47 protein-coding genes are annotated in these 42,901 nt (G+C 67.7%); 20 read left to right on the forward strand and 27 right to left on the reverse strand.

Annotated elements, in window-relative coordinates:
* Positions 1-113: 113 nt before the first annotated feature.
* The 9 genes from AC6LKD_RS23095 to AC6LKD_RS23135 form a co-directional block, all read right to left on the reverse strand.
* Entirely contained in the window at positions 114-542 is a 429-nt protein-coding gene (locus tag AC6LKD_RS23095; protein ID WP_013394845.1) for a DUF1641 domain-containing protein, read from the reverse strand.
* Positions 539-1,729, reverse strand: a complete 1,191-nt coding sequence (locus AC6LKD_RS23100; protein ID WP_492275364.1) for an NAD(P)/FAD-dependent oxidoreductase — start codon at positions 1,727-1,729, stop codon at positions 539-541. The genes AC6LKD_RS23095 and AC6LKD_RS23100 overlap by 4 nt, the downstream gene beginning before the upstream one ends.
* Positions 1,730-1,803: 74 nt before the next feature.
* Positions 1,804-2,181 (reverse strand): Rieske (2Fe-2S) protein, encoded by a 378-nt coding sequence (locus AC6LKD_RS23105; protein WP_013394843.1) that lies wholly within the window; start codon positions 2,179-2,181, stop codon positions 1,804-1,806.
* Complete coding sequence (locus AC6LKD_RS23110; RefSeq protein WP_013394842.1) at positions 2,156-3,028, reverse strand: intradiol ring-cleavage dioxygenase; 873 nt, start codon at positions 3,026-3,028, stop codon at positions 2,156-2,158. The genes AC6LKD_RS23105 and AC6LKD_RS23110 overlap by 26 nt, the downstream gene beginning before the upstream one ends.
* Positions 3,029-3,037: 9 nt before the next feature.
* The gene (locus AC6LKD_RS23115; protein ID WP_013394841.1) at positions 3,038-4,498 is read right to left on the reverse strand and encodes an aldehyde dehydrogenase family protein; all 1,461 of its coding nucleotides are present in this window, start codon (positions 4,496-4,498) and stop codon (positions 3,038-3,040) included.
* A 35-nt stretch (positions 4,499-4,533) separates the two neighbouring features.
* Positions 4,534-5,547, reverse strand: coding sequence for a hydroxyquinol 1,2-dioxygenase (locus tag AC6LKD_RS23120; protein WP_492275367.1), 1,014 nt, complete (start codon positions 5,545-5,547; stop codon positions 4,534-4,536).
* Between the two features lie 29 nt (positions 5,548-5,576).
* A complete protein-coding gene (locus AC6LKD_RS23125; RefSeq protein WP_498117568.1) occupies positions 5,577-6,068 on the reverse strand; it encodes a cupin domain-containing protein in 492 nt (163 codons plus the stop codon).
* Between the two features lie 79 nt (positions 6,069-6,147).
* Entirely contained in the window at positions 6,148-7,116 is a 969-nt protein-coding gene (locus tag AC6LKD_RS23130) for a Bug family tripartite tricarboxylate transporter substrate binding protein (RefSeq protein ID WP_498117569.1), read from the reverse strand.
* Positions 7,117-7,166: 50 nt separating this feature from the next.
* Positions 7,167-8,741, reverse strand: coding sequence for an alkaline phosphatase family protein (locus AC6LKD_RS23135; protein WP_498117571.1), 1,575 nt, complete (start codon positions 8,739-8,741; stop codon positions 7,167-7,169).
* Positions 8,742-8,881: 140 nt separating this feature from the next.
* Here AC6LKD_RS23135 and AC6LKD_RS23140 point away from each other — a divergent pair, with 140 nt between their 5' ends.
* A complete protein-coding gene (locus tag AC6LKD_RS23140; RefSeq protein ID WP_498117572.1) occupies positions 8,882-9,700 on the forward strand; it encodes an IclR family transcriptional regulator domain-containing protein in 819 nt (272 codons plus the stop codon).
* A gap of 12 nt (positions 9,701-9,712) precedes the next feature.
* On the opposite strand, the gene AC6LKD_RS23145 is transcribed toward AC6LKD_RS23140, so the two are convergent.
* Positions 9,713-10,369, reverse strand: coding sequence for a TetR/AcrR family transcriptional regulator (locus AC6LKD_RS23145; protein ID WP_498117574.1), 657 nt, complete (start codon positions 10,367-10,369; stop codon positions 9,713-9,715).
* A gap of 138 nt (positions 10,370-10,507) precedes the next feature.
* Here AC6LKD_RS23145 and AC6LKD_RS23150 point away from each other — a divergent pair, with 138 nt between their 5' ends.
* Genes AC6LKD_RS23150 through AC6LKD_RS23160 form a run of 3 tightly spaced genes read left to right on the forward strand, consistent with a single transcriptional unit; the run spans position 10,508 to position 13,052 of the window.
* On the forward strand, positions 10,508-11,719 hold the full coding sequence (locus AC6LKD_RS23150; RefSeq protein ID WP_498117575.1) for a Tm-1-like ATP-binding domain-containing protein: 1,212 nt from the start codon (positions 10,508-10,510) through the stop codon (positions 11,717-11,719).
* Between the two features lie 11 nt (positions 11,720-11,730).
* On the forward strand, positions 11,731-12,561 hold the full coding sequence (locus tag AC6LKD_RS23155; protein WP_498117576.1) for a phosphoenolpyruvate hydrolase family protein: 831 nt from the start codon (positions 11,731-11,733) through the stop codon (positions 12,559-12,561).
* Between the two features lie 47 nt (positions 12,562-12,608).
* Positions 12,609-13,052, forward strand: coding sequence for an SRPBCC family protein (locus AC6LKD_RS23160; RefSeq protein WP_498117577.1), 444 nt, complete (start codon positions 12,609-12,611; stop codon positions 13,050-13,052).
* Positions 13,053-13,068: 16 nt separating this feature from the next.
* Here the strand turns inward: AC6LKD_RS23160 and AC6LKD_RS23165 are convergent, their stop codons facing one another.
* Positions 13,069-14,034, reverse strand: a complete 966-nt coding sequence (locus AC6LKD_RS23165) for a LysR family transcriptional regulator (RefSeq protein ID WP_498117578.1) — start codon at positions 14,032-14,034, stop codon at positions 13,069-13,071.
* 127 nt (positions 14,035-14,161) lie between these two features.
* On the opposite strand from AC6LKD_RS23165, the gene AC6LKD_RS23170 reads away from it, so the two are divergent.
* Both AC6LKD_RS23170 and AC6LKD_RS23175 read left to right on the forward strand, forming a co-directional pair.
* Entirely contained in the window at positions 14,162-15,661 is a 1,500-nt protein-coding gene (locus tag AC6LKD_RS23170) for an N-acyl-D-amino-acid deacylase family protein (RefSeq protein WP_498117579.1), read from the forward strand.
* Between the two features lie 32 nt (positions 15,662-15,693).
* Positions 15,694-16,653 carry a tripartite tricarboxylate transporter substrate binding protein BugE gene (locus tag AC6LKD_RS23175; RefSeq protein ID WP_498117580.1) on the forward strand — a complete coding sequence of 320 codons (960 nt, stop codon included), beginning with the start codon at positions 15,694-15,696 and terminating at the stop codon, positions 16,651-16,653.
* Positions 16,654-16,668: 15 nt separating this feature from the next.
* Here the strand turns inward: AC6LKD_RS23175 and AC6LKD_RS23180 are convergent, their stop codons facing one another.
* Genes AC6LKD_RS23180 through AC6LKD_RS23200 form a run of 5 tightly spaced genes read right to left on the reverse strand, consistent with a single transcriptional unit; the run spans position 16,669 to position 21,074 of the window.
* The gene (locus tag AC6LKD_RS23180; protein ID WP_498117581.1) at positions 16,669-18,039 is read right to left on the reverse strand and encodes a sulfite reductase subunit alpha; all 1,371 of its coding nucleotides are present in this window, start codon (positions 18,037-18,039) and stop codon (positions 16,669-16,671) included.
* Between the two features lie 4 nt (positions 18,040-18,043).
* Complete coding sequence (locus tag AC6LKD_RS23185) at positions 18,044-19,069, reverse strand: FAD:protein FMN transferase (protein WP_498117582.1); 1,026 nt, start codon at positions 19,067-19,069, stop codon at positions 18,044-18,046.
* Positions 19,070-19,083: 14 nt separating this feature from the next.
* Positions 19,084-19,884, reverse strand: a complete 801-nt coding sequence (locus AC6LKD_RS23190) for a DUF4198 domain-containing protein (protein WP_498117583.1) — start codon at positions 19,882-19,884, stop codon at positions 19,084-19,086.
* A gap of 20 nt (positions 19,885-19,904) precedes the next feature.
* Positions 19,905-20,420 (reverse strand): DUF2271 domain-containing protein, encoded by a 516-nt coding sequence (locus AC6LKD_RS23195; RefSeq protein WP_013394820.1) that lies wholly within the window; start codon positions 20,418-20,420, stop codon positions 19,905-19,907.
* Positions 20,421-20,447: 27 nt separating this feature from the next.
* The gene (locus tag AC6LKD_RS23200) at positions 20,448-21,074 is read right to left on the reverse strand and encodes a PepSY-associated TM helix domain-containing protein (protein WP_498117584.1); all 627 of its coding nucleotides are present in this window, start codon (positions 21,072-21,074) and stop codon (positions 20,448-20,450) included.
* 188 nt (positions 21,075-21,262) lie between these two features.
* On the opposite strand from AC6LKD_RS23200, the gene AC6LKD_RS23205 reads away from it, so the two are divergent.
* Both AC6LKD_RS23205 and AC6LKD_RS23210 read left to right on the forward strand, forming a co-directional pair.
* Complete coding sequence (locus AC6LKD_RS23205) at positions 21,263-21,817, forward strand: HdeD family acid-resistance protein (protein ID WP_424241356.1); 555 nt, start codon at positions 21,263-21,265, stop codon at positions 21,815-21,817.
* Positions 21,818-21,823: 6 nt separating this feature from the next.
* Complete coding sequence (locus AC6LKD_RS23210; protein WP_013394817.1) at positions 21,824-22,216, forward strand: fluoride efflux transporter CrcB; 393 nt, start codon at positions 21,824-21,826, stop codon at positions 22,214-22,216.
* 24 nt (positions 22,217-22,240) lie between these two features.
* Here AC6LKD_RS23210 and hpnE read toward each other — a convergent pair whose 3' ends face one another.
* From hpnE to hpnC, 3 genes are read right to left on the reverse strand one after another with little or no spacing between them, the layout of a single operon-like run.
* Positions 22,241-23,563, reverse strand: a complete 1,323-nt coding sequence (gene hpnE, locus AC6LKD_RS23215) for a hydroxysqualene dehydroxylase HpnE (protein ID WP_498117586.1) — start codon at positions 23,561-23,563, stop codon at positions 22,241-22,243.
* Positions 23,560-24,423, reverse strand: coding sequence for a presqualene diphosphate synthase HpnD (gene hpnD / locus AC6LKD_RS23220; RefSeq protein WP_492275376.1), 864 nt, complete (start codon positions 24,421-24,423; stop codon positions 23,560-23,562). The genes hpnE and hpnD overlap by 4 nt, the downstream gene beginning before the upstream one ends.
* Before the next feature lies 1 nt (position 24,424).
* Positions 24,425-25,255 (reverse strand): squalene synthase HpnC, encoded by an 831-nt coding sequence (gene hpnC / locus AC6LKD_RS23225; protein ID WP_498117587.1) that lies wholly within the window; start codon positions 25,253-25,255, stop codon positions 24,425-24,427.
* A 130-nt stretch (positions 25,256-25,385) separates the two neighbouring features.
* On the opposite strand from hpnC, the gene alr reads away from it, so the two are divergent.
* Together alr and AC6LKD_RS23235 are read left to right on the forward strand one after the other, a co-directional pair.
* Positions 25,386-26,513 carry an alanine racemase gene (gene alr / locus AC6LKD_RS23230; RefSeq protein WP_013394813.1) on the forward strand — a complete coding sequence of 376 codons (1,128 nt, stop codon included), beginning with the start codon at positions 25,386-25,388 and terminating at the stop codon, positions 26,511-26,513.
* Positions 26,514-26,666: 153 nt separating this feature from the next.
* Positions 26,667-27,386 (forward strand): SDR family oxidoreductase, encoded by a 720-nt coding sequence (locus tag AC6LKD_RS23235; RefSeq protein ID WP_013394812.1) that lies wholly within the window; start codon positions 26,667-26,669, stop codon positions 27,384-27,386.
* A 5-nt stretch (positions 27,387-27,391) separates the two neighbouring features.
* On the opposite strand, the gene AC6LKD_RS23240 is transcribed toward AC6LKD_RS23235, so the two are convergent.
* Positions 27,392-28,249: a LysR family transcriptional regulator gene (locus tag AC6LKD_RS23240; RefSeq protein WP_498117589.1), complete on the reverse strand. Its 858-nt coding sequence runs from the start codon at positions 28,247-28,249 to the stop codon at positions 27,392-27,394.
* Positions 28,250-28,330: 81 nt separating this feature from the next.
* Between AC6LKD_RS23240 and AC6LKD_RS23245 the strand changes: the two genes are divergently transcribed.
* Positions 28,331-28,711, forward strand: coding sequence for a tautomerase family protein (locus tag AC6LKD_RS23245; RefSeq protein ID WP_207473389.1), 381 nt, complete (start codon positions 28,331-28,333; stop codon positions 28,709-28,711).
* A 22-nt stretch (positions 28,712-28,733) separates the two neighbouring features.
* Here AC6LKD_RS23245 and AC6LKD_RS23250 read toward each other — a convergent pair whose 3' ends face one another.
* Positions 28,734-29,687 (reverse strand): LysR substrate-binding domain-containing protein, encoded by a 954-nt coding sequence (locus AC6LKD_RS23250; RefSeq protein WP_498117590.1) that lies wholly within the window; start codon positions 29,685-29,687, stop codon positions 28,734-28,736.
* Positions 29,688-29,795: 108 nt separating this feature from the next.
* Between AC6LKD_RS23250 and AC6LKD_RS23255 the strand changes: the two genes are divergently transcribed.
* The 3 genes from AC6LKD_RS23255 (at position 29,796) to AC6LKD_RS23265 (ending at position 32,498) form a co-directional block, all read left to right on the forward strand.
* The gene (locus tag AC6LKD_RS23255) at positions 29,796-30,689 is read left to right on the forward strand and encodes an MBL fold metallo-hydrolase (protein WP_013394808.1); all 894 of its coding nucleotides are present in this window, start codon (positions 29,796-29,798) and stop codon (positions 30,687-30,689) included.
* A gap of 71 nt (positions 30,690-30,760) precedes the next feature.
* Positions 30,761-31,738 (forward strand): Bug family tripartite tricarboxylate transporter substrate binding protein, encoded by a 978-nt coding sequence (locus tag AC6LKD_RS23260; RefSeq protein WP_498117591.1) that lies wholly within the window; start codon positions 30,761-30,763, stop codon positions 31,736-31,738.
* A 10-nt stretch (positions 31,739-31,748) separates the two neighbouring features.
* Positions 31,749-32,498 (forward strand): alpha/beta fold hydrolase, encoded by a 750-nt coding sequence (locus AC6LKD_RS23265; RefSeq protein ID WP_013394806.1) that lies wholly within the window; start codon positions 31,749-31,751, stop codon positions 32,496-32,498.
* Between the two features lie 34 nt (positions 32,499-32,532).
* Here AC6LKD_RS23265 and hpaI read toward each other — a convergent pair whose 3' ends face one another.
* From hpaI to AC6LKD_RS23285, 4 genes are read right to left on the reverse strand one after another with little or no spacing between them, the layout of a single operon-like run.
* Positions 32,533-33,333 carry a 4-hydroxy-2-oxoheptanedioate aldolase gene (hpaI, locus tag AC6LKD_RS23270; RefSeq protein ID WP_013394805.1) on the reverse strand — a complete coding sequence of 267 codons (801 nt, stop codon included), beginning with the start codon at positions 33,331-33,333 and terminating at the stop codon, positions 32,533-32,535.
* 14 nt (positions 33,334-33,347) lie between these two features.
* Positions 33,348-34,151 (reverse strand): 2-oxo-hept-4-ene-1,7-dioate hydratase, encoded by an 804-nt coding sequence (gene hpaH / locus AC6LKD_RS23275; protein WP_492275378.1) that lies wholly within the window; start codon positions 34,149-34,151, stop codon positions 33,348-33,350.
* 33 nt (positions 34,152-34,184) lie between these two features.
* On the reverse strand, positions 34,185-34,934 hold the full coding sequence (locus AC6LKD_RS23280) for a fumarylacetoacetate hydrolase family protein (RefSeq protein WP_498117592.1): 750 nt from the start codon (positions 34,932-34,934) through the stop codon (positions 34,185-34,187).
* A gap of 15 nt (positions 34,935-34,949) precedes the next feature.
* Positions 34,950-35,990, reverse strand: a complete 1,041-nt coding sequence (locus AC6LKD_RS23285) for a fumarylacetoacetate hydrolase family protein (protein WP_498117593.1) — start codon at positions 35,988-35,990, stop codon at positions 34,950-34,952.
* Between the two features lie 201 nt (positions 35,991-36,191).
* Here AC6LKD_RS23285 and hpaE point away from each other — a divergent pair, with 201 nt between their 5' ends.
* Complete coding sequence (gene hpaE / locus AC6LKD_RS23290) at positions 36,192-37,658, forward strand: 5-carboxymethyl-2-hydroxymuconate semialdehyde dehydrogenase (protein WP_498117594.1); 1,467 nt, start codon at positions 36,192-36,194, stop codon at positions 37,656-37,658.
* A 38-nt stretch (positions 37,659-37,696) separates the two neighbouring features.
* Positions 37,697-38,548 carry a 3,4-dihydroxyphenylacetate 2,3-dioxygenase gene (hpaD, locus tag AC6LKD_RS23295; RefSeq protein WP_498117595.1) on the forward strand — a complete coding sequence of 284 codons (852 nt, stop codon included), beginning with the start codon at positions 37,697-37,699 and terminating at the stop codon, positions 38,546-38,548.
* Here the strand turns inward: hpaD and hpaR are convergent, their stop codons facing one another.
* Together hpaR and AC6LKD_RS23305 are read right to left on the reverse strand one after the other, a co-directional pair.
* On the reverse strand, positions 38,549-39,013 hold the full coding sequence (gene hpaR, locus AC6LKD_RS23300; protein WP_013394799.1) for a homoprotocatechuate degradation operon regulator HpaR: 465 nt from the start codon (positions 39,011-39,013) through the stop codon (positions 38,549-38,551).
* Positions 39,014-39,109: 96 nt separating this feature from the next.
* Positions 39,110-39,724, reverse strand: a complete 615-nt coding sequence (locus AC6LKD_RS23305) for a hypothetical protein (protein WP_013394798.1) — start codon at positions 39,722-39,724, stop codon at positions 39,110-39,112.
* Between the two features lie 142 nt (positions 39,725-39,866).
* Here AC6LKD_RS23305 and AC6LKD_RS23310 point away from each other — a divergent pair, with 142 nt between their 5' ends.
* From AC6LKD_RS23310 to AC6LKD_RS23325, 4 genes are all read left to right on the forward strand, one after another.
* Positions 39,867-40,049: a hypothetical protein gene (locus AC6LKD_RS23310; RefSeq protein ID WP_498117597.1), complete on the forward strand. Its 183-nt coding sequence runs from the start codon at positions 39,867-39,869 to the stop codon at positions 40,047-40,049.
* An 89-nt stretch (positions 40,050-40,138) separates the two neighbouring features.
* Entirely contained in the window at positions 40,139-41,500 is a 1,362-nt protein-coding gene (gene radA, locus AC6LKD_RS23315) for a DNA repair protein RadA (protein WP_424242203.1), read from the forward strand.
* 93 nt (positions 41,501-41,593) lie between these two features.
* On the forward strand, positions 41,594-42,373 hold the full coding sequence (locus AC6LKD_RS23320; RefSeq protein ID WP_498117598.1) for a sulfite exporter TauE/SafE family protein: 780 nt from the start codon (positions 41,594-41,596) through the stop codon (positions 42,371-42,373).
* Between the two features lie 162 nt (positions 42,374-42,535).
* Positions 42,536-42,775 carry a hypothetical protein gene (locus AC6LKD_RS23325; RefSeq protein ID WP_013394795.1) on the forward strand — a complete coding sequence of 80 codons (240 nt, stop codon included), beginning with the start codon at positions 42,536-42,538 and terminating at the stop codon, positions 42,773-42,775.
* Positions 42,776-42,901: the final 126 nt, after the last annotated feature.

Raw genomic sequence — 42,901 nt, forward strand, 5'->3', positions numbered from 1 at the left:
GAACAAACCCCGGCAGCTGGACTGAAATCCAGCTGCCGGGGGTTTTTACATGCGCGGTCCTGGTATCCGCGGATGGCCGGACGCCAGGAGGTGTGCAGCCGCGCGGCGCAGCCTCAGGTAACGCCCGCGTAGTCCTTGCGCTGCGCCGCCATCTGCCGGCCCAGCGTTTGCAGCGCTCGCAGCACCACGGCCATGCCGCGGCGCGTGTCTTCGTCGCGCAGCAGGCCGATGAGGCCCGTCAGGCTCGGCGGGCGGGCTTCCTGCAGCGTGCGGGCATGGGCGTCGCGCAGGGTGTTGGCGGCGGTCCAGGCGGCGCTGCTGGCCTGCTCCGACAGCAACGCCAGCTTTTCCACCATGGACTGGTCCAACAGGTCCACCAGGTCCGAGGTCAGCGACAGCAGGTCGGCGATATTGTCCAGCCGTCCGGCTTCGGCCAGCAGCCCCAGCCTGTCGGCCAACGCGCGCGCGCCAGGTCCTCCGCCCAGGAATGCGGATGGCGTATCGGCGGCCTGGGTGGCGCTTGCTTCATGCGGCGCGTTCATAGCATTCCCCTTGCGACGGCCCAGTACAGGCCGCGGTTGAACCCGTGGCGCAGCAGGCCGCCGAGCTTGGTGGGCGGCGTGGGCAGCACGTCGTGGGTGTAGTCGTACCAGAGCGGCATGCCGGCGTTCAGCCCCATCTGGGCGACCGCCTGCACCCGGCCGTCATAGACGCTGCAAGGATGGCCCAGCCGGATCTCGCCCGCGATGTTGTTGGCGACCACGGGCGCCTGGTTGTGGCAGGAGCCGCCCGCCTTGCTGACCGGCAGGTCGACGGTGTCGCCGATGACGTAGACGTTCTGCAGGCCGTAGACCTGCAGGGTCTCGTGGTCGGTCGGCAGCCAGCCTTCATTGTTCTCGGCCTGCGACACGCCGGATTCCAGCACCACGTCCACGGCGCGTATCGGCGGCGTGGCCATGAGGATGTCGAAGGGCTGCTCGCCGCCTTCCTCCGAATAGGCGATGCGCCGCTCCGGGTCCACCCGCGACAGCGTGAAGCCGCGCTGGAACTGTATGCCTTTCTGCTCGAAGATGGCGGGCAGCACTTCGCAGGTCGGGCGTTGCAGGAACAGGCAGTTGCGCAGCAGCTGCGAGGTGGTTGGGTAGGTGTAGACGATTTCGATCTTGTCGCGCACGCCGCGCCGCCGCAGATAGTCGTCCAGCATCAGCGTGGTTTCGATGGGCGCGATGCCGCATTGGTGCGGGACGTTGGGCGTCTTGGGGAAAGTGACGCTGATGAATACCCGCCCGCGTTCGATGCGCGACAAGCGGTCCGCCAGCTGCCTGGCGGGCGCATACTGGTAGAAATGGTCCCCGGCCTCCTTCAGCCCTTCGATGCGCTCGGGGGATGGCACGCAGCCCGTGGCGATGACCAGATAGTCGTAGCCGTAGCGCTTGCCGCTCTGGGTGGAGACTTCCTGGCGGTCGAAATGGAACCGCGTGACCTTGTCGACGCGGAACTCGATTTCGGGCCGCAGCAGGGAGCGTTCCGGCCGTTTCAGTTCTTCCTGGAAGAAGAGGTTGAAGGCCACGTACATGAACGCCGGTTTGTAGTAATGATCCGGCGTGTCCGAGAGCAGCGTGATGGAGACTTCGCCGCGCGTGATCTCGGGGTAGAGCTTTCCGGCCAGCTGATTGGCGAGCATGGTGCCGCCTACGCCGCCGCCTACGACAACAATACGCTTGTTCATAAACCACCTCTTATGGAGAGATTCTGAGGGCAAGTGCAATGCGTCTGTGTGTGTAGCAATTGTGGCGGGCTGCGTCAACCAGCAGGATCCAGGAGCGTGCCGCGGCCGGCGTAGACGCGTCCCGCATCCACGCGCAGTGGCTGGGGATCCAGTGCCGCGCCCTGGCAGGGGCCTTCGATGCACAGCCCGTCCTCGAAGCGGAACAAGGCCGAATGATGTGCGCACATCAGCACCTGGGCCTCATAGGTCAGGACCGCGCCGTGCGCGGCGTTCAGCGTGACGGAGAAGTGCGGACAGCGGTTCAGGTAGCCCCAGACCGACTGCCCGCGCCGCAGCAGGATCACCGGCTGCGCGCCGATGTCCACGGTCAGCGAACCGCCGTCTGGAATATCGTCGACCCGGCACAGCGCAGCCTCCGCTGCGGATTCAAGCGCGGGGCAGCACGAAGTCATAGCGCCCCTCGTGGAAGTCCGAATCGAATCCATGGCGCCGGCCCAGCGCCGAATCCGCGTGTTGCCGGTCGTATTGCAGCACCAGCGTAGGCTTCACGCCGAACACCGCATCCGACTCGAGATACGGATCCCCGGCATTGAACAGATGGGTGACCAGGCGCTGGTGTCCCGGCGCGTCGATCATGAAATGCAGGTGCGCGGGCCGGAAGACGTGGCGGCCTGTCGCCGCCATCATGCGGCCGACTGGGCCGTCGCCCGGGATCGGATAGGACACCGGCAGGATGGTGCGGATCGCGAAGTAGCCGTCCTCGCCGCTGCGGTAACGTCCTCGCAGATTGCCTTGCGGCTGCTCTACGTCCTGGCCCGAGTACATGCCGTTGGCGGCCGTCTGCCATACGTCGAGCACGGCGCCAGCCAGCGGCCGGCCTTCGGTGTCGCGGACGTACCCGTGCACCAGCGCGGGCGCGCCGGGCGTCTGCGCCATGTCCTCGCCGGCCGCGCGCTCGGGCATGCCGGCGATGTAGAAGGGGCCGAACACCGTGCTTTCGGTGGCCTGGCCGGGTTTGCGGTGGTTGATGGCGTCCACCAGCATCGACACGCCCAGCGTGTCGGACAGCAGGATGAACTCCTGCCGCACCACGCCGTCACAGATCTGGCCGGTTTCGGTCAGGAACCGGATCGCCGCCATCCATTCGGCCTCGGTGGGTTCGACGTCGGCGACGAAGGCGTGCAGGTGCCGCACCAGCGACTGCATCAACTGGCGCAGCCTGGGATCCGGCGTCTGGGCGTAGGCTGCGGCGACCGTGTCGGTCAAGGCGGTTTCAGCGTTCGGCAGGGCAGGGTTCATGGCGGCTCCTCAGCGCTTGAAATGCGGCGGCACGGCGGCGTCCACATTGACCCACACGGACCTGGCCTCAGTGTAGTCATGCATGGCCTCGAAGCCCATCTCGCGGCCATAGCCCGACTGGCCCACACCGCCGAACGGACTGCCGGGATTGACCCGCTTGTAGCAGTTGATCCAGCACATGCCGGCGTGGATGGCGCCCGCCAGCTTGTGGGCGCGCGCAAGGTCGCGCGTCCACAAACCGCTGCCCAGGCCGTAGTCGGTGGCGTTGGCGATGGCCAGCGCCTCCTCGTCGCTGCCGAAGCGCAGCACGGTGACGAAGGGGCCGAACACTTCTTCCTGCGCGACGCGGTCCCGGGGCCTGGCTTCGACGATGGTGGGCGCGACGTAGTAGCCGCGGGCCAGCTCGCCGCCGGGCGCCGTGCCGCCGGCCAGCACGCGCGCGCCCTGTTCGGCGGCAATGTTCACGTAGGACAGCACCTTGTCGCGGTGCTGGGCCGAAGTCAGCGGACCCATTTCGGTGTCGGGCGAGCGCGGATCGCCCAGGCGGATGGAGTCGGCCAGCGCCGTGAAACGCTCCAGGAAGGCATCGGCGATCTTCTCGTGCAGCATCAGGCGCGAACCCGCGATGCAGGCCTGCCCCTGGTTGTGGAAGATGGCCCAGGCCGCGCCGTTGATGGCGGCGTCGAGGTTGGCGTCGTCGAACACGATGTTGGCGCCCTTGCCGCCGAGTTCCAGCTGCACGCGCTTGAGATTGCCCTGGGACGCTTGCACGATGCGGCGGCCGGTGGCGGTGGAACCGGTGAAGGCGATCTTGCCCACGTCGGGATGTTCTGCCAGCCGCTGTCCCGCCGTGTGGCCGTAGCCGGGGACCATATTGACGACGCCTGCCGGAAAGCCCGCCTGGGCCATCAGTTCGGCGATGCGCAAGGTCGACAGCGGCGTCAGTTCGGACGGCTTGAGCACCACTGTGTTGCCGGCCGCGAGCGCGGGTCCCAGTTTCCAGCTGGTGAACATCAAGGGGAAATTCCAGGGCACGATCTGGCCGACCACGCCAATGGGCGCGCGTTGCACGTAGTTGAGGAAGCCGGCTTCCACCGGGATGACGCTGCCTTGCAGCTTGTCGGCCATGCCGCCGAAGTAGCGGAAGCAGCCGGCGGTGCGCGGCACGTCCAGGCCGCGCGTGTCGCGTATCGGATGGCCGGTGTCCAGCGTCTCCAGCTGCGCCAGTTCTTCCGAGTTGGCTTCGATCAGGTCGGCCAGCTTGAGCAGCAGGCGGCCGCGTTCGGCAGCGGCCATGCGCGACCAGGCGGGAAAGGCGCGCTGCGCGGCCGCTACGGCGCGGTCCACGTCTTCGGCTTCGGCCGCCGCGATGGCGGTGATGAGGGTGGCGTCGTGCGGGTTGAGCACGTCTATCGTGCCGCCGGCGGCGGCGTCTACGAAGCGGCCGTCGATAAAGAGTTTGTTCTGCATGGCTCTGGGTACGTAATGAGTGGAAGGGGGCGGATTCAGAACTCGACCGGGTAGGGCGCGAGTTCGCCGCTTTCATACCGCTGGGGCAGGTCGGGCGTGGCGTTCTCCCAGACCAGCAGCATCGAGCGCTTGGTCGAATAGCCCTGATGACGGATGTCGGCGGGCATGGCGCAGATGTCGCCGGCGCGCATGGTGACGCGGGCGCGCGGTGCGCCGGTGTCCTTGTCGCCGATGTCCCAGACGATCTCGTCCGACAGCTGCAGGAACCATTCGACGCGGTCGTTGCCGTGGAACACCGGCAGGATGAATTCCTCGGTGGTGGGGCAGAACAGGCTGGCGCCGCAAACGGACGTGACGGAAGGATTCCAGGTGACGTCCGAGCGCGACAGGTACTTGAACAGGCTGAACGCATGCAACGCGCCTTCGTAGCCCGGCTCGGCATGGATCTGCGGCTCGTCCTGGGTCACGTCGGCGAAGGCCCGGTTGACCGGCAGGTCGTCGCGCAGCGGCGAGTCTTCCGGCAGGCCCGGCATGCGCCGCGTGGCAATGCGCGAGCGCTCGATGGCGGCGATGTTGTCGCCATGCTTGCGGCCGAAGGCCGAGCCGGTCTCCTCGGGCGCGGCAAAGGGATCGAAACCCTCGTTGGTCCAGTCGTGCAGCATGGCTTTGAAGGTGGCCATGATGAGCGGGGTGTCGAAAGTCTCGGTGTAGTCCACGCCCGCCGCCTTCATGACGCCGTTGAATGAACCGGCGTAGACGTCCACCTTGCCGTAATGGTTGCGTGTGCCGAACACGTGGTCGAAGTTGACCCAGCCATAGAAAAAGCCCCAGGCCACGTCGCGCATCAGCGCACGCAGGAAGGCATCGGCCGGGATGGCGTGGGTGCGGATCTGGCCTTTGGAAGGCCAATGCACTTTGACGAAGTATTCGTCGCGGATGAAGGTGAACGCGCCCAGGTCGAAGCGCTTGTAGCCGGTCGCGGCGTCGGCGGCGCCGGCGGCGACTTTGCCGGCGGCGAAAGAGGGGGCGTGTGTGTCCAGCATGGCCATATCGGTACTCCTGAAGGAAAAAGGGGGGCTTACTGCAGGCAGATGTCCGCCCACTTCTCGACGGACAGCTTGCCCGCGCGGGTCTGTATCAGCAGCACGCCCGGATACGGCGCGGTGAATCGGTAGGCGCAGCCGGCGGGCAGCAGGCATTGGTGCCCGCGGCCCAGCAGCACCCGGCCCATGGGCTTGCCGGCCGGAGCCTGGCCCGCCAGCACGCTGCCGTCCGCGCTGGCGGGCGGCTGGTCCAGGGCCAGGAACTCGACCTGGGCCTGGCCGTCCATCAGGATGGCGAACTCGTCATGGCTGCAGGCGTACCAGGGCGACACGCCTTCGGCGCGCAGGGTTTCGATGACGTACTCCAGGTTCTTGCCGACCACGACTTTTTCGTAGGGCGCGGAGTTGGCCGCCACCTCGAAGATGTTGGAAAAGACGTAGTGGCGCGGTGAGCCCTGCGTGATCTCGATCGAGCCCTTGCGGTAGTCCTTCAGCGAGCCGAAGACGGTAGGGGTTGTTGGGTTCATGGAATCTCCTGTGTCGGGTGATGCCGCGCGCGTCCGATGAACAGGGGCGTGCCGGCGCGGTTGGATGGGGGCGGACGGATCAGTTCACGCTCAGGTTGATCTTGCGGATGACGTCGGCCCATTTGGCGGCGTCGTCGTGCAAGTGGCGGGCGGTCGCGTCAGGAGGCTCGGGCAGGGGATCCAGATCGTTGCCCTGCAGCTTCTGCTTCACCTCAGGTTGCGCCAGGGCTCGCGCCACCGCTTCATTCATGCGTTTCACGATCTGCGGCGGCGTGCCTGCCGGGGCAAACAGCATTTCCCGGAAGGTGGCGTCGTAGCCGGCCACACCCGCCTGCTGCATGGTCGGCACGTCCGGCGCCTGAAGCGAGCGCGCGGTCCCGGAGACCGCCAGCCCGTACAACTTTCCCGCGGCGACGTAGGGCGCGACCACGGGCGAGGCCAGATAGCCGCAGGTGACCTGGCCGGCCAGCACATCTTGCGTGGCGGGCGACGGCCCCTTGTAGGGCACATGCAGAATGTCGAGGCCGGTGTCGGAGAGGTAGAGCTCCATCGCCAGGTGGCCCGGCACGCCCTGGCCCCCAGAGGCATAGCTGAGCGCGCCGGGCGCCTTTCTGGCCTGGGCATCCAGTTCGGCCAGTGTGCGCAGGCCGGACGCGGGCGTGCACACCAGCATCTGGTTGAAGTTCGCCAGGGCAACGACGGGCGTCAAGTCCTCGGCCGTGAAGTTGAGGTTGCGGTAAATGACGGGATTGATGGTGACGACCGTGTCCGGCGCTTGCAGGAAGGTGTATCCATCGGGCGCGGCCCGCGCGACCGTTTCCGCGCCGATATTGCCGCCCGCGCCCGGACGGTTTTCCACGATGAGGGGCTGCTTGAGCGCCTTTCCCACCGCCTCGCCCACGATGCGCACCGCGGTATCGCCCGGCGATCCCGCAGGAAAGGCCACCACGACGCGGATGGGGCGCACCGGCCAATCCTCTTTTGACTGGGCGTGCGACGCCGTGCTGGCGGCGATACACGCCGCCAGCGCAAGTACATGCAATTTCATTCTGTCTCCTGACGATTTTTTTTCAGGCACCCTGGTCCGGGCACGCTGCGCTACCACCTGCCGATATGGATGCCGACCGATTCCTCCTTGCGTGTCCATCCCGTCATGGCGGCGTGGCTGACCGTGGGGTGGATCTTGCGGTTGCGCAGCCAGTCGAACAGCATGGCCTGATAGCGTTCCCGGATGGGCGCGAGCGCGGGATCCGCGCCCAGGTCGTCGAATTCGTCCGGATCCGCGCGCAGGTCAAAGAGCTGCGGGCGCAACCCTTCGAAATGGACATATTTCCATTCGTGGTCGCGGACCATGATGGTGTGGCAGCTGTCGGCCGAACGGCCCAGCGGCTCGCGCACGCAGTCGCGGAACGCATAGTTGTTTTCCGAGAACACGGCCTGGCGCCAGTCGGCCGGGTCTTCGCCGCGCAGCAGCGGCAGCAGGGAGCGGCCTTCCAGGATGTGGTCGGGGATGTCCGCGCCAAAGGCGTCGAGGATGGTAGGGACCAGGTCTATGGCCTCCACCAGCCGCGATTCCACTGCGCCGCGTCGCGCATCGTCGCCAGGCAGGCGGATGATCAACGGCACCTTGGCCACGCAGTCGTGGAACAGCTCTTTCTCGCCCAGATAGTGATCGCCGAGGTAGTCGCCATGGTCGCTGCAGAAAACAATCATGGTGTCCTGGTCACGGCCGCTGCGGCGCAGGTAGTCGGACAGTACGCCCAACTGGTCGTCCAGCTGCTTGATCAGGCCCATGTAGGTGGGGATGACGGTCTCGCGCACCTGATCGCGGGAGAAACTCTTGCTCACCTCCACTTGGCGGAAGCCTTGCAGTACGGGGTGCGCATGTTGCAGTTCACGCGGCGCGCGTTTCGCGGCCAGTATGTCCGCGCTCGTGTACATCGCGTGATAGGGCGCGGGCGCGACATAGGGCCAGTGCGGCTTTATGTAGGACAGGTGCAGCACCCAGGGCTGCTCGCTTTGCTCCATGAACTCGATTGCGCGCCGGGTCATGTAGGGGGTTTCGGAGTCCGCCTCGTTGACGCGGGCTGGCAGCCCGGCATAGCGCATCAGCCAGCCGGATAGCACTTCGCCGTCCGCACCCAGCGCCGAGTTGGCGTGGTCGTGCCAGGGGTTGGCGCCGTCGTAGCCGCGTTGGCGCAGGTATTGCGTGTAGTGGTGCGACTCGTCACTGAAGCCCGGAGGCCAGATCCCGTCGTCGCGATCGTAGGGTTCGAATCCGCCTTGCGCGGCCAGCACGCCGGCGGCGCTGGCGGGGTCGATCCCGAGGCGCTGCATTCCCGCCATGTCCGCTTCCACATGGGTCTTGCCCGCCACCGCGACGCGCACGCCCAGCGGGCGCAGGTGGTCGCCCAGCGTCATTTCGCTGAGCGGCATGGGCACAAAGTTCCATACCGCGCCGTGGCTGGTGACATAGCGGCCGGTGTAATAGGACATGCGCGACGGGCCGCAGACCGGACCCTGCACGAAGGCGTTGTCGAAACGCACGCCCTCGGCGGCCAGGCGGTCGATGTTGGGCGTATGCAAGCGCGGATGCCCATAGCAGGACAGGTAGTCCCAGCGCAGTTGGTCGCACATGATCCAAAGCACATTGCGCACAGTCTGTCCGCTCATTCCCGCCTCTCGTCCTGTTCCGTCGGCCACAACGGCTTTTCGGTAGGCACCACGATATTTCGCGGGGACTGGGCGGCTCAAGCAGGATTTGTTAGAGTTTCACATAGTGAAACTTTCAGGTGTTTGGAAGGAGGGTGGCAATGAGCCGTTGGACGCCGAAGGTGAAGACGATAGACGCGCTGGAGCGCGGCCTGATCGTGCTGGACGAGGTACGCGCCACGCAAGGCGCGAGCCTGCATGAACTGCATGTGCGCACTGGTTATGCCAAGGCCACGCTGTTGCGCATCCTGGCGACGCTGCAATTGCGCGGACTGATCTGGCGGCGGATCGCCGACGACTATTTCTGCCCGGCGACCTCGCTCAACGAGCCCAGCCGGCGCGCGCGCGAGTTGGACCTGCTGGGCCAATGCGCGGCGCCCGAGCTCGACCGCCTGCAGGCGCAGGCGCTGTGGCCTTCGGATCTGACGGTACGGCGCGGCAGCGCGATGATCATGCGAGAAACCAACCGTAGCCAGTCGTACTTCACGATCCGCGGGGACAACGTCGGCTTCCGGATCAATATGCTGCGCTCCGCCGTAGGTCGCGCCTATCTGGCGTTCTGTGCCGAAAAGGAGCGCGAGTCGATCCTGGCGGCGCTGCGCCGCAGCCGCAGGGAGGGCGACGCGCTGGCACATGACCGCGCGGCGGTGTCCGCGATGCTGGAGCAGACCCGCCGCCGAGGCTATGGCTTGCGCGAGCAGCGTTTTGGCGGCGACTACGACAAGCCGCGCAAGGACCACAATGACAGGCTGGAGGCGATCGCCGTTCCGGTCGTGGCCACGCCCGGCCGGCTCTACGGCTGCGTGAACATCGTGTGGATCCAGGGCGTGCGCTCGGCGGACCAGATGGCGGAACAGTTCCTGGAGCCGCTATGCCGCACTGCCCGCGCCATTTCCGCCAGCATGGTGCGGCGCGCTTGATGCGACGGCCGCCTAGGGCTTGCCGGCCTTGGCCTCGGCCAGCGCCTGCGTGATGATGGCCTGGGCGGTCCAGCGCGCCACGTCCGTGAGTTCGGGCAGCTCCAGTTTCCAGATGTCCTTCAGCACCAGGAACACCTCGGTGCCGTAGACCAGCGACAGGGCCTGCGCCACGCAGTCCAGCTGGGCCGGCGTCAGTTCGGCGGACAGCGGCGCGATGGCGCGCCGGAGGATGTCCACGCGATGCCCGCGCACCAGCCGCGGTTCGGCGCCAGCACGGCCGGCGCTGGCTTCGGCGTGCTGCTGCAACGACACCATGATGGCGGCGCGCAGCGGCGCTTCGTGCGATTCGAGCCGGGGGTAGGCGAAGCGCAGCAGCTCGTCGACCCGCCCGGCGGCGTCTGGCGCGGCCGAGTCCCAGGCCAGGATGGGACCGAGGCTCTCGTCCACCACGGCGGCGATCAGCGCGCTCTGGCTGGGAAAGTAGCGGTAGGCGGTGGCGCGCGAGACCTGCGCGTGTTCGGCCAGTTCGGCCACCGATGGCGTGATGCCCTGGGCCATCAGCCGCTGCGCCGCATCCAGCAGGGTCTTGCGCATGCGCGCGCGCGGCCCGTGCGGCGGCTCGCCGCTGGCGGCGGCCTGCGGACTGGCCGGCGCGATCAGCCGCGCCATGCCGGTTGCGGAGGGGGCGGGAGTTTGACGTGAGACAGGTGTCTCAGTATGATTCTTTCGTCTCATTTCTAGATTCTACAGGCCTAGCGGCCTCACATATCGAGGCGCGCACCGAGTGTAGCCGCCCGCGGAGGAGTCATGACGCATTCGAACCGGCGGGTCTACGTGGCCGCCACCTACGACACCAAGGGCCAAGAGGCCGAATACGTGATGGACCTGCTGCGGCGGGATGGGCTGGACCCGGTATCGGTGGACGTGTCCACCTCCGGCGCCGCCAGCGCGGCCCAGGTGCAGGCCAGCGAGGTGGCCGCCAGCCATCCCGGGGGCGCCGGCGCGGTCTTCACCGGCGACCGGGGTACGGCCATCGCGGCCATGGCGCTCGCCTTCGAACGCTACGCTGCCGCCAATGCGGAAATCGGCGCGCTGCTGGGCCTGGGCGGTTCGGGCGGCACTGCACTGATCACGCCCGCCATGCGCGCGCTGCCGATCGGCACGCCCAAGCTGATGGTGTCGACCATGGCCTCGGGCAATGTCGCGCCCTATGTGGGGCCGTCGGACATCGCCATGATGTATTCCGTGACCGACGTCGCGGGCCTGAACCGCATTTCGCGCCGGGTGCTGGCCAACGCCGCCGGCGCGATCGGCGGCGCCTTCCGGCAGGCCGCCCGCGCGGTCGCCGACGACGGCCGGCCCGCCGTGGGCATCACCATGTTCGGCGTCACCACCGCCTGCGTGCAGCAAGTCACGCCGCTGCTGGAGTCCCGCTACGACTGCCTGGTATTCCACGCCACGGGCACGGGCGGGCAGTCGATGGAAAAGCTGCTGGACAGCCGTTTGCTGGGCGGCGTGCTGGACCTGACCACCACCGAAGTCTGCGACTTCCTGTTCGGCGGCGTGCTGGCCTGCACCGAGGACCGTTTCGGCGCCGTGGCCCGCACCGGCTTGCCCTACGTGGGCTCCTGCGGCGCGCTGGACATGGTGAACTTCGGCGGCATGGACACCGTACCGGAGCGCTACCGCGGCCGCAAATTCTATCCGCACAATCCGCAGGTGACGCTGATGCGCACCACCGTGGAAGAAAACACCCGCCAGGGCGAGTGGATCGCCGCCCGCCTGAACCAGTGCCAGGGGCCGGTGCGCTTCCTGATCCCGGAAGGCGGCGTATCCGCGCTGGACGCGCCGGGCCAGGCATTCTGGGACCCGGAGGCCGACGCCGCCCTGTACGCGGCGCTGGAGGCGAATCTGGTGCAGACCGCCGACCGCCGCCTGGTGCGCGTGCCTTGCCACATCAACGACCCGCTGTTCGCCCAGACCGCGGTCGACCAATTTCTTGAAATCGCTACACACTGAGGACCGCCGCCATGCCGCGCTTTGACCGCAACGAACTCCTGGACAAGTATCGCGCCATGGTGCGCGCGCGCACGCCCATCGTCGGCGGCGGCGCGGGCACCGGCCTGTCGGCCAAGTGCGAGGAAGCGGGCGGCATCGACCTGATCGTGATCTACAACTCGGGCCGCTACCGCATGGCGGGCCGCGGTTCGCTGGCTGGCCTGCTGGCCTATGGCAACGCCAACGAGATCGTGGTGGACATGGGGCGCGAAGTCCTGCCGGTGGTGAAGAAGACGCCGGTGTTGGCCGGCGTCAACGGTACCGATCCGTTCTGCGACTTCGACCTGTTCCTCGACGACCTCAAGCGCCAGGGCTTTGCCGGCGTGCAGAACTTTCCCACCGTGGGCCTGATCGACGGCACCTTCCGCGCCAATCTGGAAGAGACCGGCATGGGCTATGCGCTGGAAGTGGACATGATCCGCCTGGCACACAAGAAGGGCATGCTGACCACGCCCTACGTGTTCAACGAGGACGACGCCGTTGCCATGACGAAGGCCGGGGCCGACATCATCGTGGCCCACATGGGCCTGACGACTGGCGGCTCGATCGGCGCGGAAACCGCGCAGACGCTGGACGACTGCGTGGCGGCCATCGACCGCATCGCCGCGGCCGCGCTGGCGGTGCGGCCGGATATCATCGTGCTGTGCCATGGCGGTCCGATAGCCACGCCCGAAGACGCGGCCCACGTGCTGCGCGCGTGCAAGCATTGCCATGGCTTCTACGGCGCCAGCTCGATGGAGCGGCTGCCGACTGAACAGGCATTGACCGCGGCGACCCGCGAATTCAAGAGCCTGACGTTCTGATTCCGTAGTTTCCTCAATCCCTGGGCCGCGCGCCCGCAGGAGTCCGCATGCCGCACACCGTATACGTCAGCGCCATCATCCACGCGCCGCTACAGAAAGTCTGGGCCAGTTTCCGCGATTTCAACGGCCTGGCCGACTGGCACCCCGGCATCGCCGAAAGCCGCCTGGAAGAGGGCGGCCGCCATGACGCCGTGGGCAGCGTGCGGCACCTGTCGCTCAAGCCTTCCGGCTTCGTGCGCGAGCAGTTGCTGATGCTAGACGATCCGGGCACGGCGCTGCGCTATTCCATCATCGAGACTGACCTGCCCATGCGCGATTACACCGCCGGCGTGTCGCTGCATGCCGTCACCGAAGGCGGCCAGACGCTGGTGGAATGGTGGGCGGATTTCCGCGTCGAGGGCGCGGAATTGAGCGACGTAGTGAACGCCGTGGGTCGCAACGTGTTCGCGGCGGGGCTGGCGGCGCTGGACGAGAAGCTGCGCGGGGCCTGAGCGCGCCGCGCTGCTTTTACGCTTTCAAGCCTTTGGCCGGCATGCGTTTGCAGCCGGCCGGCAACTGCGCCGTGCGCAGATAGTCGTGAATGGCGTGGATCAGGGCTTGCGCGGCGGGGCTCAAGGGGTATTCCTTGTGGCGGATGATGCAGACCGTGCGCACCACCGTGGGCCGGGCCAGCAGGGCATAGGCCAGGCCGGGCTCCATCACCCGTTGCGCCGCCAACGCCGGCAATAGCGCCACGCCGAGTCCGGCCTGGACCAGCGCCGCCTGCGAAGTGGTGCTGGAAGCCTCATAGAAGGGCGCGCCGGCCTCTATCGGCAGGTCGGCGCGGGCCCGCAAGAGCGCCATGATGCCGGTCTCGTCCACCACCCCGACCAGCTTGCGGCCGGCCAGATCCGACCAGCGCATCGTGCCGTCGCACGCCGGGCGCAGACTGGCGTCGTCCTCCCGATACAGTACGCCGAAGCGGTCCTCCAGCAGGGCGTCGAACTGCAGTCCGGGCGCGTCGGCCCAGCGGCTGGTCAAGCCGAAATCCACTTCGCGCGCGGCGACCTTGCGCTGGATGCGGCCGGAGTTGTCGTCGCTGAGGTACAGCCGCACGGCCGGATAGCGGGCCGAGTAGGCCGCGGCGGCGGGCGCGATAATCTGCGTGATGGCCGACGGCGCCGCGGCCACGCCGACGCGTCCGCGCTCCAGCGCGCCGTAGCGCTGCACATCGTCTATCACTCCATCGAAATCCGCCAGCAGCCGCATGACGCGCGGCAGAAACTCCTCGCCCGCCGCTGTCAGCAGCACGCGCCGGCTGGTGCGCGCGAACAGCTGCGTGGCCAGCGCGTCCTCCAGTTGCCGCACCAGGCTGGTCACGGACGACTGAGTCTGGAACAGGCGCTTGGCCGCATGCGTGAAGCTGGATTCCTGGGCCACCGCGACGAAGGCGGTCAGGTGTTTCAGGGTGACGTGCTTGGGCAGACGATTCATTTCAAATCATGATAGATGGATCAATTAAAACAATTTTCCCAGATTGATCGGGCCGACGATACTAGACCCTTTCGGCGTCCGCGGATTCAAGCGCGTCCGCCGGCAAGACCCTCAAGGCGGGAGCACCATGCGGCAGGAACCTCTGGATCTGATCATCGAAGGCGGCTGGGTCGTCGACGGCCTGGGCGGCCCCCGGCGCCGCGCCGACGTGGGCGTGGCGGGCGAACGCATCGCCGCCATCGGCGACCTGTCGAGGGCAGCGGCTGCGCACAGGGTGGACGCGCGCGGCAAGATCGTGGCGCCCGGTTTCATCGACGTGCACGGCCACGATGACCTGATGTTCGTGGAGCGGCCCGGCCTGGAATGGAAGACCAGCCAGGGCATTACCTCGGTGGTGGTGGGCAATTGCGGCGTGAGCGGCGCGCCCGCGCCCTTGCCGGGCAATACCGCCGCGGCGCTGGCGCTGCTGGGGGAAACGCCCCTGTTCGCCGACATGCAGGCCTATTTCAGCGAGCTGCGCGCGCAGCAGCCCATGATCAACGTGGCGGCGCTGGTGGGGCACGCCAACCTGCGCCTGGCCGCCATGCGCGACCCTGCGGCGCAGCCTACGGCCGAAGAACAGGAGAGCATGCAGCGCATGCTGGACGAAGCTCTGGCCGCGGGCGCGGTGGGCTTCAGCACCGGCCTGGCGTACCAGCCCGGCGGCGCGGCCCGCCCCGCTGAGCTGGAAGGCCTGGCGCGGGTGGCGGCGGCGCGCGGCGCGATGCACACCAGCCATATCCGCAACGAAGGCGACGCGGTCGAAGAGGCCGTCGACGAGGTGCTCTCGGTGGGGCGCAATACCGGCTGCGCCACCGTGCTGTCACACCATAAGTGCATGATGCCGCAGAACTGGGGCAAGAGCCGCGCCACGCTGGCGAACATCGACCGCGCGCGCGGCGAGGGCGTCGAGGTGGCGCTGGACATCTACCCGTACCCGGGCAGTTCCACCATCCTGATTCCGGAACGCGCCGAAATCATCGAAGACATACGCATCACCTGGTCCACGCCGCATCCGGAATGCAGCGGCCAGTTCCTTGGCGACATCGCGGCGCGCTGGGGCTGCGACAAGACCTCGGCGGCGCAGCGCCTGTGCCCGGCGGGCGCCATCTATTTCGCGATGGACGAGGCCGAGGTCCAGCGCATCTTCCAGCACGAGTGCTGCATGGTGGGTTCGGACGGCCTGCCCAACGACGCCCATCCGCATCCCCGGTTGTGGGGCAGCTTTACGCGCGTGCTGGGCCGCTATGTGCGCGAGGCCGAACTGATGACGCTGGAGAGCGCCGTCGCCAAGATGACGTCCTTGCCGGCGCGCGTGTTCGGCCTGGCCGGACGCGGCCAGTTGAGCGAGGGCGCCTGGGCCGACATCGTCGTGTTCGACGCCGACACGGTCGAGGACCGCGCCACCTGGGAGTCGCCGACGCTGGCGTCCGCCGGGGTGGAGCACGTGCTGGTCAACGGCCAACAGGTCTTCCCGGCAGAATCCGGGATGGCCCGCCCCGGGATGGCCCGCCCCGGGATGGCCCGCCCCGGCAAGATCCTGCGCCGCGAGGCGATGGCGCAGGGCGCCGCTGGCGCAGCCACATAAGAATTCCAACCATCCCTACAGGAGACATACCCATGATGCGCAAGACTTGCGTCGCCCTGGCGCTGGCCGCCGTGCTGCCCGCCGCCCACGCGGCATTTCCCGACCATCCCATTACGCTGATCGTGCCGTTTCCCGCCGGCGGACCGACCGACATCGTGGGCCGTCTCGCCGCCGCGAAAGCCGGCGAGATCCTGGGCCAGCAGATCGTGGTGGAGAACCGCACGGGCGCGTCCGGCACCATAGGCATGACCGCCACCGCGCGCGCCAAGCCGGACGGCTACACCGTCGGCCTGGCCACCGTCAGCACGCACGGCACCGCGCCGCACTTGTTTCCGAAGCTGGCCTACGACCCGGTCAAGGACTTCACGCCCGTCAGCAACCTGGTCACCAGCCCCAACATCCTCAGCGTCAATCCGCAGTTTCCGGCCAAGACGCTGGGCGAGTTCGTCGAGCACGTGCGCGCCAATCCCAACAAGGACGGCTATGCCAACGCCGGCGCGGGCGGCGTGAACGACCTGGGCATGATCTGGTTCCTGCAGATCATCGGCGGCAAGATGAACAGCATCTCCTACCGCGGATCGGCGCCCGCGCTGACCGACACGGTGGGCGGCGTGGTGCCGGTGATCTTCGATAATTTCCCCTCGTCGCTGCCCTACCTGAAGAGCAATCACCTGCGCGCCCTGGCCATCACCGGCGCCCAGCGCAATCCGCGCCTGCCGGACGTGCCGACGTTCGCCGAGCAGGGCTACAAGGACTACGACGTGACCGCCTGGTACGGCGTGGTGGGCCCGGCCGGCATGCCTGATGACGTGCGCGACAAGCTGGCTGACGCCTTCGCGCGCGCCGTGCGCGATCCCGCCACCGCGGCCAAGATGGAAGAGACGGGCGCTTTTCCGCTGGGCAATACTCCGGCCGAATTCGGCCAGCAGATCCTCGCCGAGCGTGACCGCTGGAAGACCGTGATCGACAAGGCCGATATCAAGCTGCAGTAAGCGCAGCGGCCGCGTTCAGTACACGTCGCGGCGGTAGCGGCCGTCGCGCTGCATGGCCTGCAGGCGCGCGGCGCCCAGGATGTCCTGCAAGGCGGCGTCCACGCCGCCGGCCATGCCTTGCAGGCTGCCGCAGACGTAGATGGCGGCGCCCATGTCGGCCCAGGCGCGCACGGCCTCGGCCTCGTCGCGCAGGTGGTGCTGCACGTAGCGGCGATCAGCCTGATCGCGCGAGAACACGGCGTCCACGCGTTCCAGCGTGCCGTCCTCGCGCCAGGCCTCGATCTCTTCGCGGCAGAACCAGTCGTGCGCCGCATTGCGTTCGCCGAAGACCAGCCAGTTGCGCCGCTGGCCCGCCGCGCGGCGCGCCTTGATCAGGGCGCGCAGGCCGGCCAGGCCGGTGCCGTTGCCCACCAGGAGCAGCGGACGCTCGTCGGCGGGCGCGTGGAAATTGCGGTTGACGCGTACGCGCAGGTCGATCGCGTCGCCGGGTTGGGCGACGTGGGTCAGCCAGCCGCTACCCAGTCCCAGCGCACCGTCGGCGCCGCGCATCTGGCGCACCAGCAACTGAATCGAACCGTCTTCGGGCAGCGAGGCGATCGAGTACTCGCGGTGCGCCAGCAAGGGGCCGCCGGCTTCGCGCCGCGGGCCGATCTCGGCGATGTCGCCCGCCTGCCAGCTGCGCGCGCCATCGGCGGGCGGCGTCAGTGTCAACAGGTAGCAAGGGCCGCCCTGGCTGTGCGGATTGAGCGGCTCGCGCGCGGCCAGGCGCCAGGATTCGTAGACCGGCGCTTGCCAGTCGGGCAGGTCGCTGCGTCCGGCCAACAGGCCCAGGTGGTGCTGCCAATGCCGCAGGGCTGCCGGGTCGCCATTGTCGACTTCGACCAGGTCGAACAGGGGCGTCGCGCCTTGCGCGTGCAGCCAGTCGTCCAGGCGATGGCCGAAGCCGCAGAATTGGGCGTATTCGCTGTCTCCCAGCGCCAGCACTGCGTAATGCGCGCCGGCCAGCGCCGGGGCCGCCTGCTGCATCTGTTCGGCGAAGGCCGCGGCGGCATCGGGCGGATCGCCTTCGCCATAGGTGCTGACCACGAACAGCATGCGGCGGTACTCCGCCAGGCGTTTGGCGTCCAGTTGTTCCATGGCGGCCACGCGCACTGCCAGGCCGCCCGCGCGCAGGGAGTCGGCGGTCTGCGCCGCCAGCGATTCGGCATAGCCCGTCTGCGTGGCATAGGCGATCAGCAAGGTGTCTTCGGGGACCGGCGCTTGCAGGGCTTGCAGCGCCAGCGCCTGCTGCGCCTCGTGACGCAGGGCGCGGCGCCGGGCCCAGACGCACAGCAGCAGCCAGGCTCCCACCACGCATGCCGCCGCGATCAATCGTGTTGCTGGCATGGCGTCAGGCTATGGCGGCCAGCGCCTGGAATGCGGGTGTGGCGACGACGCGCCAGGCGTCGCGCTCGCGCAGGATGAACAGGGCCGCCAGATCGTGGCGGCGCGCGTAGGCCAGGCCCTCGTCTTCGCCCAGCACGGTCAGGGCGGTGGCCAGCGCGTCGGCTTGCATGCAGCCTTGATGCAGCACGGTGACCGAGGCCAGTTGGTTGCGTACCGGCAGGCCGCTGCGCGGATCGATGGTGTGGGCGTAGCGTTCGTCGCCGCTGCCGGCGTGGCGCCGGTAGTCGCCCGAGGTGGCGATGCTGCGGTCGCACAGCGGCAGCGCCAGTGCGTGGTCGTCGCTGGCGTCCGGCACTTCGATGGCTACGCGCCAGGACTGGCCGTCGGGCCGCCGGCCGCGCGCACGCAACTCGCCGCCCACTTCGACCAGGTAGTGGGCAATGCCCAGGGCATCAAGCGCCATCGCGGCGCGATCCACGCCGTAGCCCTTGGCGATGGAGGAAAGGTCCAGATAGGCGCCGCCCGGCTGCAGTGCGGCGCGGCGTTCGGCATCGAGTTGTACGCGGCGCCAGCCGCAGCGGGCGCGCGCGGCATCGATGGCGGCGGGCGAGGGCGGTTCAAACGCGCGCTGATGCGGCCCGAAACCCCAGGCATTCACCAGCGGTCCGACCGTGGGGTCATACGCGCCGCCGCTGTCCTCGGCCAGCGCCAAAGCATGGCTCAATACGTGGAAGAACTCCGCCGGCAGATCCTGCCAGCCGGATGCAGCCTGGTTGTAGCGCGTGATGTCGGAATCGGCTTCCCAGGTGCTCATCTGGGCGACCACCTCGTCCAGCGCGGCCTGGATGGCCTGGCGCGCAGCAGCCTCCGTGCGCCCGGCCGGCAGCGCCATGCGCGCCGACCAGGTGGTGCCCATGGTGGCGCCGGCCAGCGCCGCGGGCGCCGCCGGCATTGCCGGCATGGCGCCGTAGGCGACGCGCACGGCCGCGGCCGGCGCGCCGCGCTGGGCGTAGGAAGGAGTACTGGCCATGCGCCTGCAGCGGTTTAGGGCTGCAGCACTTCGACGGTGCCGGCGTAGGACAGGCGGCGCTTCTTGGCTTGCGGCACGCTGACCTTGGCGTCTTCCATGCCGGCCTCGATCCAGTACAGGCCGGGCTGCGGCCACTTCACCGAGAACTTGCCGTCCTTGTCCGTCTTCAGCTGGATCTCGCCGACCTTGTCGCGATAGCGGCTGCCGCCGGGTACCACGTTGACTTCGAGGTCCGCGGCGGGCTTGCCGTCCAGCAGCATCTGGAAGGTGGCGGGTTCGTCGGTGAACAGGTCGTTCGGGTGGGTCACGGGCGCCAGTTCCAGGCCGCGGCCCACGGGCTTCACGGCCGAGGGCTTGCCGGCGGTCACGAAGGTTTCGACGCGGCCCAGGCTTTGCGAGACTTCCAGCTCATCGGCCTTGGCCGGCACGGCTTGCGGCAGACCTTCGGGCTTGCCGAAGTAGCGCTTGTTCTTGCCGTCTTCCTTCCAGCGCGCGAACACGCCGTCGTTGACCACGGCCACCCGGTAGGTGCCGGCCTGCTTCAGTTGCAGGTCGAAGGTGCTGCGCAGCTTGCCCTTGTTGACGTTCTCGGCTTCTGCGGCGCTGCCGTCCGGCGCCGTCACGGCCAGGCCGTCCAGGCGCAGCGGCGCGTGGTTGAAGTAGAACTTGTCGTTGCCGACGGCGGCGTCGACGGTGACCCAGCTGTCGACGCCGGACAACACGGTCGAGGACGGGACCATCCAGACGTCATGCGCCTGGGAGGCGAAGGGCAGGCACAGCGCCAGGGCGGCGGCCAGTTTGGCGGCGGATTTCATCGTTGCGCTCCTAGTAGGTCTCAGGGTTTCAGGTCGAGCGCGATGGCGCCCAGTTCGTGTTCGCCGCGCGCCGTCAACTGCTCGGCCTTTTGCGGCGGCCATTGGAAGGGGATGCGCAGCAGCTCGCGGCCGCCGACTTCGCGCGCGGCTTCGACCACCACGGCGTATTGGCCGGGCTTGAGGCCCGACAGCGGCTTGCTGGCCGCGTCAAAGCTCAGCGCGTGCTTGCCCACGGGCTTGGTGGCGCCGCTGACGCCGTCCACCGGGAATTTCTGGTTGCGGCCGCTGCGGCGCCACCACTGGCGCATGTCCTTGAGCCATTCCGTGCCTTCGTCGTTCTTCTTGGCCACGTCGTACCAGACGGCCAGGTCGGTGGCCACGCTCTGGTCGGGGTTCTCGATCCAGATCGCCACGTAGGGACGGTGGTACTCGGCCACATCCAGGCGCGGGATCTCGATGGACAGGCCGATGTCGGCCGCTTGGGCCGTTCGGGCGATCAGGCCGGCCAGCAGGGCCGACAACAACAGCTTGCGCATGGAAATCTCCAGGGCGGATCGTTGGAATCAATGTATGAAAAGCAGGGCCAGCACCACCGGGATCACCACGCCCAGGCCGACCATGGGCCAGGTCGCGCTGCGGTTGCCGGCGTGCATCTTGAGCAGCACCAGTCCGGTCAGCGAAAAGACCAGACAGGCGACGGCGAAGATGTCGAGGAACCAGCTCCACGCCAGGCCGGTGTTGCGGCCCTTGTGCAAATCGTTCAGGTACGAGATCCAGCCGCGGTCGGTGCGTTCGTATTCGACGTCGCCGCTGGCCAGGTCGATGGACAGCCAGGCGTCGCCGCCGGCGCGCGGCAGCGACAGGTAGACCTCATCGGCGGACCACTCGGCCGGCTTGCCGGCGGCGGACGTGTCCAGCGTTTCGTCCAGCCACTGCGCCACGGGCGCGGGCAGCGGGGCCTTTTTCTGCTTGGGCGCGGGGCTCAGTTGCTGCAGGACGGCGGCGGGCATGTGCGCTTCGCGGCTGGTCACCACTGCCTTGGCCTCGATGTGCGAGGCATTGTTCAGGGTCAGGCCCGTGACCGCGAACAGCAGCATGCCCAACAGGCACAACGCCGAGCTGATCCAATGCCATTGGTGCAGCGTCTTGAGCCAATAGGCCCGGCGGCGGGGAGTGGGTTGACTGTCCATGGGGTATAGGATGAAAGCCCGCGGATTCTAACATTTAATGAGAATGACTCTTATAAATGCCGCCCTTGTCCGCCCAAGGAAATTTCAATCGATTTCGGGGCGGCGCCGCTGGCGGGCCGGGCGCGACGTGGCGCCTGCCGCCTGGCGGAGATAACATAGGCCACCCGTTACAAACACCGGAGGTCGTCATGCTTGAACAGCAAGTCGTGGATCAGATCGGTCGTCATTGGGGTTGGGTGGCGTTGCGCGGCGTCGTCGCCATCCTTTTCGGGCTCATGGCCTTGCTCATGCCCGCCATCACCTTGTCCGCCCTGGTGCTGGTGTGGGGCGCTTTCGCGCTGGTGGACGGCGTGCTGGCCCTGGTTGCGGGGGTGCGCATCCGCGACAACGGCAAGCCGTTGTGGGCGCTCATCATCGTGGGCCTGCTGGGCATCGCGGCCGGCATCGTGACCTTCGTCTATCCGGGCCTGACCGCGCTGGTCCTGCTCTACATCATCGCGATCTGGGCGCTGGTGTCCGGCGTGTTCCAGGTCGCGGCCGCCATCCGCTTCCGCAAGGATATCCGCAACGAATGGCTGCTGGGCCTGTCGGGCCTGGTGTCCATCCTGTTCGGCGGCATGCTGATCATGCAGCCCGGCGCCGGCGCGCTGGCGCTGGTCTGGGTGATTGGCGCCTACGCCGTGTTCTTCGGCATACTGCTGCTGGTTTTTTCCTTCCGCCTCAAACAGCACAAGGCGTCCTGAAGCCCGATGTCCGCGTATCAAACCCTGATTCCCCTGAATTTCCTGGCCGTGGGCGTGGGCGCCATGTTCGGCGCCTGGGTCCGCTGGCTGGTCAGCCTGTGGCTGAACGTGGAGTCCTGGCCCTGGGGCACCTTCGCGGTGAACCTGGCCGGCGGCTATCTGGTGGGCCTGGCGCTGGCGCTGGTGGCCGGGCATCCAGAATGGCCGGCTTGGGTGCGGCTGGGCGCGATCACGGGTTTCATGGGGGGGCTGACCACCTTCTCGACCTTTTCGGCCGAGACGGTGGCGATGCTGGAGCGCGGCGCCTACGCCAGCGCGCTGGGCTATGCGGGCTTCAGCCTGGCGGGTTCGCTGCTGCTGACGGCGGCGGGCTTGGCCACCGCCAGCCTGTTGCGCTAGGGCTGGCAGGCGCCGTGGCGGCGCTCAGGCCACGGCGGGATTCAGCACGCGGGCGGCCTGCAGGCCGCTGCGCACCGCGCCTTCCAGCACCCCCGGATAGCCGGTGTCGGTCCAGTCGCCGGCCAGCGCCAGCGTGGGCCAGGGCGTGGAATTCAGCGGGCGGGTCAGACCCGGCACCGCCGCGAAGGTCGCGCGTTTTTCGATGAACAGTTCCGCGGCAGTCACTTCCGGCATGGCCGGCAGGCGCGCGGGGTGGCGCGCCGCCTGTTCGGCCACCTGGTCGATCAGCGCTTCGATGATCTGCTGGCGGTTGCGTTCGGCGATGCCGGTGGCCGCGCTGGTCACCACGGCCAGTTCGCCGGCCTTGGTGTCGCCGGCCAGCTGCGCGCGGTCGAACAGCCATTGACCGTAGTGGTCGCGGGCGGCTTCTTCGCGCAGCATCATCATGGGTTCGGGCAGGCGCCAGGGATCCTGCAGCCGCAGGTTCAACGTGGCGATGGGCATGTAGTCGAATGCCTTGAGCGCGTCCAGCAGGCCGTTGGCGCCGGCCTCGCGCAGCGGGGCGTCTAGCAGTCGCGCGGCGAAGGCAGGCGGCACCGCCAGCACGGCCGCATCGAATCGTTCCTGGTTGATGTCGACGCCTTCGCCGGAGGGGCGGAGCTGGCGCACGGTGCTGCCGTAGCGCATGGTTACCTGGCGCGCGGCGGCGTCGGGCCAGAGCGCGGACAGGTCGGTGCAGGGCAGCAGCATGTCGCTGTTTTCGCGGCTGCCGGTCAGGCTGTCGCGCAGCACGCGCGCGAACAGCGCGGCGCTGGCGGTGGCGGCGGGCGTGTTCAGCGCGGCCAGGCACAGCGGTTCCCAGATCTGGCGGATCAGGGCGTCCGATTGCGCGTGGTAATGCAGCAGGTGCAGCACGGTCCAGTCGCGCGGCGGCGTCCAGGACATGGCTTTCAAGCCGCGCATCAGGCGCAGGGTCGCGAAACGGTCCTTCCAGGACAGGCCGCGCGCGCGCAGAATCGCCGCCGCCATGTGCAGCGGCGCGGGCAGGCGCGGCGCAGCCAGGCGGAAGCGGCCGTCCAGGCTGGCCAGCTGCAAGGGCCGGCGCATCAACAAGGCGTCCGGGTTGCGGCCGACGCGGCGCATCAGCGCCAGCGTGTGCTTATAGGCGCCCGACAGCAGGTGCTGGCCATTGTCCAGCGGCGCGTCGAAATCGGTGTGGAACACGCGCCGGGCGCGGCCGCCCGGCGTATGGCCGGCTTCAAAGACGGTGACCTTGGCGCCCGCTTCGCGCAGCGCGACGCTGGCCGCCAGGCCGGCCCAGCCGGCGCCGATGACCGCGGCCTTCACCGGGCCAACCGGCGGACCAGTCCGCGTCCGCCGCCCACCCAGGTCTTCCAGGCCAGCCACAGCTTGCGCAGGGGAGTGAGCGAGATGCGCTGATGCAGCACCTGCCAGTTGTCGCGTTCGATCTCGTCGAGCAGTGCGTGATAGATGGCGGCCATCATCAGGCCCGGGCGCTGCGCGCGGCGGTCGACCTCGGGCAGGTTGCTCATGGCCTCGCGGTACAGCTCGCGGGCGCGATCGGCCTGGAACTTCATCAGCGCGCTGAAGCGTTCGGAGTATTCGCCGTTCAGGATGTCCGAGGCCTTGACCTCGAACTGCTGCATGTCGTTGACGGGCAGGTAGATGCGGCCGCGGCGGGCATCGTCGCCCACGTCGCGGATGATGTTGGTCATCTGGAACGCCAGGCCCAGCTTTTCCGCATAGACCAGGGTCTTGGGATCGGAATAGCCGAAGACGCCGGCGGACAGTTCGCCCACCACGCCGGCGGCGTGCCAGCAGTACTTGCGCAGGCCTGGCCAGTCCAGGTAGCGGGTCTGGTCCAGGTCCATTTCCATGCCGTCGACCACGGCCAGCAGGCGTTCGCGCGTGATTGAACAGCTTTGCAGGTGCGGTTGCAGGGCGCGGGTCACCGGATGGTCCGGATTGCCGTTGTACATCTGGTCGACCTGCGTGCGCCACCAGGCCAGCTTGACGCGGGCCAGCGACGGGTCGGTGCATTCGTCGACCACGTCGTCCACTTCGCGGCAAAACGCGTACAGCGCCGTGATGGCGCGCCGCCGCTCGGGCGGCAGGAACAGGAACGAGTAGTAGAAGCTGGAACCGCTTTTGGCGGCTTTCTCCTGGCAGTATTCGTCAGGGGTCATATCAGGTAATTGCGCGCCACATCATGATGGCCCAATCTTTGGCGCCCAATTCGGGGCGATTCATGAATACATCGTAGCCGCCCGCCTCGATACGCTCCAGCACGCGCAGCCCGCCTTGCACCACCAGGCGCAGCTCCAGGCCCATGCGGCCCGGCAGACGGCGCGCCAGCGGAGCGCCGAAGTGTAGCAGTGCGCGGGCGCGTTCGACTTCGAAGGCCATCAGGTCGCGCCAGGCGGGCGTCAGCCGGCAGGCAGCCAGGTCCTCGTCCGTCACGCCGTGGCGGCGCAGGTCCTCTTGCGGCAGGTAGACGCGCTGCTTGTGCCAGTCCACCCGCACGTCCTGCCAGAAGTTCACCAGTTGCAGGCCGGTGCAGATGGCGTCGGCCTCGCTCACGTTCTGGGGATTGGTGGCTTCGAACAGGTGCAGCATCAGCCTGCCCACTGGATTGGCGGAGCGGGTGCAGTAGTCGGCCAGCGTGGCGTAGTCTTCGTAGCGCTTGACGCTGATGTCCTGTTCGAAGGCGGACAGCAGGTCGTAGAAGGGCGTGATCGGCAGCTGGTGGCGCGCGATGGTGGCCGCGAGCGGGACGAAGATGCTGGCCAGTTCGGGCGAGCCGGGTTCGGGCCTGGCGCCCGGTTCGGCGCCGATGCGGTGCAGCTCGGCGCGGAACGCGGCCAGCTGCTTCAGCCGTTCTTCGTCGGTGGCGCTGCCTTCGTCGGCGATATCGTCCGCCGCGCGGGCGTAACGGTAGATATCGGTCACGGCGCCGCGCAGCCTGCGCGGCAACAGCAGCGAGGCGACGGGGAAGTTCTCGTAGTGATCGATGGACATATTTGGACTGGCGGATCTGGCCGCGCGGGCCTGGACTGATCCATTTTAGAGTAGTCGCATCCCGGTGACACGGCGCCATGCCGCGTGAGGTGCGGATCAGTTAGACTTAAGCGCCACAGGATCCCACACCATGCCGCGTCCAATCTCCGCCACCGTCTCCGTCTCCGCGCTAGCGCATAACCTCGCGGCCGTGCGCCGCCACCTGGACCAGACCGCGGAGGCCGCGTCGGGCCTGCCGCCCTCGATCTGGGCGGTGATCAAGGCCAATGCCTATGGGCACGGCATCGAGCAGGCCGTCGCCGGCTTCTCGAAGGCGCAAGGCCTGGCCATGCTGGACCTGGACGAAGCCGTGCGCTGCCGCGAAGCGGGCTGGGGCGGTCCCATCCTGCTGCTGGAAGGCTTTTTCGAACCCTCCGACCTGGACCTTGTCGACCGCTACCACCTGAGCACCACGGTGCACAACCGGGAGCAACTGGACATGCTGGCCCGCGCGCGCTTCTCGCGCCGCGTCGACATCATGCTCAAGCTGAACAGCGGCATGAACCGCCTGGGCTTCAGCCCCGCCGCCTACGCCGCGGCGCATGAACGCGCCATGCTGCTGCAACAGCAGGGTGTATTGGGTTCGGTGGGCAAGATGACCCACTTCGCCTGCGCCGACGGCCCCCAAGGCGTGAACGAACAGCTGGCGCTGTTCAATTCGGTGACGCATAAGATGCCGGGCGCCATCAGCGTCTGCAATTCGGCCGCCACGCTGCGCTTCGCCGAAATCGCGGTCGCCTCCGAAACGCAGGCGCACTGGGTGCGCCCTGGCATCTGCCTGTACGGCGCATCGCCGTTTGCGGACGCCGAAGCTTCTTCCTTCGGCCTGAAACCGGCCATGTCGTTGCGCTCGGAAATCATCGCCGTGCAGGATCTGAAGGCCGGCGATTCGGTCGGCTACGGCGCCATCTTCCGCGCCGACCGCTCCATGCGCATCGGCATCGTGGCCTGCGGCTATGCCGACGGTTATCCGCGCCACGCGACCACTGGCACGCCGGTGGTGGTGGCCGGCATCCGCACCCAATTGGTGGGCCGCGTTTCCATGGACATGCTGATCGTCGATCTGGGGCCTGTCCCCGCCGCCGGCGTCGGTTCGCCCGTGTCGCTCTGGGGCGAGGAAGGCCCCTCCGTGGACGAAGTGGCCCAAGCCGCCGGCACCATTGGCTACGAGCTGCTGTGCGCCCTGGCGCCACGCGTTCCGGTCACCCGGGACGTCTGAGCCGGCCGGTTCCCCCTCGTCAGGCGGGCTGTCCGGCAGGCAAGAATTGCTACGCAATTTACAAGACAGGTGGCGCCGGATGGTGTCTACTTGGAAGACCGGGCGCCCAAGCGCCCGTTTTTCACCAAGAAAACACCAGCGAGGTTTCTATCCATGAAGGACAAATGCGTGCTCGTCACGGGCGCCACCAAAGGCATAGGCTGGGCGCTTACTCAGCGGCTGTCCGACATGGGTTGTCATGTGGTTGGCATCGCGCGCAACACCACCGACGTGGATTTTCCGGGCTACCTCTACGCCTGTGACCTGGCGGACGCCGGCCGCACCGAGGAAGTGCTGCGCGAGATCCGCGAGAAATTCCCGGTCGACGCCGTGGTCAACAACGTGGGCATCGTTTCGCCCCAGCCGCTGGGCGAGATCGACCTGGCCACGTTGTACAACGTGCTGGATCTGAACGTGCGCGTGGCGGTGCAGGTCACCCAGGCATTCATCGAATCCATGAAGGTGCGCCGCGCCGGACGCATCGTCAACGTGGTCAGCCGCGCCATCCATGGCGGCATGGAACGCACCGCCTATTCGGCCGCCAAGAGCGCGCTGGTGGGTTGCACCCGCACCTGGGCGCTGGAACTGGCCGAATACGGCGTCACCGCCAATGCGGTCGCACCCGGCCCGATCGAAACCGAGATGTTCCGGGCCACGCGCCCGGCCGGCAGCGATGCCGAAAAGCGCGCGCTGGCCTCCGTGCCCATGAAGCGCCTGGGCACGCCCGCCGAAGTGGCGGCCGCGATCGCTTTCCTGCTGTCGGACGACGCCGGCTTCATTACCGGCCAGGTGCTGGGCGTGGACGGCGGCGGCAGCCTGGGCGGCCGTTCCTGAGGCTTTCAGCCCTTCACGGCGCTGCGGAACGCGGCGCCCAGGGCCGTTAGCGCATCGCGCGCGCGGCCATCCCTGACCCTGGTGTGCAATAAGACCGGCAATTGCGGCAGGGCGGGCAGTCCGAGCCTCGGGCCCGCGTCGATCGCGCCGAAGGGCAGCATGCGCGGAGACAGCGCCGCCACGCCAAGTCCCGCCATCACCGCGGCCGCAACCGCCATCACGCCGCCGCCCACAAAGACCTCTGTCCACGGTATGCCCGATTCGTCGAGCAGTTGTTCGGCGATGGCGCGCACGCCGCAAGGTTGCGCCATGGTGGCCAGGGGCAGCGGTTCTCCTGTCCGCTGCTGCCAACCGGGCGCCGCGTACCAGCCGAATTTTTCCTTGGTCAGAACTTGTCCGTCGTCGCGTCCCGCATGCAGGCGCACGATCACCGTATCGAGTTCACGCCGGTCGAAACTCTGGAGCAGGTCGCCGGAGGAGGCAATCCGGATTTCGATCAGCAGCCGGGGATCCGCCGCGTTCATGCGTGCAATCAGCGCCGGCAGTTCAGGGCCCGCCACGTGTTCGCTGATGCCGATGGCAAGGCGTTGCCTGCCCTCGGCAGCCGCGGACAGCGCGCGGTCGTGCGCCGCCAGCAGTTCGCGCGCCTGTCCAAGAAAGGCGGCGCCTCGCGCCGAAAGCTCCACGTACCGCGGCGTGCGTTCGATCAGGCGGAAGCCCAGCCGGTCTTCGAGCCGCTTGAGTTTCAGGCTGATGGCCGCCTGTGTCGTTTGCAGGACTTCGGCGGCGCGCGTGAAACTGCCCAGCTCGGCAATGCGGACAAAAGCCCTGACGGCGGCGATATCCAGCGAGCGCTCAGTCATTTCAGATGCTTATCATTGAAATATAGACAGATAGCTTATCAGAATGGCTAATATGAAGCGGTCCAACAGGGAGAATCCACCATGCCGCTAGTCCATGTCTCATTGCGCGCCGGAAAGCCGCAAGCCTACCGCCAGGCCATTTTCGACAACATCTATCTGGCCATGCGCGAAACCTTCAATGTTCCTGAAGACGACCAATTCATGACCATGACCGAGCATGACGCGTCGAACTTCCGCTACAGCCCGACCTACATGGATGTGGCGCGCAGCGACGACCTCGTGTACATCCAGATCACGGCGAACAACACGCGCAGCCTGGAACAGAAGAAGGCGCTGTTCCAGCGGATTGCGCAACGCTTGGGCGAAGATCCCGGCCTGCGGCCCGAGGACGTGTTCGTGAACCTGGTGGAAGTGGCGAAAGAGAACTGGTCTTTCGGCCACGGGCTCGCGCAATACGCTTGAGCGCAGAGGGGCGCTTGCGGCGCTACGCGCCCAACGCGCCGGCTTCGACCCGCAGCGCATCGAGAAAGCGCTGCAAGGCGGGGGCCGCTTCCACCTGCGCCCGCTGCACCACGCCCACCGGCGGCAGGTTCCAGTCGGGACGGAACCTCAGGATGGCCAGCACGCCCAGCGCGGCATAGTGCTGCGCCACCGCGCGCGGCATGGCGGAGAGCAGGTCGCTGCTGCGCAATAGCACCTCGTTGGCCAGCAGCGATACCGACTCGGCCATGGGTGCGTGCAGCGTCAGCCCCTGCTCGGCGAAGTAGGAGTCGATGCGCTGGCGCAGCGGCGCCTGCGGCGGCGGCAGGATCCAGTCCTGCCGCGCCAGCGCGGCCGCGGTGATGCGGGTGGACTTGGCCAGCGGATGGCCGACGCGCGCCACCACGCAGATCGGCTCTTCGTACAGCACTTCGGTGCGGAACACGGGCTGGGTGGCGTCCAGCATCAGGCGGCCCAGCACGCAGTCGAGTTCGCCGCGCGCCAGGCCGGCCAGCAGCGCATCGTGCGCGCCTTCCTGCAGCATGACGGTGACGCCGGCATGGTCGGCGCGCAGGCGTTGCAGGGCGCGCGGCACCAGCACGGGCAGCGCCACCTGCTGCACGCCGACGCGGATGCGGCCGCTGGCGCCGGCGGCCAGCGCGGCGATCTCGTTGCGGGCGCCGGACAGGTCGGACCAGAGCACGTCGGCCTTGCGCGCCAGCGCGTGGCCAAAGCCCGTGGGCACGATGCCGCGGCGCGTGCGCTGAAACAGCGGCACGCCGAACATGTCTTCCAGTTCCAGCAATTGCTTGCTCGCAGCGGGCTGCGTCATGCCGAGCTCGGCCGCGGCCTTGTGCACGCTGCCCAGCGCGTACAACGCGCGCAGCAGGTCCAGGTGGCGCATGCGCAGGCGGCCGCCGATGTGGTGCAGTTCTGGAATGCGGTGAGTGGTTGGCATTTTGCAATTCCTGTTGGTTATCACAGCATTCTAATAATTGATTAGATTGTATGCACCCCATCCCTATACTGGATCGCAGTTCAACTGTCCTGCATAAAAGGGGAAAACATGAAAATCACGATGCTGGGAACCGGTGCCGCGCTGCCCGATCCCGACCGCGGCCAATCGGCCATCCTGCTGACCCTGGATGACGATACCCACTATCTGTTCGACTGCGGCGAGGGCGCCACGCGCCAGATGGTGCGCGCCAATGTCGATCCCGCCAAGGTGGGCTTCGTGTTCCTGACGCACCTGCACCACGACCATATCTGCGACTATCCTTACTTCGTCATCTCCAGCTGGATGCTGAACAAGACCGGCGCGCCGCTGGTGCTGGGGCCCAAGGGCACGCGCCATTTCGTCGACCACCTGTTCGAGAACGGCGCCTACCATACCGACTACCAGGCGCGCAGCGCCTATCCCGTGCGCCAGGCCAACCTGGAAGCCATGCGGCCGGAAGTGCGCGAAGTCAGTCCCGGGCCGGTGTTCGACGATGGCCGCGTGCGCATTTCGGTCGACTGGGTCGAGCACATTCCGCGCGACGTGTGCGAGTGCTTCGGCGTGCGGGTGGAGGCCGAGGGCAAGGTCATCGCCTTCAGCGGCGACACCGCGCCCTGTGAAGCCATGGTGCGGCTGGCGCAGGACGCCGACCTGCTGATCCATGAATGCACTTTCCCCGAATCGTTCATCGCGCACCGCGCCAAGACCGGCGTGGGCACCTATGCGCACACCAGTCCCACGGACCTCGGCATCATCGCCAGCCGCGCCGGCGTCAAGAGCCTGGTGGCGACGCATTTCGGCCACTTCGATTCGACCAGTCCGGTGATCAAGCGCGCTGCCGCCAAGCATCTGCCGGTGGAACTGATGGGGCCGCACCTGATGGACGAGATCGTGGCCGACATCCGCAAGAACTATTCGGGTCCGCTGCGGCTGGCCCACGACCTGATGCGCATCGATCTGTAGCGCTCGCGAGGAAACCGGCCGGCCGCGAGGCCGGCGCGCGCGGGCGCCGCCCGCCGGCCAGGGAGAACACCATGACGTACCGGACTTGCGCCGTATCCGTTTTGCTTGCCTTGGGCGCGGCGGCCTTGCCGCTGGCCGCCCGGGCGCAGTATCCCGATCACCCCATCCGCATCGTCCTGCCGTATGCGCCGGGCGCGGCGGGCGACGTCGCCATGCGGCAGATCCAGCCCTTGCTGGAAAAACGCCTGGGCCAGCCCCTGATCGTTGACTACAAGACCGGCGCCGGCGGCAATATCGGCGCGCTGGAAGTGGCGCGCGCCAAGCCCGACGGCTACACGCTGGTGCTGGGCGCGACCAATAATTTCGTCATCAACCAGTTCCTGTACCGCAAGCTGGGCTTTGATCCCTTGGCGGATCTGGAGCCGGTGGGCAAGCTGGCCGACGTGCCGGCTTTCGTCTACGTCAGCGCGCAGGTGCCGGCGCAGGACTACGCCCAGTTCGCGCAGTATGCGCGGGCCCAGGCCGGCAAGCTGAACTATGGCTCGCCGGGCATGGGCACCACGCCGCATCTGTCCGGCTACCGCCTGTCCCATGCCATGGGCGCGGGCATGACGCACATCGCCTACCGCGGCTCTACGCCGGGGGTGCAGGCCTTGCTGGCGAACGAGATCCAGATGTACATCGGCGGCTACAGCATCGCGGCCGCCTACATGCCGCAGGGCAAGGTGCGGGCCCTGGCGGTGGCGGCGCCCGAGCGCTTTGCCGGATTGCCCGACGTGCCTACCGCGGCCCAGGCCGGCATGCCGGACGTGGTGCAGGGCAACTGGTGGGGCTTCGCCGCGCCCAAGGGCACGCCGCCCGAGCGCGTGGCGCGCTTTGCGGACGTCCTGCACGAGGTACTGGCCTTGCCGGAGGTGCGCCAGGCCTTCCTGGCCGGCGGCTTCGTGCCCGGGCAGGACACGCCGGCATCTTTTGCCGCGGCCTGGCGCAGCGAAGCGCCGCAGTGGCAGGCGGTGGTGCGCGAATCCGGGGTGGTGCTGGACAACTGAGGCGCGCGCCATGGAATACAACCGCCGCGGCTCGGGCCGCCCGCTGTTTCTGCTGCACGGCTTCTGTTCTTCGTCCGCGATCTGGGACGGTCTGGCTGGCGCGCTGGCCGACAGGCATGACGTGATCGCCATCGATTGGCCGGGCTTCGGGCGTGGCGCGAACGCGCCGCCCTTGCAGGGCCTGCCGGCCTACGCGGACGCGCTCGTCGCCCTGGCGGACCGGTTGGGCATAGCCAGCTTTGACGTGTTAGGGCATTCGTTCAGCGGTTTCGTTGCGCAGCGATTGCTGTGCGCGGCTCCCGGGCGCGTGGGCCGGGCGGTGCTGTATGGCGCGGGCCTGCGGGTCGATCGCGGTGCGCGTTTCGAACCCATGGACCAGACCTTGGCGCGCCTGCGCGCGGACGGTCCACGCGCCACGGCCCGGCGCGTGCTGAAGACCTGGTTCGCGGCAGGAGAGCAGGCGCCCGCTTATGCGGCCTGCCTGGAAGATGGGGTGTCGATGAGTGCAGCGGGTGCTGCCTCGATGATCGCCGCCGTCGACGGCGTGGACCACACGCAGGCGCTGGCCGCGGTGCGCGCGCCGGTGCTGGTCATATCGGGCGAACACGAACGTAGCCATCCGCTGGCTTCGGCGCTGGCCCTGCGCGCGGCGCTGACCCATGGCAGCCTGTGCGTGCTGCCGGATTGCGGGCATGCCGCGCACCTGGAGCGGCCGTTGCTGTTCAACGCCGCCGTGCGCGGCTTCCTGGCGGGGCAGTGATGTGGGGCGGGGCCTGCGGCCCCCGGCGTCCGGATCAGTAGGGACCTTGGTCCGCAGCGGGCGCGGCGGTGTTCTTGAACTGGCCCGCCAGCTGTTCAGCCGCGCGCGCCAGCAGGGTGGCGTCCACGCCTACCGCGACGAAAGTGGCGCCCAGCGAAAGATAGTGCTTGGCGCGGTCCACTCCGCTGTGCAGGATGCCGGCTGCCTTGCCGCTGCGCACGATGCGCACGATGGTGTCGTCGATAGTCTTGACCACCTCCGGATGCTCGGGCTGGCCCAGGTAGCCCATGCTGGCCGCCAGGTCCGCGGGGCCGATGAAGGCGCCGTCCACGCCGTCCACCGCCAGGATGTCCTCCAGCGCGTCCAGGCTGCGCAGGGTTTCGATCTGCACCAGCACGCACATCTCGTCGTTGGCGCGGCGCAGGTAGTCGGGAATGCGGTTCCAGCGCGACGAACGGGCCAGCGCGCTGCCCACGCCGCGCACGCCCTGCGGCGGATACCGCACCGCGGCCACGGCGGCGGCGGCTTCTTCGGCGGATTGCACCATCGGCACCAGCAGCGTCTGCGCACCCGTGTCCAGGATCTGCTTGATCTGGACCGCGTCGTTCCAGGCCGGGCGCACCACTGGCGCGACCGGGTAGGCGGCCATGGATTGCAGCTGCTGCAGCGTGGTCTGCAAGGTGTTGGGGGCGTGCTCGCCATCGATCAGCAGCCAGTCGAAACCGGCGCCGGCGATGATCTCGGTGGAGTAGGCGTTGGCCAGGCCCGCCCACAGGCCGATCTGGGGCTTGCCGCTGCGCAGCGTCTGCTTGAAGGTATTGGTCAGTATGTCCATGGATGGAGCCGCGGTCAGATGAAGTGGCAGTTGACGGAACCCAGCACGCCGTAGTCGACGTTGAAGGTATCGCCAGGGCGGGCCAGCACCGGACGGGTGAAGGAACCCGACAGGATGATCTCTCCGGCTTCCAGCGCCACGTCGTGGGCGGCCAGCTTGTTCGCCAGCCATACTACGCCATTGGCGGGATGGTTCAAGACGCCCGCGGCCACGCCGGTTTCCTCGATGACGGCGTTGCGCGACAGGATGGCGCCGATCCAGCGCAGGTCCAGTTCGCCGATTTTCACCGGCCGTCCGCCCATCACCACGCCGGCGTTGGCGGCGTTGTCGGCGATGGTGTCGAACACTTTGCGCGGACGCTTGCTGTCGGGGTCGATGCTGTGCGAGCGCGCGTCGATGATTTCCAGAGCCGGGACCACGTAGTCCACCGCGTCGTAGACCTGGAACAGCGTGACGTTGGGGCCTTGCAGGCGCTTGCCCAGCACGAAGGCCAGTTCGACCTCCAGCCGCGGCAGGATGAAGCGGCCGGCGGGGATGTCCGCGCCGTCATTGAAGAACATGTCGTCCAGCAGCATGCCGAAGTCGGGTTCGTCGATCTGCGAGGCCTGCTGCATGGCGCGCGAGGTCAGCCCGATCTTGTGGCCGCGCTTGATCCGGCCTTCGGCCAGCTTGATGTCCATCCAGGCGCGCTGGATGGCGTAGGCGTCGGCGATCGTGATGTCGGGGTACTCGAGCGAAATCTGGCGGATCTGCTGGCGGGTGCGTTCGGCTTCGTGCAGGCGCGCGGCGATGGCGCGCACGGTATCTTTGTCTAGCATCGGGGTTCCAGGTGTAGTGGAGTTGTAGTGGAATCAGTCGGGGTAGGGGACGAGCGTGTTGACCAGCCGCCCCACGCCTTCGATTTCGGTCACGACTTCGTCGCCGGGCTGCACGTTGACGATGCCGTCGGGCGTGCCCGTCAGGATCAGGTCGCCGGGCGAGAGCGTCATGAAGCTGCTGAAATACTCGATCAGCGCGGGCACGTCGAACACCATGTCGCGGGTGTTGCCGCGCTGCGTCTCGAAGCCGTTGACGGTGGTGCGCAGGTTCAGGTTCATGGGGTCGGGCACGTCGTCGCGGTCCACCAGCCAGGGGCCGAGCGGCGTGCAGGTGTCGCGGCTTTTGACGCGCAGGTTGGGGCGGTACCAATTTTCGAGGTAGTCGCGCAGCGCGTAGTCGTTGGCCACGGTGTAGCCGGCCACGCAGTCATAAGCCTGGGCACGACTGACCTTGCTGGCGGTCTTGCCTATCACCACCGCCAGCTCGCACTCATAGTGCATGAAGGCGACGTCGGTGGGGCGCAAGGTCCGGGCGCGGTGGCCGACGAAGGTGTTGGCGGCCTTGAGGAACCCCAGCGGTTCATCGGGCGCCTTGAAGGCCAGTTCCTTGGCGTGGTCGGCATAGTTGATGGCCAGCGTGAAAGTGGTGCGCGGTTCGAAGGGCGGCAGCCAGTCCACTGCGTCTTCGGCATACACGCGTCCGTCGGCCAGGCGGACCTGGCCGGGGCCGGCTTCGGTGGCGGCGTGGATCACGCCATCCAGGGAGATGCGGGCATGTTTCATGACGGGCTCCTGTGCTTATCGGGCGGCGGCCAGCGAATTTCCAAGCTCGCCGACCCGCGCGATGCGGATGTCGTAGCGCTGTCCGGCGCGGGCTTGCGGCGCGCCGTGAGGGGCGCCTGCCAGCAGGATGTCGCCGGCTTCCAAGGTCATGAACTGGGTGACGTCGGCGATCAGCCGCGCCACGGGACGGATCAGGTCGGCGGTGCTGGCGCGTTGCGCCACCTGGCCGTCGATGCGCACTTCGATGTCCAGCGAGTCAGGGTCGCCGACGGCGGCCGCGGGGGCGAGATCCTGGCCCATGGGGCAGAAGCCGTCGCGACATTTCTGCTTGAGCGCCGGGCGGAAGTAACTGGCATGCGGCACCGACAGGTCGGCCACCACGCGGTAGCCCGCCACGTAATCCAGCGCCTCGGCTTCGCTGACGCGGGTGGCGCGGCGGGCGAACACCACGCCCAGGCAGGCGCCCACTTCGACTGCGTCCACGTCGGCGGGCAGGGTGATGACGTCGCCATTACGGGCGTAGGTGTTGGCGGGCTTGATATAGAGCACCGGCGCCTTGGGAGCGGCCTTATAGGGAGCGGAATCCACGGCATCGCCCAGCGCGGCCAGCGCCTGGCGCGTGTTCAGCGCCGCGCCCACCACGGTCCTCGGCCAAGGCGCTGCGGCGGCCATGGCGCGCGCGGCCAGGTGTTCGCGGTAGTTGTTGAGCTTGTAGTTCAGCACCGGGTCGGCTTCCTCGATCTGCATCGAGATGCCGAGGGGGCGCGCCGCCATCTGCGGCGCCAGCGCGGCGCTCAGCGCCTGGAACACCCGTTCGCCGAGCGCGGCCTTTTGCTCGGCATTGCGGCCGTGGCCGATGCGCAGCACTACGTGGACGAAGGCATTGTCTGGATGGCCGTCGACGATCAGGCAGTCGTCCACCCGCAGCGCACGGGTGCGCGCGCCGGCCAGCGGGAACAGGCTGCCGTCGCCCACGGCGGCGTCCTGCACGGTCCGCATCAGGGCCTGCGTATCCAGGGCCAGATTGCCCGAGTATTCGATCCAGATATGGGGCATGGCCTTGCTCCACCGAATGTAATTATCATGTTAACTATATTAATGAAAAACAGCGGTAACAACAATCCGCCAGAAGGTTTCGGCGCTTGGCATCGCCTGGGGCTTTCCCGGCGTTGACAGCATCGTCCGGCAAGCATAACGTTAACGTGTTAATAAAATTTGCGCCGGCCGATCCGGCGCAGTCGGGACGAGGAGCCGCGCGTGAGCATCAAGCACTGGATCAATGGCAAGCAGGTCGACAGCAGCGACCGTTTCATCACCAGCAACCCGGCCACGGGCGAGGCGATCGCCGAGGTGGCCGCCGGCGGGCAGGCCGAAATCGACGCGGCCGTCGCGGCCGCGGCCGAGGCCTTTCCCAAGTGGGCCAACACGCCTGCCAAGGAACGCGCCCGCCTGATGCGCAAGTTGGGCGAACTGATAGACCAGAACGTGCCGCAGTTGGCGGAACTGGAAACCCGCGACACCGGTCTGCCGATTTCACAGACCCGCAAGCAACTGATCCCGCGCGCCTCGGAAAACTTCAATTTCTTCGCCGAGGTCTGCACGCGCATGAACGGCCACACCTACCCGGTGGACGATCAGATGCTGAACTACACGCTGTACCAGCCGGTGGGCGTGTGCGCGCTGGTGTCGCCCTGGAACGTGCCGTTCATGACGGCCACGTGGAAGACCGCGCCGTGCCTGGCGCTGGGCAATACCGCCGTGCTGAAGATGTCCGAACTCTCGCCGCTGACGGCGGACCAGCTGGGCATGCTGGCGTTGGAGGCCGGTATTCCGGCCGGCGTGCTGAACGTGGTGCAGGGCTACGGCGCCACCGCCGGCGACGCGCTGGTGCGCCATCCCGGCGTGCGCGCGATCTCGTTCACGGGCGGCACCGTGACCGGCAAGAAGATCCTGGCCAGCGCGGGCGGCGTCAAGAAGTACTCGATGGAGCTGGGCGGCAAATCGCCGGTGCTGATCTTCGACGATGCCGACGTGGAACGGGCGCTGGACGCGGCGCTCTTCACCATCTTCTCGCTCAATGGCGAACGCTGCACCGCGGGCTCGCGCATCTTCATCCAGCAGACCATCTACGACGAGTTCGTGCGCAGGTTCGCCGAACGCGCGCGGCGCCTCGCGGTAGGCGACCCGACCGATGACAATACCCATGTGGGCGCGATGATCACGCGCCAGCACTGGGAAAAGGTCACGGGCTACATCCGCCTGGCCGAGCAGGAGGGGGCACGCATACTCGCGGGCGGCGCGGACCGGCCCGCCGGCTTGCCGGCCCATCTGGCGGGCGGCAATTTCGTCAGCCCCACGGTGCTGGCCGACGTCGACAACCGCATGCGATGTGCGCAGGAAGAGATCTTCGGCCCGGTCGCCTGCCTGTTGCCGTTCAAGGACGAGGCCGAGGGCCTGGCGCTGGCCAACGACGTGAAGTATGGCCTTGCGTCCTACATCTGGACCAGCGACATCGGCCGCGCGCACCGCCTGGCCCGCGGCATCGAAGCCGGCATGGTATTCATCAACAGCCAGAACGTGCGCGACCTGCGACAGCCCTTCGGCGGCACCAAGGAATCCGGCACCGGACGCGAAGGCGGCGAATACAGTTACGAGGTCTTTGCCGAGATCAAGAACGTGTGCGTGTCCATGGGCAGCCACCACATCCCCAGATGGGGCGTCTGAGCCCGGTCCGGACTGACAAGAACGAGGAGACTAGCATCATGGGCAAGCTCGCGCTGGCGGCCAAGGTAACGCATGTGCCGTCCATGTATCTTTCGGAATTGCCTGGCAAGCACCAGGGCTGCAGGGAGGCCGCGATCCAGGGACACCGCCTCATCGGCCAGCGTTGCCGCGACCTGGAAGTGGACAGCATCGTGGTGCTGGACGTGCACTGGCTGGTCAACGGCGGCTATCACGTGAACTGCAACAGCGGCTTCAAGGGCCGCTACACCAGCAACGAGCTGCCGCATTTCATCAAGGACATGGATTACGCCTACCGCGGCAATCCTCAGCTGGGGCGCCGCATCGCCGAATGCGCCAACGCCGCGGGCGTGGGCACGCGTTCGCATGAAATCGACAGCCTGGAACTGGAGTACGGCACCCTGGTGCCCATGCGCTACATGAACGGCGACGGACACTTCAACGTGGTATCGGTCGCCGCCTGGTGCGCCTGGCACTCGCTGGACGACAGCCGGCGCTTCGGCGCCGCGCTGCGCCAGGCCATCGAGGCCAGCGACAGCCGCGTGGCGGTGCTGGCCAGCGGTTCGCTATCGCATCGCTTCAACGACAACGGCAGCCCCGAGGCCGCCATGCACCAGATCAGCCGCGAGTTCTTCCGGCAGGTGGACTTGCGCGTGGTGGAATTGTGGCGCCAGGGGGACTGGAAAACCTTCTGCGCCATGCTGCCCGAATACGCCGACCTGTGCGTGGGCGAGGGCGGCATGCACGATACCGCGATGCTGCTGGGCCTCTTGGGCTGGGACGGCTACGACCAGCCGGTGGAGATCGTGACGGACTACTTCGCCAGTTCCGGCACCGGGCAGATCAACGCGATCTTCCCCGTGCCGGCCTGATCATTCTTCCTCGGAGGCGCGCGGGTCGGCGGGCTCGCGCTTGATCAGTTCAACCATGGTGTCGACGTCGCGGTACAGGCGGTCCAGCAATTCCTTGCCTATCCTGGCCTCGATCTCCTGGTATTTCGCATCCACTTGCGGCCGCATGCGGTCGATGAGCTTGTTGCTCTTGGGCGTCAGCGAAATTTCCTGGCGGCGCTGGTCGGCGCTGGAACGCGCGCGCTTGATCAGGCCCTGTTCCTGCATGCCCGCCAGCATGCGGGTGAGGCTGGGGCTGAGGATCTGGCAGGTGCGGGCGATCTGGTTGGGTTCCATGGAGCCCACCTCGCTCAGCGTGCGCAGGACCCGCCATTGCTGTTCGGTGACGCCTGCGGCGTGCAGGATGGGGCGGAAATGCGCCATCAAGGTTTCGCGCGCGTAGAGCAGCAGATGGGGCAGATTGCGGTGGTGGAAGCTCGGACTCATGGCGGCTATGTTAGCAAGAAGCCGAGCTGCGCCGGTTGATATCGGACATGCGCGCCCATCGGCCGCGCAAAGCGCGGCGCCGATGGGCAGCGGCGGTCAGGACGGGATCTGCTGAGCCAGTTCCTGCAGGTCGTCGGGCAGCTCCAGATCGGGGGCTGCCTGCTGCAATTCGCGCAGCGCCTGTATGGCCTCTTGCGGCTGTTCCTCGCGCACCAGCGCCCGGATATGGGTCACGCGGGCTTCGATGTCCTGGTCGCTGAGGGCAGGCGTTTCCGGCGCGGCAGGTTCGGCGGCCGGCTGTTCCGCGGCGGCGGCTTCCTGGGCCGGGGCGGCTTGCGGCGCGGCTTCCTGCGGTGGCGCGGCCACGCGCTCGGTGACGGGCGCGGTCTGTTCGGCGGGCGCTTCCGCCGGCGTGGAAAGCAGGGCGGGCGAACGTTCCGAGCTTGTCCCTATTTCGTGCGGAGCGATGACCGGCGTGTTTTGCTCAGTAAAGTCCTGGGCTTCGCGCATTTCGGTCCAGGCGAACAGGCCGAAGACCATGGCGGCGCAGGCGGCTGCGCCCCAGGCCGGGTGCCAGCTATGGCCGGGATGCCAGCTGCGGCGCACCGCGGCGTCCAGTTCGGGACTGGCCGCGGGGCCATGCCTACGGTACAAGGCGCGCAGCTCCCGTTCATCGTCTTCGTCGAAAGGGGGGCGGTAGGTAATGCTCATGCGCGTACTCCTCGCGCATACGCCTGGTGGCAAGGCGCATCCGCGTTTGACCTCTACGCACGCCGCGCCGGTGGTCCGGCGGTCTCGTCGTGGCTCGGGTCCTGTTCCGGTTTAGGCGGCTTCCTGGAAAGCCGCAGGGTGATTGCGCCGCGATTCCCGCATCCGCGCCCTGGGGAGTACGGTTGCAGGTATGCCGCCCTGGGCCGGACGGTTCGTCAATGCGCTGCACTTGATGATTATGCGCGATCTGGAGAAATCCGCCAGAGAATTTCTTGAGTTTGCATCATGTAACTTCAGCTTGTCCCTGTTTTTGAAAGCAGAATGACAGATAGGCGCACCGTCATGGTGCGCGCCGGGACAAATGCGCGCGCCTGACGCGCGCCGCGGCCCCGGCTTGCCGGTACACTTTCGCGCATGGCCAAATCCCGAACCGTATACGTGTGCTCCGATTGCGGCGGCACCACCCCGAAGTGGCAGGGCAAATGCCCGCATTGCAACGCCTGGAACACACTGGAAGAAACCGTGGAGTCGTCGGCGCCCGCCGCCGCCTCGCACCGTTATGCGCCGCTGGCGGCCGCCAGCCCGGTACGCAGCCTGTCTGAAATCGAAGCCCGCGAAACGCCGCGCCAGCCCACCGGACTGGAAGAGTTCGACCGCGTGTTGGGCGGCGGCCTGGTGGCCGGCGCCGTGGTGCTGATCGGCGGCGATCCGGGCATAGGCAAGTCGACCCTGCTGTTACAGGCGCTGGCCTCGCTGTCGGAAGTCACCAATGTGCTGTACGTCACGGGCGAGGAATCCGCCGAGCAGGTGGCGCTGCGCGCGCGCCGCCTGGGCCTGCAGACCGGCAACGTCAACCTGCTGGCCGAGATCCGGCTGGAGTCGATCCAGGCGGCGGTGTCCGAGCAGAAGCCCACTGTCGCCGTGATCGACTCGATCCAGACGCTGTACAGCGGCGAACTGAGCGCGGCGCCGGGTTCGGTCTCGCAGGTGCGCGAATGCGCGGCGCAGCTCACGCGCCTGGCCAAGCAGACGGGCATCGCCATCGTCATGATCGGCCACGTCACCAAGGACGGCGCGCTGGCCGGGCCGCGGGTGTTGGAGCACATCGTCGACACCGTGCTGTATTTCGAGGGCGACACGCATTCCTCGTTCCGTCTGGTGCGGGCCTTCAAGAACCGCTTCGGCGCGGTCAATGAACTGGGCGTCTTCGCCATGACGGACCGCGGGTTGCGCGGCGTGGCCAATCCGTCGGCGCTGTTCCTGTCGCAACATGAGCAGCAGGTCGCGGGTTCCTGCGTCATGGCCACGCAGGAAGGCACGCGCCCGCTGCTGGTGGAGATCCAGGCGCTGGTGGACAGCTCGCACGCGCCCAACCCGCGCCGGCTCACGGTCGGCCTGGAGGGCAACCGCCTGGCGATGCTGTTGGCGGTGCTGCACCGGCACGCCGGCGTGTCCACTTTCGACCAGGACGTCTTCGTCAACGCCGTGGGCGGCGTGCGCATCACCGAGCCTGCGGCCGACCTGCCGGTGCTGCTGGCCATCATGTCTTCGCTGCGCGACAAGCCGCTGCCGCGCGGCCTGATCGCCTTCGGCGAAGTCGGGCTGGCGGGCGAGATCCGGCCCGCGCCGCGCGGACAGGAGCGGCTGCGCGAAGCCGCCAAGCTGGGCTTTTCGATCGCCCTGATCCCCAAGGCCAATGCGCCGCGCCAGCCCATCGAAGGGCTGGAGATCTGGGCGGTGGACCGGCTGGACGCCGCGCTGGACAAGTTGCGCTGACGCCGGCGCCGGCGCATGCCGGCCGCCTGCGCAGATTGGTATCGGTAATTTGATAGCCCGGCCTGCCACAGGCCGGGCCTGCTGGAGCAAGACGTGAGTCTGTTAGTTATCGCCGCGTGCCTGGCCGCGGGCGGCCTGATCGGTTTCATGGGCGGCGTGCTGGGCATCGGCGGCGGCCTGATCGCAATTCCCGCGCTGGTGCTGTTGATGGGCATGTCGCAGCAATTGGCGCAGGGCACGGCGCTTATCATGGTCCTGCCCACCATCATGATGGCGGTGCGCAAATACAACCAGCAGACCCGCATCGACAAGCGCGTGGCGCTGGCGGGCGCCGCCGGCGCCGTGGTGTTCACCTGGGTCGGCGCGCAGCTGGCGCTGGGCATAGACTCCGCCATCCTGCGCCGCAGCTTCGCCGTGTTCCTGTTCTTCATCGCGCTGTTCTATGTCTGGCAGACCTGGCGCGCCTCGCGTCCCGCCGCGGCGCGCAAGCCGGCGGCCACGGGCACGGCGCGCGTCTTCACGCCGCGCCGCGCCAGCGTGCTGGGCATGCTGTGCGGTACGCTGGGCGGCTTCTTCGGCGTGGGCGGCGCGGTGTTGGCCGTGCCCATCATCACCACCGTGTTCCGGCTGCCGCAGACCACTGCGCAGGCGCTTGCGCTGAGCATGGTGATACCGGGCTCCTTTATCGCCTTGATCACCTATTCCTGGGCAGGGCAGGCCGATTGGCTGGTGGGCGCGCCGTTGGCGCTGGGCAGCCTGCTGTTCGTGCCCGTCGGCGTGAAGCTTGCGTACCGGCTGCCTGAACGCAAGCTGAGAGCCTGCTTCGCGCTGATGCTGTTCGCCACCGTGGCGCTGCTGGCCTTCGAGAGCTGAACCGTCCGCGCCATATTTCGAAGCGTTAGCGACCGCAATTTTCTGGTTCCGCGCTGAACCTTCTGGATGGGTCCCGTTCAAACGGGAACGGGTAAAGCGGCGATGTTGCCGCCCCGTGTCGAAAAAAGGATCCCGGTCCTTTTACATTCAGGAGTTCATGAAATGACGACTCACTCCCGTATTGCTGCGTTCCTATCCACCTCGGCCTTGTGCCTCGGTCTTGCCGCCGCGCCTACAGCGTTTGCGGCGGGCGCCGATGCCACGTCCAAGACGGGTGAAACCAAGACCCAGGCGCAGCACAAGCATCACAAGTCCGACAAGACCTCCGCCAAACCGGCGGCGGGCAAGTCGGGAGGGGCCGCGAAGACGGAGCATTCCGGCGTCGCGACGCCGGCGAAGTAATCGCGACGGGCCTTGCGGCCTGATAGTTCCTTTGCGTAAACGACTTCCGATTCCCGCGGGGGCCGGAAAGTCGAAAGCCTCTCGGTATGGGCGCCGAGAGGCTTTTTCATGGGCGCGCCGCGGCCG

Source organism: Achromobacter sp. D7-1 (assembly GCF_059760445.1).

What these genes read in the sequence shown, in the direction of transcription:
- AC6LKD_RS23095 (WP_013394845.1), bottom strand. Translation starts at nt 542, where the DNA reads ATGAACGCGCCGCATGAAGCAAGCGCCACCCAGGCCGCCGATACGCCA.
- AC6LKD_RS23100 (WP_492275364.1), bottom strand. Translation starts at nt 1,729, where the DNA reads ATGAACAAGCGTATTGTTGTCGTAGGCGGCGGCGTAGGCGGCACCATG.
- AC6LKD_RS23105 (WP_013394843.1), bottom strand. Translation starts at nt 2,181, where the DNA reads ATGACTTCGTGCTGCCCCGCGCTTGAATCCGCAGCGGAGGCTGCGCTG.
- AC6LKD_RS23110 (WP_013394842.1), bottom strand. Translation starts at nt 3,028, where the DNA reads ATGAACCCTGCCCTGCCGAACGCTGAAACCGCCTTGACCGACACGGTC.
- AC6LKD_RS23115 (WP_013394841.1), bottom strand. Translation starts at nt 4,498, where the DNA reads ATGCAGAACAAACTCTTTATCGACGGCCGCTTCGTAGACGCCGCCGCC.
- AC6LKD_RS23120 (WP_492275367.1), bottom strand. Translation starts at nt 5,547, where the DNA reads ATGGCCATGCTGGACACACACGCCCCCTCTTTCGCCGCCGGCAAAGTC.
- AC6LKD_RS23125 (WP_498117568.1), bottom strand. Translation starts at nt 6,068, where the DNA reads ATGAACCCAACAACCCCTACCGTCTTCGGCTCGCTGAAGGACTACCGC.
- AC6LKD_RS23130 (WP_498117569.1), bottom strand. Translation starts at nt 7,116, where the DNA reads ATGAAATTGCATGTACTTGCGCTGGCGGCGTGTATCGCCGCCAGCACG.
- AC6LKD_RS23135 (WP_498117571.1), bottom strand. Translation starts at nt 8,741, where the DNA reads ATGAGCGGACAGACTGTGCGCAATGTGCTTTGGATCATGTGCGACCAA.
- AC6LKD_RS23140 (WP_498117572.1), top strand. Translation starts at nt 8,882, where the DNA reads ATGAGCCGTTGGACGCCGAAGGTGAAGACGATAGACGCGCTGGAGCGC.
- AC6LKD_RS23145 (WP_498117574.1), bottom strand. Translation starts at nt 10,369, where the DNA reads ATGGCGCGGCTGATCGCGCCGGCCAGTCCGCAGGCCGCCGCCAGCGGC.
- AC6LKD_RS23150 (WP_498117575.1), top strand. Translation starts at nt 10,508, where the DNA reads ATGACGCATTCGAACCGGCGGGTCTACGTGGCCGCCACCTACGACACC.
- AC6LKD_RS23155 (WP_498117576.1), top strand. Translation starts at nt 11,731, where the DNA reads ATGCCGCGCTTTGACCGCAACGAACTCCTGGACAAGTATCGCGCCATG.
- AC6LKD_RS23160 (WP_498117577.1), top strand. Translation starts at nt 12,609, where the DNA reads ATGCCGCACACCGTATACGTCAGCGCCATCATCCACGCGCCGCTACAG.
- AC6LKD_RS23165 (WP_498117578.1), bottom strand. Translation starts at nt 14,034, where the DNA reads ATGAATCGTCTGCCCAAGCACGTCACCCTGAAACACCTGACCGCCTTC.
- AC6LKD_RS23170 (WP_498117579.1), top strand. Translation starts at nt 14,162, where the DNA reads ATGCGGCAGGAACCTCTGGATCTGATCATCGAAGGCGGCTGGGTCGTC.
- AC6LKD_RS23175 (WP_498117580.1), top strand. Translation starts at nt 15,694, where the DNA reads ATGATGCGCAAGACTTGCGTCGCCCTGGCGCTGGCCGCCGTGCTGCCC.
- AC6LKD_RS23180 (WP_498117581.1), bottom strand. Translation starts at nt 18,039, where the DNA reads ATGCCAGCAACACGATTGATCGCGGCGGCATGCGTGGTGGGAGCCTGG.
- AC6LKD_RS23185 (WP_498117582.1), bottom strand. Translation starts at nt 19,069, where the DNA reads ATGGCCAGTACTCCTTCCTACGCCCAGCGCGGCGCGCCGGCCGCGGCC.
- AC6LKD_RS23190 (WP_498117583.1), bottom strand. Translation starts at nt 19,884, where the DNA reads ATGAAATCCGCCGCCAAACTGGCCGCCGCCCTGGCGCTGTGCCTGCCC.
- AC6LKD_RS23195 (WP_013394820.1), bottom strand. Translation starts at nt 20,420, where the DNA reads ATGCGCAAGCTGTTGTTGTCGGCCCTGCTGGCCGGCCTGATCGCCCGA.
- AC6LKD_RS23200 (WP_498117584.1), bottom strand. Translation starts at nt 21,074, where the DNA reads ATGGACAGTCAACCCACTCCCCGCCGCCGGGCCTATTGGCTCAAGACG.
- AC6LKD_RS23205 (WP_424241356.1), top strand. Translation starts at nt 21,263, where the DNA reads ATGCTTGAACAGCAAGTCGTGGATCAGATCGGTCGTCATTGGGGTTGG.
- AC6LKD_RS23210 (WP_013394817.1), top strand. Translation starts at nt 21,824, where the DNA reads ATGTCCGCGTATCAAACCCTGATTCCCCTGAATTTCCTGGCCGTGGGC.
- hpnD (WP_492275376.1), bottom strand. Translation starts at nt 24,423, where the DNA reads ATGACCCCTGACGAATACTGCCAGGAGAAAGCCGCCAAAAGCGGTTCC.
- hpnC (WP_498117587.1), bottom strand. Translation starts at nt 25,255, where the DNA reads ATGTCCATCGATCACTACGAGAACTTCCCCGTCGCCTCGCTGCTGTTG.
- alr (WP_013394813.1), top strand. Translation starts at nt 25,386, where the DNA reads ATGCCGCGTCCAATCTCCGCCACCGTCTCCGTCTCCGCGCTAGCGCAT.
- AC6LKD_RS23235 (WP_013394812.1), top strand. Translation starts at nt 26,667, where the DNA reads ATGAAGGACAAATGCGTGCTCGTCACGGGCGCCACCAAAGGCATAGGC.
- AC6LKD_RS23240 (WP_498117589.1), bottom strand. Translation starts at nt 28,249, where the DNA reads ATGACTGAGCGCTCGCTGGATATCGCCGCCGTCAGGGCTTTTGTCCGC.
- AC6LKD_RS23245 (WP_207473389.1), top strand. Translation starts at nt 28,331, where the DNA reads ATGCCGCTAGTCCATGTCTCATTGCGCGCCGGAAAGCCGCAAGCCTAC.
- AC6LKD_RS23250 (WP_498117590.1), bottom strand. Translation starts at nt 29,687, where the DNA reads ATGCCAACCACTCACCGCATTCCAGAACTGCACCACATCGGCGGCCGC.
- AC6LKD_RS23255 (WP_013394808.1), top strand. Translation starts at nt 29,796, where the DNA reads ATGAAAATCACGATGCTGGGAACCGGTGCCGCGCTGCCCGATCCCGAC.
- AC6LKD_RS23260 (WP_498117591.1), top strand. Translation starts at nt 30,761, where the DNA reads ATGACGTACCGGACTTGCGCCGTATCCGTTTTGCTTGCCTTGGGCGCG.
- AC6LKD_RS23265 (WP_013394806.1), top strand. Translation starts at nt 31,749, where the DNA reads ATGGAATACAACCGCCGCGGCTCGGGCCGCCCGCTGTTTCTGCTGCAC.
- hpaI (WP_013394805.1), bottom strand. Translation starts at nt 33,333, where the DNA reads ATGGACATACTGACCAATACCTTCAAGCAGACGCTGCGCAGCGGCAAG.
- hpaH (WP_492275378.1), bottom strand. Translation starts at nt 34,151, where the DNA reads ATGCTAGACAAAGATACCGTGCGCGCCATCGCCGCGCGCCTGCACGAA.
- AC6LKD_RS23280 (WP_498117592.1), bottom strand. Translation starts at nt 34,934, where the DNA reads ATGAAACATGCCCGCATCTCCCTGGATGGCGTGATCCACGCCGCCACC.
- AC6LKD_RS23285 (WP_498117593.1), bottom strand. Translation starts at nt 35,990, where the DNA reads ATGCCCCATATCTGGATCGAATACTCGGGCAATCTGGCCCTGGATACG.
- hpaD (WP_498117595.1), top strand. Translation starts at nt 37,697, where the DNA reads ATGGGCAAGCTCGCGCTGGCGGCCAAGGTAACGCATGTGCCGTCCATG.
- hpaR (WP_013394799.1), bottom strand. Translation starts at nt 39,013, where the DNA reads ATGAGTCCGAGCTTCCACCACCGCAATCTGCCCCATCTGCTGCTCTAC.
- AC6LKD_RS23305 (WP_013394798.1), bottom strand. Translation starts at nt 39,724, where the DNA reads ATGAGCATTACCTACCGCCCCCCTTTCGACGAAGACGATGAACGGGAG.
- radA (WP_424242203.1), top strand. Translation starts at nt 40,139, where the DNA reads ATGGCCAAATCCCGAACCGTATACGTGTGCTCCGATTGCGGCGGCACC.
- AC6LKD_RS23325 (WP_013394795.1), top strand. Translation starts at nt 42,536, where the DNA reads ATGACGACTCACTCCCGTATTGCTGCGTTCCTATCCACCTCGGCCTTG.